This window comes from Hydrogenophaga aquatica (genome assembly GCF_054780915.1).
In genome coordinates, this window is the sequence record NZ_BAAGVK010000017.1 from 1 (window position 1) to 42,206 (window position 42,206).

The 42,206-nt window shown below is 63.5% G+C and carries 47 protein-coding genes; 38 read left to right on the forward strand and 9 right to left on the reverse strand.

Annotated features, from left to right (window positions below):
• The 6 genes from ACYVHH_RS13720 to ACYVHH_RS13745 all read right to left on the reverse strand — a co-directional run.
• A partial coding sequence (locus ACYVHH_RS13720) for a DUF7666 domain-containing protein (RefSeq protein ID WP_460565744.1) occupies positions 1–547 on the reverse strand: 547 nt, incomplete at its 3' end.
• A 4-nt stretch (positions 548–551) separates the two neighbouring features.
• The gene (locus ACYVHH_RS13725; protein ID WP_460565746.1) at positions 552–1,058 is read right to left on the reverse strand and encodes a hypothetical protein; all 507 of its coding nucleotides are present in this window, start codon (positions 1,056–1,058) and stop codon (positions 552–554) included.
• Between the two features lie 4 nt (positions 1,059–1,062).
• Positions 1,063–1,428: a hypothetical protein gene (locus ACYVHH_RS13730; RefSeq protein WP_460565747.1), complete on the reverse strand. Its 366-nt coding sequence runs from the start codon at positions 1,426–1,428 to the stop codon at positions 1,063–1,065.
• Positions 1,422–1,556 (reverse strand): hypothetical protein, encoded by a 135-nt coding sequence (locus ACYVHH_RS13735; protein WP_460565748.1) that lies wholly within the window; start codon positions 1,554–1,556, stop codon positions 1,422–1,424. The genes ACYVHH_RS13730 and ACYVHH_RS13735 overlap by 7 nt, the downstream gene beginning before the upstream one ends.
• Positions 1,557–1,718: 162 nt before the next feature.
• Positions 1,719–1,958, reverse strand: coding sequence for a hypothetical protein (locus ACYVHH_RS13740; RefSeq protein ID WP_460565749.1), 240 nt, complete (start codon positions 1,956–1,958; stop codon positions 1,719–1,721).
• Positions 1,958–2,332, reverse strand: coding sequence for a helix-turn-helix domain-containing protein (locus ACYVHH_RS13745; protein WP_460565750.1), 375 nt, complete (start codon positions 2,330–2,332; stop codon positions 1,958–1,960). Before ACYVHH_RS13745 ends, ACYVHH_RS13740 begins: the two co-directional genes overlap by 1 nt.
• 109 nt (positions 2,333–2,441) lie before the next feature.
• Between ACYVHH_RS13745 and ACYVHH_RS13750 the strand changes: the two genes are divergently transcribed.
• The 7 genes from ACYVHH_RS13750 (at position 2,442) to ACYVHH_RS13780 (ending at position 9,078) form a co-directional block, all read left to right on the forward strand.
• Positions 2,442–2,678, forward strand: a complete 237-nt coding sequence (locus ACYVHH_RS13750; protein ID WP_460565751.1) for a YdaS family helix-turn-helix protein — start codon at positions 2,442–2,444, stop codon at positions 2,676–2,678.
• Positions 2,679–3,063: 385 nt separating this feature from the next.
• Complete coding sequence (locus ACYVHH_RS13755) at positions 3,064–3,816, forward strand: DNA-methyltransferase (protein ID WP_460565752.1); 753 nt, start codon at positions 3,064–3,066, stop codon at positions 3,814–3,816.
• 16 nt (positions 3,817–3,832) lie between these two features.
• Positions 3,833–6,400, forward strand: a complete 2,568-nt coding sequence (locus ACYVHH_RS13760; RefSeq protein WP_460565753.1) for a phage/plasmid primase, P4 family — start codon at positions 3,833–3,835, stop codon at positions 6,398–6,400.
• Complete coding sequence (locus tag ACYVHH_RS13765; RefSeq protein ID WP_460565755.1) at positions 6,397–6,756, forward strand: hypothetical protein; 360 nt, start codon at positions 6,397–6,399, stop codon at positions 6,754–6,756. The genes ACYVHH_RS13760 and ACYVHH_RS13765 overlap by 4 nt, the downstream gene beginning before the upstream one ends.
• Positions 6,757–6,867: 111 nt before the next feature.
• A complete protein-coding gene (locus tag ACYVHH_RS13770; protein ID WP_460565757.1) occupies positions 6,868–7,110 on the forward strand; it encodes a hypothetical protein in 243 nt (80 codons plus the stop codon).
• A 14-nt stretch (positions 7,111–7,124) separates the two neighbouring features.
• Positions 7,125–7,583 (forward strand): terminase small subunit-like protein, encoded by a 459-nt coding sequence (locus ACYVHH_RS13775; protein ID WP_460565758.1) that lies wholly within the window; start codon positions 7,125–7,127, stop codon positions 7,581–7,583.
• Positions 7,564–9,078 carry a terminase gene (locus ACYVHH_RS13780; RefSeq protein WP_460565759.1) on the forward strand — a complete coding sequence of 505 codons (1,515 nt, stop codon included), beginning with the start codon at positions 7,564–7,566 and terminating at the stop codon, positions 9,076–9,078. The genes ACYVHH_RS13775 and ACYVHH_RS13780 overlap by 20 nt, the downstream gene beginning before the upstream one ends.
• On the opposite strand, the gene ACYVHH_RS13785 is transcribed toward ACYVHH_RS13780, so the two are convergent.
• Positions 9,071–9,298: a hypothetical protein gene (locus ACYVHH_RS13785; RefSeq protein WP_460565760.1), complete on the reverse strand. Its 228-nt coding sequence runs from the start codon at positions 9,296–9,298 to the stop codon at positions 9,071–9,073. The two genes, ACYVHH_RS13780 and ACYVHH_RS13785, sit on opposite strands and share 8 nt — an antisense overlap.
• 96 nt (positions 9,299–9,394) lie before the next feature.
• On the opposite strand from ACYVHH_RS13785, the gene ACYVHH_RS13790 reads away from it, so the two are divergent.
• From ACYVHH_RS13790 to ACYVHH_RS13900, 23 genes are all read left to right on the forward strand, one after another.
• On the forward strand, positions 9,395–9,856 hold the full coding sequence (locus tag ACYVHH_RS13790) for a GNAT family N-acetyltransferase (protein ID WP_460565761.1): 462 nt from the start codon (positions 9,395–9,397) through the stop codon (positions 9,854–9,856).
• Entirely contained in the window at positions 9,853–10,314 is a 462-nt protein-coding gene (locus tag ACYVHH_RS13795; protein ID WP_460565762.1) for a hypothetical protein, read from the forward strand. Before ACYVHH_RS13790 ends, ACYVHH_RS13795 begins: the two co-directional genes overlap by 4 nt.
• A 2-nt stretch (positions 10,315–10,316) precedes the next feature.
• Entirely contained in the window at positions 10,317–10,631 is a 315-nt protein-coding gene (locus tag ACYVHH_RS13800) for a hypothetical protein (protein ID WP_460565763.1), read from the forward strand.
• Positions 10,632–10,643: 12 nt separating this feature from the next.
• Positions 10,644–12,302 (forward strand): portal protein, encoded by a 1,659-nt coding sequence (locus tag ACYVHH_RS13805; protein ID WP_460565764.1) that lies wholly within the window; start codon positions 10,644–10,646, stop codon positions 12,300–12,302.
• Between the two features lie 14 nt (positions 12,303–12,316).
• Positions 12,317–12,652, forward strand: a complete 336-nt coding sequence (gp10, locus tag ACYVHH_RS13810) for a capsid staple protein (protein ID WP_460565765.1) — start codon at positions 12,317–12,319, stop codon at positions 12,650–12,652.
• A 44-nt stretch (positions 12,653–12,696) separates the two neighbouring features.
• Positions 12,697–13,044, forward strand: a complete 348-nt coding sequence (locus tag ACYVHH_RS13815) for a Bbp19 family protein (protein ID WP_460565766.1) — start codon at positions 12,697–12,699, stop codon at positions 13,042–13,044.
• Positions 13,001–13,666 carry a protease gene (locus tag ACYVHH_RS13820; RefSeq protein ID WP_460565767.1) on the forward strand — a complete coding sequence of 222 codons (666 nt, stop codon included), beginning with the start codon at positions 13,001–13,003 and terminating at the stop codon, positions 13,664–13,666. Before ACYVHH_RS13815 ends, ACYVHH_RS13820 begins: the two co-directional genes overlap by 44 nt.
• 12 nt (positions 13,667–13,678) lie before the next feature.
• Positions 13,679–14,674, forward strand: a complete 996-nt coding sequence (locus ACYVHH_RS13825; protein WP_460565769.1) for a major capsid protein — start codon at positions 13,679–13,681, stop codon at positions 14,672–14,674.
• A 61-nt stretch (positions 14,675–14,735) separates the two neighbouring features.
• The gene (locus tag ACYVHH_RS13830) at positions 14,736–15,158 is read left to right on the forward strand and encodes a Bbp16 family capsid cement protein (RefSeq protein ID WP_460565770.1); all 423 of its coding nucleotides are present in this window, start codon (positions 14,736–14,738) and stop codon (positions 15,156–15,158) included.
• Between the two features lie 12 nt (positions 15,159–15,170).
• Positions 15,171–15,362, forward strand: a complete 192-nt coding sequence (locus tag ACYVHH_RS13835; RefSeq protein ID WP_460565771.1) for a hypothetical protein — start codon at positions 15,171–15,173, stop codon at positions 15,360–15,362.
• Between the two features lie 65 nt (positions 15,363–15,427).
• On the forward strand, positions 15,428–16,033 hold the full coding sequence (locus ACYVHH_RS13840) for a hypothetical protein (RefSeq protein WP_460565772.1): 606 nt from the start codon (positions 15,428–15,430) through the stop codon (positions 16,031–16,033).
• A 3-nt stretch (positions 16,034–16,036) separates the two neighbouring features.
• Positions 16,037–18,088 carry a phage tail protein gene (locus ACYVHH_RS13845; protein WP_460565773.1) on the forward strand — a complete coding sequence of 684 codons (2,052 nt, stop codon included), beginning with the start codon at positions 16,037–16,039 and terminating at the stop codon, positions 18,086–18,088.
• A gap of 61 nt (positions 18,089–18,149) precedes the next feature.
• Entirely contained in the window at positions 18,150–18,704 is a 555-nt protein-coding gene (locus tag ACYVHH_RS13850) for a virion core protein, T7 gp14 family (RefSeq protein ID WP_460565774.1), read from the forward strand.
• Between the two features lie 3 nt (positions 18,705–18,707).
• Entirely contained in the window at positions 18,708–20,879 is a 2,172-nt protein-coding gene (locus ACYVHH_RS13855) for a transglycosylase SLT domain-containing protein (RefSeq protein ID WP_460565775.1), read from the forward strand.
• On the forward strand, positions 20,876–27,802 hold the full coding sequence (locus ACYVHH_RS13860; protein WP_460565776.1) for a JAB domain-containing protein: 6,927 nt from the start codon (positions 20,876–20,878) through the stop codon (positions 27,800–27,802). Before ACYVHH_RS13855 ends, ACYVHH_RS13860 begins: the two co-directional genes overlap by 4 nt.
• Positions 27,803–27,860: 58 nt before the next feature.
• On the forward strand, positions 27,861–29,768 hold the full coding sequence (locus ACYVHH_RS13865) for a phage major tropism determinant (protein WP_460565777.1): 1,908 nt from the start codon (positions 27,861–27,863) through the stop codon (positions 29,766–29,768).
• A gap of 30 nt (positions 29,769–29,798) precedes the next feature.
• Complete coding sequence (gene avd, locus ACYVHH_RS13870; protein ID WP_460565778.1) at positions 29,799–30,170, forward strand: diversity-generating retroelement protein Avd; 372 nt, start codon at positions 29,799–29,801, stop codon at positions 30,168–30,170.
• Between the two features lie 277 nt (positions 30,171–30,447).
• Positions 30,448–31,419, forward strand: coding sequence for a reverse transcriptase domain-containing protein (locus ACYVHH_RS13875; protein ID WP_460565779.1), 972 nt, complete (start codon positions 30,448–30,450; stop codon positions 31,417–31,419).
• Positions 31,416–31,829, forward strand: a complete 414-nt coding sequence (locus ACYVHH_RS13880) for a hypothetical protein (RefSeq protein ID WP_460565780.1) — start codon at positions 31,416–31,418, stop codon at positions 31,827–31,829. Before ACYVHH_RS13875 ends, ACYVHH_RS13880 begins: the two co-directional genes overlap by 4 nt.
• Positions 31,829–32,062, forward strand: coding sequence for a hypothetical protein (locus ACYVHH_RS13885; RefSeq protein WP_460565781.1), 234 nt, complete (start codon positions 31,829–31,831; stop codon positions 32,060–32,062). Before ACYVHH_RS13880 ends, ACYVHH_RS13885 begins: the two co-directional genes overlap by 1 nt.
• A complete protein-coding gene (locus ACYVHH_RS13890; RefSeq protein ID WP_460565782.1) occupies positions 32,055–32,318 on the forward strand; it encodes a hypothetical protein in 264 nt (87 codons plus the stop codon). The genes ACYVHH_RS13885 and ACYVHH_RS13890 overlap by 8 nt, the downstream gene beginning before the upstream one ends.
• A gap of 1 nt (position 32,319) precedes the next feature.
• Entirely contained in the window at positions 32,320–32,829 is a 510-nt protein-coding gene (locus ACYVHH_RS13895; RefSeq protein ID WP_460565783.1) for a glycoside hydrolase family 108 protein, read from the forward strand.
• The gene (locus ACYVHH_RS13900) at positions 32,826–33,260 is read left to right on the forward strand and encodes a holin family protein (protein WP_460565784.1); all 435 of its coding nucleotides are present in this window, start codon (positions 32,826–32,828) and stop codon (positions 33,258–33,260) included. Before ACYVHH_RS13895 ends, ACYVHH_RS13900 begins: the two co-directional genes overlap by 4 nt.
• 428 nt (positions 33,261–33,688) lie before the next feature.
• Here ACYVHH_RS13900 and ACYVHH_RS13905 read toward each other — a convergent pair whose 3' ends face one another.
• Positions 33,689–34,420, reverse strand: coding sequence for a hypothetical protein (locus tag ACYVHH_RS13905; RefSeq protein WP_460565785.1), 732 nt, complete (start codon positions 34,418–34,420; stop codon positions 33,689–33,691).
• A gap of 342 nt (positions 34,421–34,762) precedes the next feature.
• Here ACYVHH_RS13905 and ACYVHH_RS13910 point away from each other — a divergent pair, with 342 nt between their 5' ends.
• The 3 genes from ACYVHH_RS13910 to ACYVHH_RS13920 all read left to right on the forward strand — a co-directional run bounded on the left by ACYVHH_RS13910 (position 34,763) and on the right by ACYVHH_RS13920 (position 37,101).
• Positions 34,763–35,392: a LysE family transporter gene (locus ACYVHH_RS13910; RefSeq protein ID WP_460565786.1), complete on the forward strand. Its 630-nt coding sequence runs from the start codon at positions 34,763–34,765 to the stop codon at positions 35,390–35,392.
• A gap of 62 nt (positions 35,393–35,454) precedes the next feature.
• The gene (locus ACYVHH_RS13915) at positions 35,455–36,180 is read left to right on the forward strand and encodes a hypothetical protein (RefSeq protein WP_460565787.1); all 726 of its coding nucleotides are present in this window, start codon (positions 35,455–35,457) and stop codon (positions 36,178–36,180) included.
• A gap of 69 nt (positions 36,181–36,249) precedes the next feature.
• Positions 36,250–37,101: a DUF6671 family protein gene (locus ACYVHH_RS13920; protein ID WP_460565788.1), complete on the forward strand. Its 852-nt coding sequence runs from the start codon at positions 36,250–36,252 to the stop codon at positions 37,099–37,101.
• Positions 37,102–37,108: 7 nt separating this feature from the next.
• Here ACYVHH_RS13920 and ACYVHH_RS13925 read toward each other — a convergent pair whose 3' ends face one another.
• Positions 37,109–38,014 (reverse strand): LysR family transcriptional regulator, encoded by a 906-nt coding sequence (locus ACYVHH_RS13925; protein ID WP_460565790.1) that lies wholly within the window; start codon positions 38,012–38,014, stop codon positions 37,109–37,111.
• Between the two features lie 109 nt (positions 38,015–38,123).
• Here ACYVHH_RS13925 and ACYVHH_RS13930 point away from each other — a divergent pair, with 109 nt between their 5' ends.
• From ACYVHH_RS13930 to aroE, 5 genes are read left to right on the forward strand one after another with little or no spacing between them, the layout of a single operon-like run.
• Positions 38,124–39,059: a ketopantoate reductase family protein gene (locus tag ACYVHH_RS13930; RefSeq protein WP_460565791.1), complete on the forward strand. Its 936-nt coding sequence runs from the start codon at positions 38,124–38,126 to the stop codon at positions 39,057–39,059.
• A 9-nt stretch (positions 39,060–39,068) separates the two neighbouring features.
• Entirely contained in the window at positions 39,069–39,491 is a 423-nt protein-coding gene (locus ACYVHH_RS13935; protein WP_460565792.1) for a VOC family protein, read from the forward strand.
• Between the two features lie 39 nt (positions 39,492–39,530).
• Positions 39,531–39,995 (forward strand): MaoC family dehydratase, encoded by a 465-nt coding sequence (locus ACYVHH_RS13940; RefSeq protein WP_460565793.1) that lies wholly within the window; start codon positions 39,531–39,533, stop codon positions 39,993–39,995.
• Positions 39,996–40,006: 11 nt separating this feature from the next.
• Positions 40,007–41,233 (forward strand): CaiB/BaiF CoA transferase family protein, encoded by a 1,227-nt coding sequence (locus ACYVHH_RS13945; RefSeq protein WP_460565794.1) that lies wholly within the window; start codon positions 40,007–40,009, stop codon positions 41,231–41,233.
• Between the two features lie 15 nt (positions 41,234–41,248).
• The gene (gene aroE / locus ACYVHH_RS13950; protein ID WP_460565795.1) at positions 41,249–42,070 is read left to right on the forward strand and encodes a shikimate dehydrogenase; all 822 of its coding nucleotides are present in this window, start codon (positions 41,249–41,251) and stop codon (positions 42,068–42,070) included.
• Positions 42,071–42,206 lie beyond the last annotated feature (136 nt).

The following is a 42,206-nucleotide window of genomic DNA, read 5'->3' on the forward strand; positions in this document are numbered from 1 at the left end:
TGTTCGTGGCCGCCGACTGGTAGCCCGTGTTCGTGGCCGCCGACTGGTAGCCCGTGTTCGTGGCCGCCGAGCGGTAGCCCGTGTTCGTGGCCGCCGACTGGTAGCCCGTGTTCGTGGCCGCCGAGCGGTAGCCCGTGTTCGTGGCCGCCGACTGGTAGCCCGTGACGAGGGTCTGCTCGATGGACTTGTCCAGCTTGCCCATTACCCAATCCACGGCGCGGGCGACCAACACCGGCAGGCCGATTTCGGCTTCCACGGTGAGGGTGGCACTGGCGACCTTGCTGTCACCGTCGTGCCGGCTGATCTGGCCGGACGCCTTGACCACGGCAAACCGACTGCCGGCCGGGTGGTAGTAGTTGAAAACGTCGAGCGGGTACTCGCAGGAATGGAACCCGGACGCGCAGGCTTTCACTTCGCCGTCGTGCTCGTAGGTCTTGCCGACCTCGAACTGGAAGCCGCGACATTGCAGGGACTGGTTGAAGCCCTTGTAGGCCGTGACCACTTCGGCAGGGGCTTGCGTCTTGGTGCGCTTTTTGGTGGTAGCCATGGTTTTAGGCCCCGGCCTTTTCGCAGGCGGCGATGATCGCGGCGAACTGCTCGGGCTTCACGTCGGGCAGCTTGGCGGCGCCGAACTCATTGAGCACGGCCACGGCAGCGTCGCGGCCCTTGGTGCGCGCCAGCTTGGTAACGGCGTCGGCGGTGGCCTGATAGGTGGGTGCGTCGGCCGGGTTGTTGGCATGGCCGTGCAGGGCCTTCTCGGCTTCGGCGGCCGTCATCTGCGTGAGGGCTTCCGGCTTTTGTTCGGCGGTTTCAGTAGCCTGGGCGGTTTCGGTGGCGGCTGCAGCTTGGGCTTCGGCCTTCGGCTCTTCCTTGACCTCGGTCTTGGCGGCTTCCTTCTTGGTGCTGGTGGCCTTGCCCTTGGCTTCTTCCTTCGCGGTTTCGACGGCGTGGCCGGCGCAGGGCGAGGTCTTGGGCGACTCGATGCCGGCCACGTTGAGGGCCGCCATCACGGCGTTGAGTTGCGCGGGGTTGCTGATAGTTACGGTCATCGGGAACATGGGCTTACTCCTGGTTGGTGGTTACGAGGTCGTTCAAACGGGTGAAGAAATCCCCGGCGTCGTTCGCCAGGGCGCGGAACTTGGCAGCGAGTTCAAGCTCGGCCTTCAACTGGTCGGGCTCGTGGATGTCCTGGTCTTTCAGGCTGGCCGGGTGCGACTCGATGACGGCGCGCATGTCGTCGGCCGTGAGTTCGTATTCCTCGGAGAGGGCACGCACGCCTTCGTTGTCGTGCTGCTCATCGAGCAAGCGCTCGAAGCGGTCGAGCAGTTCAAGTTCCAGCGCGGTGCTGGTCAGCGGGTCAATCTCGGCGCGTGCCGAGGCGAGCAGGTGCTCGTCGTCCATGGACTTGGCGAGTTGGGCGGTCAGCATTTCGCGCGCTCCAGCAGGTCCAGGCCAATGCAGAGGGCGTCGCAGGGGTGCGACGCGATGACTTTCAGGTCGAGGCCGGCGCCGCGCACGCGGTACAGGCGGCCGGGAATCAGGGGGGTTGCGCTCATCGTTTCCGTCCTTTCGTTGTGACTGACGGAGCGCAGCATAAAACAATTGTTTTCCTTGTGTCAATAACAATTGTTGTATTCGAGAACAAAATTTTTTGCCGGCAAGAAAAAGCCCGCTCGGTGGCGGGCTTCAAAAGTCGGCGGTGGCAAGACGGCGCGGGGCTACTGGCGATGCTTTGCGGCCTGTCGGCGGTCGGAGTAGTCCCACCATGCTTTTCGGTATGCCTTGACACCCTCCCAAGCGGCGAAAATCAGCAGGAACGGCCAGAAGCAGGCCCAAAGCAACAACCACGCGGTCGGCCCTTCTTTACTGATAGAGGGTTTATTGCTCCACGGGAGCGTCACGAAGCCAATCAACGCCCCGACTGCCACTGTGCCGACGTACCAAAAGGCGTCAGCCATCAAGCCGTTTTCCTCTTGAGCAGTTCGGTCAGCAGTTCTTCGTTCTGCTGTTTCTTCTCTTGAAGTTCTCGGATCAAGTCCTCTTGCTGGCGTTGGGTCAAGCCATCGAACAGGCCGAGTAGCGCCTGCTGCTTGGGGTTGAGCGCTGGCGCTGCTGGCTTTTCCGTTGGTGGGCCTTCGCCGGTTAGCAGCGCATCGACGGACACCCCCAAGGCCGCAGCAATGCGTGCCGCGTGCTTTGAGGTTTCGCTATCGCGCTTCTCAAGCGCGGCAAGGATGCCTTGGGTAATCCCTCCGCCTGCTTTGGCGGCGAGTTGATCCTGGCTCAAGCCTTGCGCTTTCCGAAGCCGCTTGATGTTTTGTCCGAGTGCCATGCTTGACACATTACAACATTTGTTGTAGTTGAGCAAACTACAAATGTTTTGACTTGATAACAACAATTGTTTTATGCTCTCGGTCGTTTTGTTGAACGAGGAAAGACCGATGACAACCCCACTCCACCGTGCCGTCGCGCTCGCTGGCTCGCAAACCGAACTGGCCCGGCGCATCGGCGTGAAGCAAATGCACGTCTGGAACTGGCTTAACCGCTCGAAGGGCAAAGTCCCCGGCGAGTATGTGATCCCCATAGAAAAGGCCACGGGCGTATCTCGCCACGAGCTGCGACCCGACCTGTACCCAATCGAGGAATTCGACGATGTGAGCGAAGGGGGCGCGGCATGACAAAGCGCCTTTGCCGCTGCACTTGCACTGTGTGCGGTGCGGTTGAATTTGTAGGCGGCAGCGGTGGGCGTTTCCGCTGCCAAGCATGCCGAACCGCTGGGCGCTTTCCAGTAGGGGCATTCCCCTATGACGGGATAGGGATGAACGAGGCGCATAGCGCCGTTCGTCGTGCAGTGAAGCGCGGTGAACTCCAACCCGCTACTGCATTTGCTTGCGTAGATTGTGGCAAGCCGGCGCAGTGTTATGACCACCGCGACTACTCGAAACCGCTCGATGTTGTGCCGGTGTGCCACTCTTGCAACCACAAGCGCGGCCCCGCGAAGCCCCACCCCGGTATTCAAGAAGCACAGCGCAAAGCGCGTGCCTACTACGAGGAGGTGCTGGCATGAAGCCTTGGACCCTCATCGAAGGTGAAGCACTCCCCGCCCTTCACGGTATGGCCGACAACTCGGTGGATGCTTGCATAACAGACCCGCCCTATTCCTCGGGCGGGTTTTCACGTGACGACAAGGGCAAAGACCCGGACGCGAAGTACACGCAAAGCTCGGCCCAGGGGCGCTATCCCAGCTTCTCGGGCGACTCGCGGGACCAGCGCAGCTATCTGGCCTGGTGCTCGTTGTGGATCGCCGAGTGCGTGCGGGTGCTCAAGCCGGGCGGCTACTTCCTGGCCTTCACCGACTGGCGCCAGTTGCCGGTCATGACCGACGCGGTGCAAGCCGGCGGCGTGTTCTGGCGTGGCATCGTGGCATGGGACAAGGGCCGGGGCGCACGGGCGCCGCACAAAGGCTATTTCCGGCACCAGTGTGAATACGTGATTTGGGGAACCAAGGGCGCCGCCATCCAGTTGGAGCACGACGGCCCCTTCGACGGCTGCATCCAATCAACGGTGCGCCGCGATGACAAACACCACATGACCGGCAAGCCTACCGCGCTCATGCGCGAACTGGTGCGCCCCGTGCTGCCAGGGGGGGGGGTAGTGCTCGACCCGTTCGCCGGCAGCGGAACAACAGGGGTCGCTGCAGTCCTTTCCGGTCGTCGCTTCATCGGCATCGAGCGCGAGGCGGCCTATGCGGACATTTCGCGGGCGCGCCTGGCTGCTGCCGAATTGGAAGCGCTGGGCATCAACGACTTGATCTGACCGGGGAGACGACAACTTGAGTTCCGATTTTCAAACACACGGCCGCGCCCTGCTGGGCAACGGCTACCTCATCATCCCCATCAAGCCGGGCCACAAGCGGCCCGCGCTGGACAACTGGCAAACCGCGCGCCTCGGCGCCGCTGACCTGACCCGCTACCCAAACCATGGCGTCGGCGTGCTGTGCGGGCAAGGCGCGCAGCCGGTGGCCGCCATCGACGTGGATACCACGGACGAGGCACTGGCCGCGCGGTTCGTGGCCTGGTGCCAGGAACACCTCGGCGCGACGTGCGAGCGCGTGGGCTTCGCCCCCAAGATTCTGCTCGCCTACCGGGCAGCGTCCGAAGGCTGGGGCAAGGCCACCGGCGCTTGGTTCGAGGACTTGGGCGGCGCGCGGCACCGCTTGGAAGTGCTGGGCAAGGGTCAGCAGTTCGTGGCCTACCATATCCACCCGGATACGGGCGAGCCCTACGAGTGGGTGGATTTCTTCGGCGGCCTCGACGCCATGCGGGCCGGCGACCTGCCCATCATCACCGAGGCCCAGGTCGAGGAAGCGCTGCAGGTGTTCGAGGCCATGGCCGAGGAAGCCGGGCTTGTGCGCGTGTCGGGCAGCAAGAACAAAGCCGGCGGCATGACCTCGGCGCCGGTCGACGACCCGCTCATGGCCTACGAGCCACCGGTGGGCATCGACTTGAGCGAAGCCCGGCGCCTGGTGGCCTATGTCGATAACGAGGACTACGACACCTGGCTGAAAGTCGGCATGTCGCTGCACCACGAGTTCGACGGCAGCGTGGCCGCGCTGGATTTGTGGGACGAGTGGTCGAGCACGGCCAGCAACTACGCCAGCCGCGAGGACTTGGAGAAGCGGTGGGAATCCTTTGGCCGGTCAGGGCGCAACCCGACGACGGCGCGCTGGCTGCTCAAGGTGGGCAACCAGGGCAAGCGCGACGCGGTGAAGGCCGAGAAGCGCACCGCGCTGGATGATGCCAAGGGCCTGATTCTGTCCTGCAAGGACTCCATCGACCTGGTGAATGATGTCGCGCGCAAGGCGGGCGAAGCGGCCGGCACGGATCTGGCCCTGCGCGCCGAACTGGCCGGCCTCATCCGGGCGCGCTTCAAGGAACTGACCGACACCGCGCTGCCGGTGGCCGACGTTCGCGCGGCCATGGCAGGCGGGCGCAAGGTGGTGGCATTCAGCAAGCAGCGCCGGCAAATGACCGAGTTCGGCAACGCCGAGCGCATGCTCGACCACTACGGCGACGGCCTCATGTACGTGCCGGAAATCGACGGCTGGTTCATGTGGACGGGCATCTACTGGCGCCGCGCGGCCGGCGTCGAACTTGAGCACCTGGCGAAGGAAACCATCCGCGCGCTGCCCGACGAGGCCAAGACCATCGAGAGCGACGGCGAGCGGGCCGAGTTCTTCAAGTTCTGCGCCATCAGCCAGCGGGCCGTCATGGTCCGCAACATGGTGAGCCTGGCGCAGTCCGACCCGCGCGTGGTCGTCGGCATGACCGACCTCGACAAGCTGACGCACCTCTTGGGCGTGGGCAATGGCGTGGTCGACCTGACCACGGGCAAGCTGCTGCCACCGGACCAGGCGTACCGCGTGACCACTATCACGGCGGTGGATTACGACCCGGAAGCGCGGGCGCCGCTGTTCGAGCGCACGGTGGCCGACGTGTTCTTCGGCGACGCCGACATGATCGGCTTTTTCCAGCGCCTCGTCGGCTACTCGCTGCTGGGCAAGCCGGACGAGGACGTGCTCGCCATTCCCTACGGCTCGGGCTCAAACGGCAAGAGCACCGTGCTGGGGGCCATCCGCGACGCCCTGGGCGAGCACGCCAAGATGGCAAGCGCCGACACCTTCTTGAGTAGCGGCGCAGCCGGCGGCAACGCCGGGGCGGCGCGCGAGGACGTGCTGCGCTTGCGCGGCGCCCGGTTCGTCTATGTCAGCGAGCCCGACGAGGGCAGCGAACTGCGCGAGGGGCTTATCAAATCCATGACCGGGGGCGAGCCGCTGCCGGCGCGCGGCCTGTACTCCAAGACCACGGTCGAGGTGGCGCCCACGTGGGTGGCTTTCATGCCGACCAACCACCGCCCCATCGTGAAGGGCGACGACCACGCCATCTGGCGCCGGCTGCTGCCCGTGCCATTCACCCGCAACTTCGACCAGGATCTGACCCTCACCAAAGACCCGGACCGGGCCGAGAAGCTGGCGGCCGAGGCGGCGGGGATTTTGGCTTGGTGCGTGCGTGGCGCCCTGGCCTATCAGAAGGAGGGCCTGCAGCCGCCGGCCGCCGTGCGCAAAGCGCGCGACGACTACAAAAGCGACATGGACCTGCTTGGCGAATGGATGGACGAGTGCTGCGAAATCGGCCCCAACTTCGTGGAGAGCAACGCCCGGCTGTGGGCCAGTTGGGAAGCCTTCGCCAAGGCACGGGGCGAGTTGCGGTTCATCGCCTCGGCAAAGAGCCTGGGGCGCCGGCTGCAAGCAAAGGGAATGGAGCCCGTGATGAATACCTACGGGTTGAGGGGGCGCGGGCTGCTTGGCATTCGCGTGCGTGTCGTGGGGGACTTTACATGACCTGCGGAATCTACGGTTTGAAGTGCCCGGACACCGGGGCGATTCGCTACGTTGGCGCAAGTCGGCATATCGAGGCCGCCTACAAAAACCAATGCGCGAAGCCCTGGAAGTGGCTTTATCACGGAAAGCTGCTCGATTGGTTTGCAGATTTGCGGCGGAAAGCAGGCACCCCGGTCCTCGTCATTCTGCAAGAAACAACAGAATCAGAATTCAACGCGGCGAAAGCCGAGTGGGTGGCGACGCTGCAACTTGTTGGTGGGGCGGACTTGAACACGCAATTTACAGCGAACACGCAGAAAAACGCACGAAGCACTAGTGGACGGCGCGGTGGTTTGGAACGTTTGGAACGTTTCTAGCCCTTTTTTATGGAAATCCTTGTGTGTACACACAAAAAAGTTACCTAAAAAACCATGAAAAACGTTCCAAACGTTCCACGCAAAAAATTACACGTTCAAGGGGGGCGGCGCATGCAGAAAACCGTGGTGGTGAATGAGGCCGGTTTGCGAATCGGTGAGGACCATCCGAATGCCAAGCTGACGGATGGCGAGGTCGAGATGATCCGGCAACTGCACGAAGAAGGCGTGAGCTACGAACACCTGGCCGAGAAGTTCGAGGTTAGCAAGTGGGCCATTGGTCGAATCTGCCGATATGAGAGGCGCGCCCAGGTGCCGGCAGACTTCAAGAAGGTGCACGTGCTGGATTGCGGATAGGCTGGAATGCACGCATGAAATTGACACCTGAAAAGCTCACCGCGTTTTGCGCAGCCCTGGCCGAGACATGCAATGTCGGCCGGGCGTGCCGTGCCGTGGGCATTTCGCGCCAAACCGCCTACAACTGGCGAGAGGCCGACCCCGACTTTGCCCTCGCCTGGGACCGTGCCATGAAGGCCGGCCTGCTGGCCCTTGAGGATGAAGCGCACCGCCGTGCGTTCGAGGGCACCGACGAGCCCGTTTTCTACAAGGGCGACGAGTGCGGCAGCGTGCGCAAGTACAGCGACACCCTCGCCATCTTCTTGCTCAAGGCTCACGCCCCCGAGAAGTACCGGGAGAACACCCGCATGGAACTGACCGGCGCCAACGGCGGCCCGGTGCAAATCAGCGACACCGAGCGCGCCGCCAAGATCGCCGCAATCCTTGCCGCTGCCAAAGCACGCAAGGACGGCGATGTTTCCGACCTCGTTTGACCCAGACCTGCTGGCCTACCTCACGCCCGAGGAACTGGCCGAACTCGACCTGCTCATCGTCAGCGACCCGACCGTGTGGCGCCCGCTGCCCGGCCCGCAATCGCTGGCGTTCCACTCCGAGGCCGACATCATCGGCTATGGAGGCGCGGCCGGTGGCGGCAAGACCGACCTCGCCTGCGGCAAATCGCTGACCCAACACCAGAAGGTGCTCGTGCTGCGCCGTGAAGCCACCCAGCTAACCGGCATCATCGACCGCTTTACCGAACTCATCGGAAGCCGCGACGGCTACAACGGCGCCGAGCGCATTTGGCGCCTGCCCGGCAAGCAAATCGAATTCGGTTCCACGCCGAACCTCGACGACTGGAACAAGTACCAGGGCCGCCCCCACGACCTGCTGGTTTTCGACGAGGCGGCCAACTTCCTGGAAGCTCAGGTCCGCGCGCTGCTGGGCTGGCTGCGCTCGGTTGATCCGGCCCAGCGATGCCAGGCGCTGCTCACCTTCAACCCGCCGACCACGGCCGAGGGCCGGTGGATCACGGCCTTCTTCGCTCCTTGGCTCGACAAGAAGCACCCGAAGCCAGCCCAGCCGGGCGAGTTGCGGTGGTTCGCCATGATCGACGGCGAAGAGGTCGAGGTACCGAACGGCGAGCCCTTCCAGCACGGTGCCGACCTCATAAAACCGATGAGCCGGACGTTCATCCCTTCGCGCGTCAGCGACAACCCCTACCTCATGGGAACCGGCTACATGGCAACCCTGCAATCACTCCCCGAGCCGCTGCGCTCGCAAATGCTCTATGGCGACTTCAACGCGGGCATCGAGGACGACCCGTGGCAAGTCATCCCGACCGCATGGGTGGAAGCGGCCCAGGCGCGGTGGAAGCGGCCCGACAAGCTGGCGCCTATGGACTCGCTGGGCGTGGATGTGGCGCGCGGTGGCCGGGACAACACGATCATCGCCCGCCGGCATGGAATGTGGTTCGACGAGGCCCTGGTCTATCCGGGCAGCGCGACGCCCAACGGGCCGACCGTGGCCGGGCTCACCATCGCCGCCAAGCGCGACGACGCGGTGGTGCATATCGACGTCATCGGCGTGGGCTCGGCACCCTACGACTTCCTCAACGAGGCCGGGCAGCAGGTCGTCGGCGTCAATGTCGCCGAGGCCGCCGTGGGCACCGACAAGTCGGGCCGGCTGCGCTTCAAGAACCTGCGCAGCGAGCTATGGTGGCGCATGCGCGAGGCGCTGGACCCGACCAACAACACGGGCATTGCCCTGCCGCCAGATCCTGCCCTTCTCGCGGACCTGTGCGCACCGACGTGGGAACTGTCGGGCTCGACCATCTACGTGGCAAGCCGCGAGCAGATCATGGAAAAAATCGGGCGCTCGCCCGACTACGGCAGCGCCTACGTGCTGGCGCTGCTGGACACCCCGAAGCGCGCGGTGGTGGAAGCCATGGGCCAGAAGCGCCGCCGCGAGTACGACCCTTACGCTACCTGACGCAGTTGTAGGCCAGTTCCAAGTCGGTCACTTTGCCGACAAACTGCGCGTGCCGGTTGTACTTCTGGCAATGCGCCTCGGCGGCTTCAAGCGCGCCCGTGGTGCCGCGCGGCGAATGCGCCCAATTCACGGACACCGCGTTCTCGGTGCCTTCGACGATGAACGGCGGGCGCGGCCCCGAGGCGGCACAACCGGCCACCAGCAGGGCAAGCGCAGCCATCAAAGCGGTTTTCTGCATCATGTTCTCCCGGTTGTGCGTGCATCTTTCATCTTACCGGATGCACGTACCGCGAAAAAGCGCCCATACGCTGCGCGCATGGAACCCACCATCCGCAGCATTACCGTGGCCGAAGCCTTCGACTCGCCCGTGTTCGCCGCCTTGTGCGACGAGTACCGGGCGGAATCGTTGCGCAACCCGGACATGATGGGCGCGCTCCCCGACCGCGAAGGCTATGCACGCATGGTCGACGCCGGCCTGCTGCACCCGCTGGGCGTGTTCGTGGGCGAGGAACTGGTCGGCCTGTGCGCCGTGCTCATCACGCCCGTGCTGCACTTTGGTGGCAGGGTCATCGCCTCAACTGAAACCCTGTTCGTGGCCGAAGCCCACCGGGCAGGCGGCGCCGGCTTGAAGCTGCTGCGCGCAGCCGAAGAAGTGGCCGTGAATGCCGGGGCCGGCGGCCTGTACGTGACAGCCCCGACCGGCGGGCGCCTTGAGCGACTGCTGCCGCACGTGGGCTACCACGAAACCAACCGCGTGTTCTTTCGGGGGCTGCTGTGAGCAACCTGTTGGCGGCCGAGAGCCGCATCCCGGCCATGACGCCCGAGGCCATCGGCAAGGTGCGCGAGTTGGAAGCCATCACGCGCGACATGCCCCAGGTCGAGATTGCGACCGATCACGTGCTGCACGGCGGCATGTACGCCCGCACGATCACCATTCCGGCCGGGGTGCTGCTGACGGGCGCGCTCATTCGCGTGCCTACCGTGCTGATTTTTGACGGGCACGCGACGGTCAACGCGGGCGACGAGCCGGTCACGCTGGTGGGGTACCACGTGCTCGCTGCCAGCGCGCAGCGCCGCCAGGCGTTTTATGCCCACGAGGAAACGCGCCTGACCATGGTGTTCGCCACCCAGGCCAAGACCGTGGCCCAGGCCGAGGACGAATTTACCGACGAGGCGCACCTGCTGTTCTCACGCAGGCCGGACGCCGTGAACCGCATCAACATCACAGGAGAGTAACCATGTCGGGTGCAACTACCGCCGTTCTTGCCACCGCTGCCGTAGTCGGCACGGCCGTCGCCTACCAGAACGGCCAAGACCAGAAGAAGGCCGCTGAACGTGCTGCGCAGCAGGCCGAAGCCAACGCCAAGAAGCAGGAGAAGGCCGCCGACGAGGCGTCCAACCGCGCCAACAGCAAGCGCGCCGATACCGGCGCCGCCCTTGATGCGGCCGCCCAGGCAGGCAAGGCCGGCGGCTCGGGCACGATGCTGACCGGCCCGCAAGGCATCGACCCGGCCGCTTTGAGCCTGGGCAAGAACACGCTGCTGGGGTCGTAAGCCATGGCGCAAATGTCCAAGCGCAAATTGCTGCTGTCGCGCTGGGGGCAGTTGAAAAACGAGCGCACCAGTTGGATGACCCACTGGAAGGAAATCAGCGACTACCTGCTGCCGCGCTCGGGCCGCTTCTTCGTCGATGACCGCAACCGGGGCGACAAGCGGCACAACAACATCTATGACAGCACGGGCACGCGCGCGCTGCGCGTGCTGGCGGCCGGGATGATGGCCGGCATGACCAGCCCGGCGCGGCCCTGGTTCCGCCTCACAACCTCGGTTCCTGAACTCGACGAGTCGGCCGCCGTCAAGGCATGGCTGGCCGACGTGACCCGCCTCATGCAAATGGTGTTTGCCAAGTCCAACACCTACCGCGCGCTGCATTCCATGTACGAGGAATTGGGCGCGTTCGGCACGGCCAGCAGCATCGTGCTGCCCGATTTCAGCACCATCATCCACCACCACACCCTGACGGCCGGCGAGTACGCCATGGCTGCCGATAGCCGGGGCCGGGTCAATACCCTGTACCGTGAATTTCAAATGACCGTCGCCCAGGTGGTGCGCGAGTTTGGCCGCGACAATTGCAGTCCGACCGTGCAAAACCTGTACGACAACGGCGGCCTCGAAAAGTGGATCACGGTACTGCATGCCATCGAGCCGCGCTCCGACCGCGACCTCACACGGCGCGACGACCGCAACATGGCGTGGAAGTCGGTCTATTTCGAGCACGGCCGCGATGAGGAACACGTCCTGCGCGAGTCCGGCTTCAAGCAGTTTCCCGCCCTGTGCCCCCGCTGGGCCGTGGTCGGCGGCGACATCTACGGCAACAGCCCGGCCATGGAAGCCCTGGGGGATATCAAGCAGTTGCAGCACGAGCAACTGCGCAAGGCCCAGGGCATCGACTACAAGACCAAGCCCCCGCTGCAGGCGCCCACGTCCATGAAGTCCCGCGACGTGGACACGCTGCCCGGCGGTGTCTCGTTCGTCGATTCGGCCGCGCCCAATGGCGGCATCCGCTCGGCCTTCGAGGTCAACATCGACCTGTCGCACCTGCTGGCCGACATTCAGGACGTGCGCGAGCGCATCAAGGGCAGCTTCTATGCCGACCTGTTCCTAATGCTCGCCAACGGCACCAACCCGCAAATGACTGCCACTGAAGTGGCCGAGCGTCACGAGGAAAAGTTGCTCATGCTGGGGCCGGTGCTTGAACGGATGCACAACGAAATCCTCGACCCGCTCATCGAAATGACTTTTGCGCGCATGGTCGAGGCCGGCATCGTGCCGCCCCCGCCCGAAGAATTGCAGGGCATGGACCTGAACGTCGAGTTCGTCAGCATGCTGGCCCAGGCGCAGCGCGCAATTGCCACCAATTCGGTGGATCGCTTCGTCGGCAACCTGGGCGCGGTGGCCGGCATCAAGCCCGAAGTACTCGACAAGTTCGACGCCGACCGCTGGGCCGATGCCTACGCGGACATGCTGGGCATCGACCCCGAGTTGATCGTGCCGGGCGACCAAGTGGCGCTGATCCGCCATCAGCGTGCGCAGCAGCAGGCAGCGCAGCAGCAGGCGGCTTTGCTCAGTCAGGGCGCCGATGCGGCGCAAAAGCTGGGCAGCGTGGACACGAGCAAGCAAAGCGCGCTCACCGACGTGACGCGCGCATTCAGCGGCTACACCTGAGAGGAAACCCGAACATGATCGACATGAAACTCAAGCCCGAGGCCAAGACCATGCTCGGCGAAGCCGTGCAATCGGACGCGCCCGAGTATCCCTACGGTCTGCGCATCATGCTGGACAACGAAAGCCTGACCAAGTTGGGTATCACCGACCTGCCGGCCATCGACACCGAACTCAAGGTCACAGCCGTGGCCCGCGTGGTCAGTGTCAGCCAGCACGAAAGCCAGGGCAGTGACAAGCCGCACCGCTCGGTCGACCTGCAAATCGAAACGATGGAACTGGCCTCGCCCGGCGGCGAATCCGGCCAGTCCCAGGCGCAGCGCATGTACGCCGCCAGCGGCATGAATGCCTGACCCCTGGTGCACGTACCTCCCAGCCGTGCCCATAGATTGCGGCCATGAGCAATTACGACCCGACCGATATTCGCAATCAGGAGCGCACCAAGGCCGAAGCCGACACGCGCGCCAAGGTTGCGAAGGAAACGGAAGAGGCCGACTTCAAATGGCTCATGGGCAGCAAGCGGGGGCGCCGCATCGTGTGGCGCCTTCTGGACCGAGCCGGGGTATTCCGGCTTTCGTTCAACACCAACTCGATGGCTATGGCCTTCAACGAGGGGAACAGGAACGAGGGCCTGCGCATCCTGGCGCAAATTCACGCGCTCTGCCCGGAGCTTTACCACGTAATGGTGAAGGAACAGATCCATGACAACCGAAACGCTGATGACGGAAGCCGCAACGACCACTGAAGGCGCCACCGCATCTGAACAGGCCACCCAGCAATCCGCTACAGGTGCGGATACGGGCGGCCAACAGCAGCAAACGACCGAAGGGCAAGGCACCCAAGGCCAACAGGCCGAGGGCACCAAGACCGAAGGCGGCCAGCAGCAACAAGAGAAGAAGCCCGAAAGCGCGCCCGAGAACTACGAGTTCAAGGCCCCCGAAGGCTTGACGTTCGATGACCACGTCATCGGCGCATTCTCCGAGGTCGCCAAGGAATTGAACCTGCCCCAGGACCAAGCGCAAAAGGTACTCGACAAGATGGCGCCGGTAATGGCGGCCCGTCAAGCCGAACAGTTCCAAGCCGCCCGCATCGAGTGGGCGGAAACCGCCAAGACCGACAAGGAATTCGGCGGTGAGAACCTGGCCGAGAACCTGGGCACTGCGAAGAAGGCGCTCGACGCTTTCGCCACGCCCGAACTGCGCGCGCTGCTGGAACAGTCCGGCCTGGGCAACCACCCCGAGGTCATCCGGGTGTTTTACCGGGCCGGGAAGGCAATCAGTGAGGACCGTTTTGTGACCGGCCAGGCTGGCAAGACCAACCAGGCCGATGCGCGACGGCTTTATTCCGCATCCAACATGAACCCGTAAAGGAGCACAACCATGCCGACCCTTTCCACGACCAACCCGACCCTGGCCGATGTCGCCAGCCGCATGACGGCTGACGGCAAGATCGACCCGCAAATCGTCGAACTGCTCAACGAAACCAACGAAGTCCTCGACGACATGACCGTCATCGAGGCCAACGGCTTCACCGAGCACAAGACCACCATCCGTTCCGGCCTGCCCACCGGCACCTGGCGCAAGCTGAACTACGGCGTGCAACCCGAGAAGTCCCGCACCGTGCAGGTCAAGGACAGCCTGGGCATGCTCGAAACCTACGCCGAAGTCGACAAGGCCCTGGCCGACCTCAACGACAATTCCGCCGCCTGGCGCCTGTCCGAGGATCGCGCTTTCATTGAGGGCATGAACCAGACGATGGCGACCACGCTGTTCTACGGTGATTCCAGCGCCGACCCCGAGAAGTTCATGGGCCTGGCCCCGCGTTACAACAGCCTGTCGGCTGAAAACGCCATGAACATCATCGACGCGGGCGGCACCGGCAACGACAACACTTCGATCTGGCTTTGCGTGTGGGGTCCGAACACCCTGCACTCGATCTACCCGAAGGGTTCGAGCGCCGGCCTGCAATCGCGCGACCTGGGCGAGCACACCCTGACCGACGCGGCCGGCGGCCGTTACCAGGGCTACCGCACCCACTACAAGTGGGATATTGGCATGACCCTGCGCGACTGGCGCTATGTGGTGCGCATCGCCAACATCAAGCACAGCGACCTGACCAAGACCGGCAGCACGGGCGCCGACCTCATCGACCTGATGACCCAGGCCGTTGAACTGATCCCGAACATTGGCATGGGCCGCCCGGTGTTCTACATGCCGCGCAAGATCCGCAGCTTCCTGCGTCGCCAGATCACCAACAAGGTGGCCGCCTCGACGCTGACCATGGAAGAAGTGGCCGGCAAGAAAGTGGTCGCGTTCGACGGCGTGCCTTGCCGCCGTACCGACGCGCTGCTGCTCACCGAGGCCCGCGTGGTGTAACCGGCTGGGGGCGGAATTCAATTCCGCCCCTGCTCACCGACATACGAAAGGAACCCAAGCCATGTTTATCGACAAACTGCTTCAAGTCTCGACCAACCAAGCCGTCACCGCCAGCGCGGCCTCGTCCGATGTCATCGACTTCGGCCAGGCCAACCCGAACGTGGGCCTGGATGATCGCAGCAATATGGTCATCACCGTGAGCGAATCGGCCGCCGCCGCTGGCGCTGCGACCGTCACGTTCTCGGTGCAGGACTCTGCCGACAATTCCAGCTTCGCCGATGTTGCGGTGACGGCTGCCATCGGCAAGGCGGCCCTGACCGCCGGCCGGCAGATCGTCATCCCGATGCCGGTCACGCTGCGCCGCTACTGCCGCGTGTTCTACACCGTGGGAACCGGCCCGCTGACCGCCGGCAAGTTCTCCGCGCAAGTCGTCACGGGTATCCAGCAGAACACGCACTACCCCGATAGCCCGCGCATCGCTTAATGAGGTGACAGCATGAAAGTGATCGCACTCAAGCAGGGCTATTTCGGCAAGTTGCGCGAGCCGGGCCACGAGTTCGAGGTGCCGGACGGTACCACGGCCTCGTGGTTCGAGCCGGTCAAGCAGCAGCAAAAGGCGGAAGCCAAGGGCGGCAGCAAGCCCACGGCCCCCGCCGCTGAAAAACCCGCTGCCGCCGACCTGGTTTGATCTCCTCCAAGCAGTGCCAGCAGCTTACGGGGGCCTTGCGCCCCCGTTTTTTCTAGGGGGTGCCTATGGCCTCGGAAGTTGATATCTGCAACCTCGCGCTCGCACGCCTGGGCGACAACGCCACGGTGGCAAGCATCGACCCGCCCGAGGGCTCGGCCCAGGCGGAACACTGCGCGCGTTTCTACGCTGTGGCGCGCGATTCGCTGCTCGAAATGTACCCGTGGAAGTTCGCCACCCGGCGCGTGCTGCTCGCCAAGTTGACCGTGCCGTCCTGGGACTGGTCCTACGCCTACGCCGAACCGACTGGCGCGCTGCGCCTGCTGGCCGTGCTTCCGCTCAACGCGCAAAGTGATGACGACACCCAGCCCTTTGAGGCCGAAAGCGATGCCAGCGGGGCGGCCATCATCCTGACCAATCAGGAGGATGCGTGCCTGCGCTACATCGGCCGCGTCACGGACACAACCAAGTTTCCGCCCCTGTTCGTCGATGCCCTTGCGTGGCTGCTCGCGTCCTACCTGGCCGGGCCGGTGCTCAAGGGCGACGCGGGCGCCAAGATGGCCCAGGCGTGCTATCAGAGCTTCGCCTTTGTGTTCAGCCAGGCCAAGGTGTCCGACGCCAACCAGCGCAAGGAACGGCCGGAACATACCCCCGGCTGGATCGCAGGGAGGTAAGCCGTGGCGAACATTCGCAACCTGCAACGCTCGTTCTCGGGGGGTGAGCTTTCCCCGGAAATGTTCGGCCGCATCGACGATTCCAAGTACCAGTCCGGCCTTGCGCGCTGTCGCAACTTCATCACCAAGCCGCACGGCCCGGCAGAAAATCGCCCCGGTTTTGCCTTCGTGCGCGCGGTCAAGGACTCCACCAAGAAGGTGCGCCTGATCCCCTTCACCTACTCGACCACGCAAACTATGGTCATCGAAGTGGGGGCGGGCTATTTCCGGTTTCACACCCAGGGCGGCACGCTGCTGTCGGGCGGTTCCCCCTACGAAATCGCCAACCCCTACGCCGAGGCCGACCTGTTCGACCTGCACTACGTGCAATCGGCCGACGTGCTGACGCTGACCCACCCGAACTACGCGCCGCGCGAACTGCGCCGCCTGGGAGCGACGAACTGGCAACTGACGACCATCGCTTTCACGCCGCCCATTTCGCCGCCGGCCGCGCCTTCGCTGTCGGCGACAGGCCACACCGCCGTGAAGTACACCTATTTCTACGTGGTCACGGCCATCAATGCCGAGGGTGTCAGCGAATCAGCCGCCTCGGCATCGTCGAGCGTGGGCGGTAACCTGTTTGAAACCGGCGCCATCGTGACCATTTCGTGGGGCGCGGTGGCCGGGGCCTCGCGCTACAACGTCTATAAGTTGCAGGGCGGCCTCTACGGCTACATCGGCCAAACCGCCGGCCTGTCCATCGTGGACGACAACATCACGCCCGACCTCTCCAAGACCCCGCCTATCTACGAAACCGTGTTCAACGCGGCAGGCGATTACCCCGGCGCGGTGTCCTACTTCGAGCAGCGCCGGTGCTTTGCCGGCACGATCAACAAGCCGCAAAACATCTGGATGACCAAGAGCGGCACCGAGTCGAGCATGAGCTATTCGCTGCCCATCCGCGACGACGACCGCATCGCCTTCCGAGTGGCCGCGCGCGAGGCGAACACCATTCGCCACATCGTGCCGCTCACCCAACTGCTGCTGCTCACCTCGTCGGCGGAGTGGCGCGTCACATCGGTGAACAGCGACGCCATCACGCCCAGCACCATCAGCGTGCGGCCGCAGTCCTACGTCGGCTCGTCCAACGTGCAGCCGGTCATCATCAACAACACCCTGATCTATGCGGCTGCGCGCGGCGGTCACGTGCGCGAACTGGCCTACAACTGGCAGGCCAACGGCTTCATCACGGGCGACCTGTCCTTGCGCGCACCGCATTTGTTCGACAGCTTCGACATCGTGGACATGACCTACGCCAAGGCGCCGCAGCCGGTGGTCTGGTTCGTTTCCACCTCGGGCAAACTGGTGGGCCTCACCTACGTGCCCGAACAGCAGGTCGGCGCCTGGCACTGGCACGACACGGACGGCGTGTTCGAGTCCTGCACCGTGGTGGCCGAGGGCGGCGAGGATGCGCTGTATTGCGTCATCCGGCGCACGATCAACGGCAACACCGTGCGCTATGTCGAGCGCATGGCCTCGCGTCAATTCATCAACCAGGCCGACGCCTTTTTCGTCGATTGCGGCGCCACCTACTCGGGCGCGCCTGCGACGACCATTTCCGGCCTGGGCCACCTCGAAGGAAAAACCGTCAACATCCTGGCCGATGGTGCTGTCCACCCCAAGCGCGTGGTTACGGCCGGCCAAGTTGTGCTCGACCAGCCTGCCAGCAAAGTGCACATCGGCCTGCCCATCGAGGCCGACCTGCAAACCCTGCCCCTGGCCGTGCAGTTGCAGGACGGCAGCTTCGGGCAAGGCCGGGTCAAGAACGTCAACAAGGTGTGGCTGCGTGTCTATCGGTCCTCGGGCATCTTCGTCGGGCCGACCTCCGACGACCTCACCGAGGCCAAGCAGCGCACCACGGAAAACTACGGCACGCCGCCGGCCCTGAAAAGCGAGGAAATCCCCATCGTCCTCAATCCATCGTGGGCCGACAGCGGGCAAATCTTCGTGCGTCAGTCCGACCCCCTGCCGCTTACGGTGGTCAGCATGACCGCCGAAGTGGCGCTGGGCGCGTGACGGCTGCACGTACCGCCCGGCAGCCGCAGTACCGTGCTGCCATCCATTCGGAGTAACGAGCATGGGATTTACTACAGGCCAATTGGCAACGGCTTCGCTGATCGGGCAAATCGGCGGCGGGGTCACATCCGCTGTCGGTAGCTATTTCAGCGCAGCCACCCAACGGGCCACGCTCCGAGGGCAAGCAGCAGTAGCCGACACCAACGCGCACATTGCCGAACTCGGCGCACAGTCGGCCTTGTTGCAAGGTCAGCAGCAAGCCGGTGCGCTCACCCTGCGAGCCGGTCAACTCAAGAGCAGTCAGCGGGCCGCCATGGCAGCCAACGGCATCGACCTGGGCGAGGGTAGCGCCGTCGAACTGCAAGCCTCGACGGACATCATGAAGGAAATCGACAAGAACACCATCGAGGCCAACGCGGTGCGCAGCGCCTGGGGCTACCGCACCCAAGCGATGAATTTCCAGAACGAGGCCCTGACCAAGCGCGCAACGGCCGGCGCCATCAGCCCCTTCGGTGCGGCGACCAGTTCCCTGCTGGGCAGCGCCGGCACCGTGGCGAGTTCGTGGTACTCCCTCAACAAGGCCGGTGCCTTGAAGGGCACCATCTTTGAAGGGTAAAACATGCCGCGCGTTCCAACCTACGACGGCTTTCAAGCCACTCCCAACACCCTCCCGCAAACTCGCCTGACGCTGCCCGAAATGCCCGACGTGGCCGGGCAACAGGCGCAGCAAACCGCCCGCGCCATGGCGGCCAGTGGGCAGGCCCTGGGCCAAGTGGCCCTCGACATGCAGCAGCAGGCCAACCAGTTGCGGGTCGACGACGCCCTCAACCGCGCCAAGGAAAGCGCGCTGCGTCTGACCTACGACAAGGAGGTCGGCTTCACCAATCTGCGCGGCATCAACGCGCTGGAACGACCGGGCGGCAAACCGCTGGCCGATGAGTACAGCGACACCCTCAAGCGCAACATCGAGGAAATCGCCGGCACCCTGGGCAACGAGGCCCAGCGCCAGGCGTTCAGCCTGCGGGCAAACGACATCCTCACGGCCATGCGGGGCAACGCCACCCAGCATGAGGCCCAAGAGTTCAAGACTTACAGCCTGTCGGTGTCCGAGGGCATCCAAAGCACCGCGCTGCGCGAAATCGGCCTGAACTGGAAAAACCCCGACGCGGTGAATTCAGCCGTCGAGCGCATCCGGGCGGAAACCTACCGACAGGCCCAGCTTCTCGGCAAGTCCGCCGAATGGCAAGAGGCCCAAGCCCGAAAGATGACCAGCAACGCGCACAAGGTTGCGCTGTTGTCGGCCCTTGAACAGAACGACCCGGCCTATGCCGAGGCGTACCTCAAAAAGTACGCCGAGCAAATGGACGCCGACGACATTCTCACCGTGCGCGGCCACGTGACCAAAGCCATGGACGCACAGGTCGGCTTTACAGTAGCGAGCGAGGTCATGGGCAAGATGCAGCCGCGCATCCAGACCAGCGAGGCCGAGCGCGCTTTCAACATTGCGGTGGGTACGGAATCCAACCACCGGCAATTCGGCCCGGATGGCAAGCCCCTGACCTCGCCCAAGGGCGCCATTGGCATCGCGCAGGTCATGCCGGGCACTGCTCCCGAAGCTGCCAAACTGGCCGGCCTGCCATGGGATGAGAACCGCTACAAGAACGACGCGGCCTACAACCGCGCGCTGGGCATGGCCTATTTCCAGAAGATGCTGCAGGACAACGGCGGCGACCTTGCCAAGGCTTACGCGGCCTACAACGCCGGCCCCGGCCGCTTGCAGGAGGCCATCAAGAAGGCCCAGGATGCACGCAAGCGCGCACCCAACGCCACGCCCAACGACCCGAACTATTGGCTCACGTTCATGCCGCAGGAAACTCGCAACTACGTTGCGAAGAACCTGCGCGAGTTCGAGGCCGGGCAAGGGCAGGCCCAACGCCCGACCTTTCTGGAAATCGACGAGCAACTGCGCGCAGATCCGCGTCTTGCCGGCAACCCGGCCCGTTACCGCATCGCGCGCGAGGAAGCACAGCGCCAGTTCGAGGAACAAAACAAGGCCATCCGGCAACGCGAGGAAGAAGCCGTGGCCACGGCCATGCGCGGCATCATTGAGAACGGGGGGCGATACACCGACCTCCCGGTGAGCGTGCGCGCGGCTGTGCCGCCCAAGGAAGTGGATAACCTGTTGTCCTTTGCGCAGAAGATCAGCAAAGGCGACGACACCACGAGCCTGTGGCTTTACAACAAGCTGACCAGCGACCCCGACGCACTGGCCCGGATGAGCGACAACGCATTCTTCGCGTTGCGCCGCGAACTGTCCGAGGCTGACTTCAAATATTTTGCGCAAGAGCGTGCCAAGCGCACCGGATCGGCCCCCAGCAGCAACGGGCCGGGCGACCTGAACAGCCAGGCCATCAAGCAGACCCTCGACGAGCGGCTGCGCATGCTGGGCATCGACCCATCCCCAAAAGACGACGGCGGAAAGGATGCCCAGCGGGTCGGCGGCATTCGCAAGTTCGTCAACGACTACTTCTTCACCGCCCAGCGTGAAGCCGGCAAGAAGTTCACCGATGCCGAGGTGGCGCAGCACCTCGACCAACTGTTTGCCAAGAACACGACCTTCCGGGGCTGGTTCTCCGATTCGTCCGGCCCGATGCTGACCATGAAAGTGGGCGACATCCCCAGCAGCGAACGGACCGCCATCGAGGCCGCGTTCAAGCGCCAGGGCATCGACAAGCCGACCGACGCGCAAATCCTCGACATCTACTGGAAACGTCAAGTGGCCCGCAAATGAACGACTACGACGCCCTGATCGCCCAAACCCAGCAAGCCGATACCGCCCAATCGGCGCGCTTCGGTTTCACGGCCGCTGCCGATACCAACCCCGACGCCTACGCCGAAGCGCAGCGCGTGGCCCGGCGTACAGGCGTGCCTGTTGATACGGTGCTGAACCAGCCCAAGGAAATGAAGCGGCAAGACGCCGTGGGCACCATTGACTTCAACACGCTGGCGAAAACGGCCCCTGCCACAGCCGCGCTCCTGGCCGACGTGGAGCGCGCCAAGGTGGCCCACGACAACGTGGACAACATGGGTGAAATCGAGCGCAAGTTCCGCCAGTTCGGCGGCGGCGCAATCGAAGCCGTGGGCATGTCCATCAGTGGCACCGGCCAACTGCTCAACATCGCGCAGCGCAATATCCTGGGCGGATTTGCGAGCATCTTTCTACCCAAGCCACGCGCCGGGGGCCAGCCGACTATGGAGTCCATCGTCGGGCCGCTGATCGGCGAGGACTGGCGCAAGGTCGGCGGCGCGGTAAAGCAAACCGCGCGCAAGGACGTGATGATCCCGGCCTCGCAGCGCACCTTTGGCGACGATGTGGCGTCCGGCCTGGGGCAGGTGGTTGCACAAATCATCATGCTGCCCCTGACGCGCGGCGCCGGGCTCTACACCCAAGGGGCCGACGTAATGGCCGAGAAAGTGGCCCCGGACATCGCCAGCCAAGGGATGAAAGACCTGGCAGTGCTGGGCGGTGCCGCCGTCACGGGCGTGACTGAAAAATGGGCACTCGACCGACTGCTGGGGCCGATGGCTGTACCCATCAAAAACCAGATCGCAGCCGCCCTGGCGCGTATCGGGATTGCCGGTGCAGCCGAAGGCGGGCAGGAATTCGCCGAGAACGTGCTGCACGACACCTTGCGCAAAATCCTGACCAATCCCGACGCCAAGATCGAGTGGGGGCAATCCACCTATGAGGGTGGTGTCGGCGCTACCGTGGGCGCCATCGTGCGCTCCATCGTCGAAGCCGGCCTCCACATCCGGGTGCGCGGCGCGCGCAACGCTCAACAGGCCGAACAGGGCGCCGAGTTCCTGAACGACCTCGGCAAGCTGGCGGCCGCCGACAAGGTGCTGGCGCGAGATTCCGAAACCTTCGAGCAGTTCATCGCCCAGGTTGCCGATACCGGCCCGGTGCAAACCGTATTCATCGACGCCCAAACCCTGATGCAGTCGGGCGTGGCCGAACAGGTGGCTGCCGTGTCGCCCAGCGTCGCGGCCCAGCTCCAAACGGCCATTGCGACGGGCGGGCAAATTGCCATTCCGGTGGAGGAATACACCGCGCGCATTGCCCCGACCGAAGCTGCCGCGCGCTTGCTCGATCACCTCAAGACCGAACCGGAAGGGTTCAGCCGCGCCGAAGCGCAGGAGTACATGCAGGGCGCAGCCGCCGAACTGCAAGCCGAAGTCGAGCGCACCTTGGCCGAAAAGCAGGGCGACGACACGTTCAAGGCATCGGCTGAGGTGGTACGCCGTGAGATTCGCACCCAACTGGATGCGGCCGCGCGCTTCACCCCGCAGGTCAATGACGCCTACTCTGCGCTGGTGAGCAACTTCTACGCGGTCACGGCGGCCAAGCTCAACACCACGCCCGAGGAACTGTTCAAGCGTTACCCGCTCAAGATCGGGGCCGAGCGTATCGACGGCCAGCAGTTTGACCAGGGGCAGCAGCCTGCTGACGTTGCACCGGGCGAGGTCTATAATCAAAGCCGAAAGGGGAAACGTGATGACTACACGCTCGACCTCTTTGGCGTACCCAGCGACGCCCGAGCAGATTCACCTGCCGGACAACCTGCCGCAGGACGACAGGAGCGGTCACTATCACGTGACGACGCTCCCGGCACCTACGCAGCCCGAACCGAACTCGTCGAAGAAAACACCCGAGAACTCGGCACCGACCGAGTAACCACGCCGCAAGAAGCCGCGCAAGCACTGGCCTACCTGGCGAAGGGCGCCGTCGAGCGTTTCGACGCCCTCGTGACCGATGCGGACGGCAAGCCGCTGGCAATTGTCGGTGCGTTCAAAGGTGCGCTGACGCAGGCATCGGTATTCCCTTCGACCTTGGCCGCCGAGGCTTTCCGCGTTGATGGTGCAGCCAATATCTGGTTTGCCCACAATCACCCCAGCGGCAGTAACGAACTGAGCAACGCCGACCGCATGTTGCACAGCAACCTGGCCGAAGTATTCCGAGGCAGTGAAATCAAGTCGCGTGGCATCTTCGCCATCGCCGGCAAAGAAGGCGACGGCCGGAATTGGGTGTTCGAGCCGACCCCGGAAAACCGCTACTCTCCCGAGCCTGACATTCGCGGCACAACCACGGCCCCGGCTGCCACGGCGTCCGTGCCCGTGGTCGAGCGTGTCTATACCCAAGAGGGGCGGCTGGGGCCTGCCATTTCCTCGCCGGCCGTTGCCAGGAGCGTGGCGAAGAACCTGTCCGGTGGTGAAGCCGGCGTAGTGCTCATGACGGCCCAACACGAGCCGGTGGCCTTTGTCCCGGTCGATCCGGCCGAGGCCGGCATGCTGCGCCGTGGCGGGCGCATGGATGCGCTCTATCGGGCCTTGTCAGTTTCCAACGCTGGCGCGGCCATCATCGTGAACAACGGCACGCTGGGCGACCAGGTGGTGCAGAACCTGGCCGGCCTGTTCAACAGCCTGGACGCTCGCGTGCTGGACGTGATGGACACCAGCAGCGATACGGTGCAGTCCTGGGCCGAGCAGGGCAAGCAGTTCAACGACCGCACCTTCAACCAAGGCGCGCGCGGCGCCTTCAATCCGGCAAGCCTTGCCATTACCTTGCTCAAGGGTGCCGACCTCTCCACTTTCTTGCACGAGTCGGGCCACTTCTTCTTGGAAGTGCAGGCCGACATCGCCAGCAAGTTGCAGCAGGAAGCCGAAATTTTCGGCATGGATACCCTCAAGCCGGGTGAGCGTCAGATCCTCGCCGACACCGACGCGCTGCTGCGCTGGTTCGGCGTGCGCGATTTGGCCGAGTGGTACAACCTCGACTTTGAGCAAAAGCGCGCCTACCACGAGCAGTTCGCGCGCGGCTTTGAAGCGTATCTGTTTGAAGGCAAAGCCCCCAGCATTGAACTGCAAGGGCTATTCCAGCGGTTCCGCGCGTGGCTGCTGTCGGTCTATCGGGAATTGAAGGCGCTCAACGTCGAACTCTCCGACGAGGTGCGCGGCGTGTTCGACCGCATGCTCGCTACCAACGAGCAGATCAACCTTGCCGAGCAAGGGCGCAGCATGATGCCGCTGTTCACCTCACCCGAACAGGCCGGCATGACCCCCGAGGAATTCGCGGCCTATCAGGCGCTGGGCGTGGATGCCACCGCCCAGGCCATCGAGGATTTACAGGCGCGCGGGCTGCGCGACATGCGCTGGCTGCACAACGCGCGCGGGCGCATCATCAAGCAGCTACAGAAGGATGCCGAAGCGCAGCGCGCCGAGGTGCGCATGGACGTGCGCCGCGAGGTCATGAGCCAGCCGATTTATCGCGCCTGGCAGTTCCTCACCGGCAAGCTGACCGCCGAGGACAAGATCGCCCCGCTGCCCAAGCGCACGTCCAGCCCCAACAGCATTGACGAAACCCAGGACTCCCTGTTCGCGGCAATTGCCAAGCTGGGCGGGTTGGATCGGGCGGCGGTGCAATCCGAGTGGGGCATCGACCCGAAAGAGCGCATTCCCATGCCGGCCTTCGGCAAGCATGTGTTGCGCCGGGAAGGTGGGCTGTCCATCGACGCCATGGGCGAGGCCCTGGGGCAGTATGGCTACCTGACCCTGGACGAGCACGGAAAACACGACCTGCGCGAGCTTGAAGAAAAGTTCTTCGAGGAACTGCGCGGCAACACGCAATATTCCATTGCCTACGACTACTCGGCCGATGTGGAAATGCGGGCCGGCGACCAGGTGGTCAACCCCGAGGCGCTGGGCGCCGGGCGCTTCGACCTGGGCGAACTCAAGATCATGGGTTTGCCGGCCGAGGTCATCAACGCGGTGCAGGCGCGCCGCATGACGGCCGCCAACGGTTTGCACCCCGACATCGTGGCCGAAATGTTCGGCTTCACCTCGGGCGACGAACTTGTGCGCAAGCTGGCAGCCACTGACCCGCCCAGCGTGGAAATTGAAGCCCTCACCGACGTGCGCATGCTCGAACAGTTCGGCGACCTGTCGAGCCCCCAGGCCATCGAGAAAGCCGCCGACAAGGCCATCCACAACGACGCGCGCGCCCGCTTTGTGGCGACAGAAGCTAACGCCTTGGCGAAGGCCACCGGCCAACGCAAGGTGTTGGCAAGTGCGGCCAAGGAATTTGCGCGGGCAATGATTGCTCGCCTCAAGGTGCGCGACCTCAAGCCCGGTCAGTACGCCAGCGCAGAAGTGCGCGCAGCCAAGGCTGCCGAGAAAGCCAGCAAGGCGGGCGACCTGACCACGGCGGCGGCTGAAAAGCGCAACCAGTTGATCCAGAACTACGCCACGCGCGCCGCCTACGACGCCCAAGAGGAAGTCGACAAGGGCCTGCGCTACCTCAAGAAGTTCGAGGGTGACATCAAGGGCCTGGATGCCGACTACGCCGAACAGATTGGCAATCTGCTGGAACGGTTCGACTTGCGCAAGGGGCAAAGCAACAAGGCGGTGGACAAGCGCACCGCCCTGGCCGAATGGATCAAGGCCCAGCGCGAAGCCGGCCTCGAGCCCGACATTCTGCCCGAACTCGAAAACGAGGCGTTCCGCACGTCTTACAAGAACCTGACGGTCGAGGAATTCCGGGGCTTGGTCGATACCGTGCGCCAGGTCGAGCACCTGGGCCGCTTGAAGCACAAGCTGCTGACGGCTGCCGACCAGCGCGCCTATGAGGCGGTGCGCGACGAAATTGCCGCCAGCATCCGGGAAAACGCGCAGGGACGCGAGGCCGACACCCGCACCCCGACCACAAACATGGGCCGAGCCGTGCAGGGCCTCAAACGCTTCTGGTCGGCCCATATCAAGGCGGCCACCTGGGCGCGCATCATGGACGGCAACAAGGACGGCGGCCCGATGTGGGACTACTTTGTGCGCAGCGCCAACGAGCGCGGCGACCAGGAAACCACGATGCGTGCCGAGGCCACGGCCAAGCTGGCGGAAATCCTCGCCCCGGTGTTCAAGCTGGGCAAGATGGGCGGCAAGGGGCAATTTTTCCCGACCATCAACCGCAGCCTGAACCGCGAGGCGCGCATTGCCCTGGCTCTGAATACCGGCAACGCGGGCAACCTGCAGCGCTTGCTAGGCGGCGAAGGGTGGACCGAGGCGCAAATCATGCCGGTGCTGCAATCCTTGACGGCCCAGGAGTGGGCAGCGGTGCAGGCCGTGTGGGATCATTTCGAGAGCTACCGCCCGCTGATTGCAGCCAAGGAGCGCCGGGTCTACGGCAAAGAGCCCGAGTGGATCGAGCCTCAGCCCTTCGCTGTGACCACGGCGGACGGTGCCACGGTCATGCTGCGCGGCGGCTATTACCCCATCAAGTACGACCCGGCCGCCAGTCAGCGCGCCGAGGAACACGCTGACGCGGAAAGCGCCAAGCGGCAACTGCAAGGGGCTTACACCACGGCCACCACGCGCCGCAGCTTCACCAAGTCGCGCGCCGAGGAAGTGTCCGGGCGCCCGCTGCTCTACACCCTGGCCGGCATGTACTCGGGCGTCAATGACGTGATTCACGACCTCGCCTGGCACGAGTGGCTGATTGACGCCAACCGGCTGCTGCGCTCGCATACCATCGACGGAGCCATCCGCGAGCACTACGGCCCCGAGGCCAAGCAACAGTTCAAAAGCTGGGTGCAGGACGTGGCCGAGGGCGACAAGGGCGCGGCCAATGCGGGCGAAATGGCCCTCGGACGGTTGCGTCAGGGGGTGAGTGCGGCCGGCCTCGGATTCAACGTCATGAGCGCGTCGATTCAATTCTTGGGCCTCACGCAGTCCATCGTCCGGGTAGGTGCGCCGTGGATCGGGCGCGGGATCACCAAGTACCTGGGCAACCCTATTGCCGCCACGCGCGAAGCCAATGCCATGTCCTCATTCATGGAAAACCGAGCGCGCACGCGGTTCCGCGAACTCAACGAATTGCGCAACCGCGTGCAGGATCAAGGCGCTTTCAATGAGTTCGTCGGGCGCTATGCCTATTTCATGATGATGCGCTGCCAGCAAATGGTCGACGTGCCGACGTGGTGGGGTGCTTACGAGAAGGCCATCGCCGCCGGCAACGACGAAACCCGCGCCGTGGCCCTGGCCGATCAGGCAGTCATCGACGCTCAAGGCGGCGGTCAAACCAAAGACCTATCGGCCATCGAGCGCGGGGGGCCGGCCTTGCGCCTGTTCACCGTGTTCTATTCGTTCATGAATACCGCGCTGAACCTGGGCGTGGCCCAAACCATGGGGGCCGACACGCCGAAGAAGCGGGCCAAGTTGGCGGTCGACTACCTCATGCTCTACACGGTGCCGGCGGTGCTGGGCTACTTCCTGAAAAACGCCCTGACACCCGGCGATGAGGACGACGATTGGGAGCAGATCGCGCGCAAGCTGGCGGCCGAACAGTTGAGCTACCTGATGGGCCTCATGTTCGTGGTGCGCGAGTTCAGCGAGGCGTCCAAGATCATCACCGGAGCAGAAGGCCCGCGCGACTATTCCGGTCCTGCCGGCGTGCGCGGCATCGCCGACACGTTGAAGTTCATCAAGCAGGCCGAACAGGGCGAGTTCGACGACGCCTTCCGCAAATCGGCCATCAACCTGCTGGGCGACTTCACCGGCCTGCCTTCGGCGCAGATCAACCGCACCATCACAGGTGCCAAAGCCCTGGCCGAGGGCAAGACCGAAAACCCGGCCGCCATCGCCTTCGGCTTCCAAGAAGCGCGATAGTGCACGTGTCTGGACTCCCGGCAGATAGCCTTGCGGCAATTCTCCGGGAGTTCCAGCCATGACGATTTCATCCGAGGTGCGCAAAGCCGGGCCTTTTGCCGGAAACAACGTCACAACCTCGTTTCCTTTCTCCTTCAAGGTCTTTGCGTCGGCCGACGTGGTGGTGGTGCAAACCAACCCGGCCGGCGTCGAAACGGCACTGACGGTCGGCACCGACTACACCGTCACGCTCAACGCCGATCAGGACACCGCGCCCGGCGGAACGGTCAACAAGACCACGCCCCTGGCGTCGGGCTTCCTGCTGACCATCACCAGCCGCGTGCCCAACCTGCAACCGCTGGACCTGACCAATCAGGGCGGGTTTTACCCGAAGGTCATCAATGCGGCCCTCGACCGCCTCACGATCCTGGCCCAGCAGAACGACGAGAAAATCGGCCGCTCGGTCAAGGTGCCTATTTCCAGCAGCGTGTCGCCTGATGCGCTGATTGCTCAGCTTACGGCGGACGCGGCGACCGCAGCGAGCGCAGCATCGAGCGCAGCCGCCTCGCAAAGCGCAGCCGCTGGCAGCGCCTCGTCGGCGGCCAGTAGCGCGTCGGCGGCCAGCACGTCGGCCTCAGCCGCCAGTTCCTCACAAACCGCTGCAGCCACTTCTCAAAGTGCGGCCGCCACTTCGGCCACCAATGCCGCGAACTCCGCGACCGCTGCCGCTGGATCAGCGACCACGGCCAGCACGCAAGCGAGCAACGCGGCGACCTCAGCCACCGATGCCGCGAATTCCGCAACGGCGGCGGCCAACTCCGCGACCGCTGCCGCTGGATCAGCGACCACGGCCAGCACGCAAGCGAGCAACGCGGCGACCTCGGCCACCAATGCCGCGAATTCCGCGACCTCGGCTTCAAACAGCGCCGCCCTGGCTCAGAGCTTTGCGTCCAGTATCGTGCCTGCATCGGCCCTGTCCAAGGCCGACAAAACCACGCCTGCCCTGGTCAAGACCGGCGCCAACACCTTGGCAATCAAGGCCGGCACGACCGTGTACCTGTCGGGTGGGGTGGTGTCCTTCGCCTCGCAAACTGCCGTGTCAATGCCTGCGCTTTCGGCAGGCGAGGACTATTGCGTGTGGGTGCTGCCCAACGGCACGGCCCAAGCGACGGCCGACCCCTTCACCGCGCCGGCTTCGGCTCCCGTGTCGGGGGCGCTCAAGATCGGCGGCTTCCACTACGGCCTGGTGGCTTCGGGCACGACCGTGGCCGGGGGCAGCTTTGCCACGACCGGCGCCGGGATGATCTGGACGCAAAGCGACGTGGATGCCATCGCAGGCATCAACTCTTGGACGCTTTGGGATTTGACCTATCGCCCGATTTGCGACCCGCGCGGTATGGCCTGCGTGAAGGACAACCTCGGCCGTGCGCAATTCTGGTTCGACCTGTACTTCTGCTCACAAACCCACATCACCAACGGCACCAGTCGGTTCAACACGAACGTCGCCAGCGGCACGGTACTGCCGCGCATCCCCGTGATGTTTGGCGGCAGTGGCTCGAACAACTACAGCACGATGACGTGGTACGAGTCGGCCGAGATTGCATTCAGCCACCAGAAGCGGCTGATGAACTACCAAGAGTTTGCAGCGGCTGCCTTCGGCGTGACCGAGAACCAGTCGCTTGGCGGCGCGTCCTCGACGATCCCGGCCACGGCGCGACAGGCCGGCTACACCTCGAAGTGGGGTGGCGAACAAATGACCGGCCACCACTGGACGTGGGGCGACACCGCGCACGGCGTCAGCGGTGCGGCCTGGGTCAGCGGTGCGAACCGTGGTCAAACCTACGGCACGCCTTTCGCGGCTTTGTTCGGCGGCGACCGCAACAACGCGGCCTCATCTGGTTCTCGTTGTTCTGGCTGGAGCGACTCTGCGTGGGTCTCGCTCTGGAGCATTGGGCTGCGCGCCGCCTGTGACCACCTGAACCTGTAGCGGGAGCGAAAGCGACCGCAAGGAACTGGTATGAACACGCCCGTAATCACCGACCAAACCCCGAAGCCTGCCCTCGCCATCGTCGAGCGATACGAGGGCGCGGTGAATTACCTGTACCCCTTGCTGCTCAACATGAGCCACAAGCACCGGGTGCTACGGGACTCGTTGCTTACGGCTCTGTTTGAGCAGTACCGGCTTTTCTACGAAGCCGCCAAGAGCAGCCAGGTGTCGCGCGTCTATGTCGCCGACGCGGGGCTTGCTCACATCAAAGAACTTTTGCGCTTTATGGCGGACCCGACCCGCAAGTTGGTGTCCCGTCGCCAGTACGAGGTGGCCAGCGTGCACCTCGCCGAGACTGGCGCCATGCTTGGGGGATGGATTCGCCATGTGCAAAAGCGGTAGGAGTGTGATTAAACCTTTCGGCGGCAACCGCAACAACGCGGCCTCATCTGGTTCTCGTTGTTCTAACTGGAACAACTCTGCGTGGAACTCGAACTGGAACATTGGGCTGCGCGCCGCCTGTGACGATCAGCGAAAACCACGCCACGGCTGCTACGGCGCCCGTGGCGGACCTTCAAAAATTGGTGGTCAGCACACTGCTGCCGGCTTCGGCAAACACACTACGAGGTTCGGGGAACGGCGAGTAGGGCACTGCCCGAAAGCCGCGCCGACTATTTCCATGGGAAAGCGACACAAGAACATTTTTGCCGACGTGGTGAACCGCGACAACCTGTGGCGGGCCTATCAGAAGGCCGCGCGCGGCAAGCGCGACACCATCGGTTATCTGCAATTCCGGCAGAACGAGGCGGCCAACATCGCCCGCCTTGAGGAAGCGCTGCAGTCCGGCGAATACCGGCCAGGTGAGCCGCGCCGCTTCCTCGTCTATGAGCCCAAGCCACGCCAGATCAGCGCACTGCCGTTTGTCGATCGCATCGCCCAGCATGCGCTGTGCAACGTCATCGAGCCTATCTTCGACCGCGTGTTCCTGCCGCAAAGCTACGCCTGCCGCGTTGACAAGGGCACGCACCGGGCGGCCATCGCGGTGCAGTCCATGCTGCGCAAGACCCCGGACGCCTGGGTGCTCAAGACCGACTTTTCCAAGTATTTCGCCAGCATCGACCGCGCCGTGCTGCATCGAGAGATTCGCCGCAAGATCAGTTGCCGGCGCACGCTCGACCTGGTGGAAACCTTCATCCCAACCGAAGGACAAGGACTGCCCATCGGCAATCTCACCAGCCAACTGAGCGCCAACATCTACGGCCACATCCTTGACCGCTGGCTGGCGCACGAGGTCGGGATCTCCACCTTCGCCCGGTATATGGACGACGTGGTGGTTGTCGGCCATAGCGCCGAAGCCATGCGCCTGCTGCACTTCCTCATGGAGAACTTCGCGCGGCACACCATGGGGCTGCGCTTTTCGCATTGGTCGGTGCAGCCGGCCAGCATGGGCGCGAACTTCTGCGGGTATCGCATCTGGCCCACCCACAAGCTGCTGCGCCGCCGGTCGGTGGCAGCAGCAAAACGCAAGATCGCCCGTTACCGCAGGACAGGCGACGACCAGGCGCTCGACCGCTTCGTCGCTTCGTGGCGCGGCCACGCGCAGTGCGCCAACACCTACAACCTGCTCAACCGTCTAGGAGTCGCAGCATGACCATTTACGCCTACAACCCCACCACGGGTGAGTTGATCCGCACTGACACCGTGGCCGACTGGATGGGCAGCACCGACGTGCCCCCGCCCGATTTCGACCCGGTGGCCGCCGGCTGCTTCTGGCGCGACGACCGCTGGGAAGTTGTCGCAGCACAACCCCCGGCCGTGCCCGTGCCTGTTGCCGTGACTATGCGGCAGGCACGCCTTGCGCTGCTCGGCGCCGGCCTGCTGGCCCAAGTCAACGCGGCCATCGCCGCCATGGCAGGCGCCGAGGGCGAGGCCGCACGCATCGAGTGGGAATACGCGCAGGAGGTGCGCCGGGACTCGCCCCTGGTGGCCGGACTGTCGGCCGCCTTGGGCCTGACCGACGAAACCCTGGACAACCTCTACCGGGCGGCAGCGGGGCTGTGATGCGCGAATACCTGACCCGCGCAGCCGCCTGGATCAGCCAAGGCATCAACTGCCTGCTGCTGGGCGGGCATCACGACCAGACCGTGAGCGCCCGCGCCTATGTCAACCGGCACCTGTGCGGGTGGGGTATCGCCTATCGAATCATCAATGTCCTGTTCTTCTGGCAGGAAAACCACTGCCGCGAGTCCTATCTGGCTGACGTGGAATTTGCAAAGGAAGTGCTCAATGTCTGAAAAAAACGACCAACACTGCGCCAGCCCAACCTGCCAAGAAGCAGCCGACCGGGCGGTGAAAAAGGTATTTGCCATTCTCGGGGTCGATATCGACCGGCCGGAATCCGTTGAGGAATTCCGCGAGGACTTGCGATTTAGCAAGCACATGCGCAAGGCGGCCGACCACGGCTTCCTGGCCTTGATGGGTGTGCTCGCGGCGGCGGCCATGGCGGCGGTTTGGGCGGGCATCGTTTCCAAGATCGGCGAGGGGCACTGACATGGCCGACTTTCTGCAAGCCTACGAATCCATGATCCGCAACGAGGGCGGCTACAAGCTGCACACCGTGGCTGGCGACCGTGGCGGGATGACCTACGCGGGCATCGCGCGCAACTTCCACCCGAACTGGCCGGGCTGGGCCGCCATCGACCGGGGCGACATCCCCGACAGCGAACTGGTGCGCCAGTTCTACCGGATGAACTTCTGGACCCCTGTTCGGGGCGACAACATCAACAGCCAGGAAGTGGCTCGCAACGTGTTCGACTTCGCGGTCAATGCCGGCGTCGCCACGTCGGTGCGCCTGGCGCAGATCGTGGTCGGCGCCACGCCGGACGGCAAGATCGGCCCCAAGACCCTGACCGCGCTCAACGCGATGGATGCGGAAAAATTCGTGCTGGCTTTCGCCCTGGCGAAGCTGGCACGATACCGCGACATCGTGACCAAGGATCGCACCCAACAAAAATTCTTGCTGGGCTGGCTCAATCGCACGCTCTTGGAGGCCACGACATGAACCCCTTGCTCATTGGCGGCATCATCGAAACGGTCGGCAAAGTGGCCGACAGCCTTTTCACGTCGGACGAGGAACGGGCCAAACTGAAAATTGAAGCCATGAGGGCCGAGACGGAAGCCTACCGGGCGGAAACCGACCGGATGCACGGCCAGCTTGACATCAACAAGGAAGAAGCCAAACACGCCAGCGTGTTCGTGGCCGGCTGGCGGCCGGCAGTGGGTTGGGTCAGTGTCTCGGCCCTGGCCTATCAGTTCGTCCTGTACCCGCTGCTGGTGTGGGCGTGGAATGGCATGCAGGCCCTGGGCTGGATCGCTGGCACCTTGACCCCGCCCCCGCTGCTCGATGTTGAAGCCCTGATGGTTCTTGTGACCGGCATGCTGGGCATCGCTGGCGCGCGCACCTGGGAGAAATTCAAGGGCGTCGCACGCTGACGCTGCACCCCCTGAAATCGTTTCCGCATCTACTGCCTAGCACATAGCAGAATCAACATGTTAGGATAGCGAATCTGGCGGCAGTTGCGGAAACGAATCACGCCTAACCCGTTGATTTTCCTCGTTTTCTCCAAGGACTTGAAAACCAGCAACCCGCAAGGGTTCGTGAGTTCGAATCTCACCGCCTCCGCCGCAACACAACCCAAGTGAATGTCATTCACTTGGGTTTTTTTACGTCTGACAGTACCCAGCGCCAGCACGGCGATCAACGGCAGCCAGGTCAAATCTGAACGCCTCAGCACAAGCGCGTCGTGCAGCCAACACACATTGGCTTGCAGAAAAACAGCTGGATTCACACACTCTTAACGATGCAAGAACATCGTTATATGAATTTATTGGATGCAATACATCTCTTTAATTATTAATTCTCATATAGCCTTCTGCACAAACAAAAACAGACTCCTACCACACAAAGACAGACACCAACCATAGTAGACTTTTCTCGTAGTTTGACGCACGTCGCGAACAGCTCGATTTCGGCCTCTGTCGATCCAGTCAGGGAATGCATCCGCGATTTGCTGCACCTCTTGGGCTGTGAAGTAGTCGCGGCGGCCACCAGCTGCACCACCCGTTGTTGTGAGTGACGGTATCTGACCAACGGTCATCCAGCGTCGAATGATCGCTTCATCAAACACCCTTTGCAGCGCCACGTTATGGTTTTTCAATGTGGACTGGCTTGGTGTTCTTCCAAGCTTTTTCTCTCGCCACATGTCAAACTCACGCAACTTTGCGTAGTCAATGTTGGTAATGTGCATGCGGTCAAAAAACGGCATGTGATAACGCCTCAGGATCCACTCGTAGCCCTTGAAGGACGCTCGACCCTTGGCGCGCTCTGGTGCTTCGTTCATCCGCGTGATGGCCAGTTCGGCAACATGCTTGAAGGCCTTGGTCTGAATAGCGATGCCGTGTTCGTGTTTGATCTCGCACTCGGCTTTGACCTTGATGGCAGCGGTGACTGCTTTGGTCTTGTCACGCTGCTTGGTGGTTCGCGATAGCCACTTGCCGCCGATCTTGAAGCGGGCCAGCCAGACTTTGCTGTTACGCTGCAGGTAGATGTAAAAGCTGTCGTCGATTACGTGCTTGTCGATCAATTCGTTCACTTTGCTGCCTTGCTGGTGAGCTGAAGGCTAATTTTTGCAAAGAATTTGCAAAGTGTCGATCTATAAATTTAAGTTGTTGTTTTTAAAGTGTTTTCTCAACTGCAATGTTCTTGAAAACCGGCAGCCCGCAAGGGCTCCAGGGTTCGAATCCCTGGCTCTCCGCCAAACCCAACCTAAGGCCCACAACGGTGGGCCTTTTTTGTGGCTTGCTCCCGCCCATTGCGTGTTGCACAAAGGTATGCCAAAATTAAGGCTTGATGCAAACCTAAGTCATTGATTTTTATGAGGCTTTAGGGTTGTGAGTTTTTCTCTCACCGCTTCCGCCAAATTCTCCTCGGCCCCATGGAACTCTCGACCTGGCTCGCCTTCTTCGCTGCTTCCTGGGCGATCAGCATCTCCCCGGGCGCGGGCGCAGTCGCCGCCATGAGTTCCGGGCTCAACCACGGTTTCAAGCGCGGCTACATCACCACCCTGGGCCTGGTGCTGGGCATCTGGACGCAGCTCATCGTGGTGGGTCTGGGCCTGGGTGCCATCGTCGCCACCTCCAGCACGGCTTTCCAGATCATCAAGTGGCTGGGCGTGGCCTATCTGGTGTGGTTGGGCATTCAGCAATGGCGCGCCCCTGCGCGGCCGTTGGCTGCAGCGTCTGGCTCGGCCAGCACCGTGTCTGCCCGGCAGATGATCTTGCGCGGCTGGATGATCAATGCCGTCAACCCCAAGGGCACGGTGTTTCTGCTGGCGGTGGTGCCACAGTTCCTGAACCTGGCCGCCCCCCTGTGGGCACAGTACCTGGTGATTGGCTGCACGCTGATGTTCACAGACTTGGTGGTGATGGCGGGCTACACCGCGCTGGCCGCGCGGGTGCTCAGCGCACTGAAGTCCACCGCCCACATGCGCGCCATGAACCGCTTGTTCGGCGGCCTGTTCGTGCTCGCCGGCACGTTGCTGGCCACGTTCAAGCGTGCCATCTGAGTTTCTGCGCACGGCAGCTGATCGTTCCATCGCAACGCACGCATGCAGTGCTTGGCGCCCACATGAGCAGACTCACCAGCGAATTCGATCGCCTCTTCACGCTAGGGGGGGCAACGGCCCAAACACCCACGGGCCGGCCGCTACTGTCGCCTGAAGGCCTTACCCGGGCGCTGGTGCTTGGATTGGCAAGCCCAGCCGAATGGCCGCCGCTGGCAGGCTTGTGGCAAGCGGCACAGGAAGAACTCGGGCTGCCCGCACCCGCCATCGCCATCGACGGCACCACATCGTTCCAGTTGTGGTTTTCTCTGGAGCAACCGGTCCCGGCAGACCAGGCACAGGCCTTCCTGAAGGCCCTGTCACGCCGCTACCTGCCAGGCGTGCCTGCAGGAAGACTGCGTCTGTGGCCCCAATCCGCTGGCGCGCAGGCCGTGCACGCCGAGCCCATTCCCACACAACACGGTGATGAGGGCCGCTGGTCTTCATTCGTCGCCCCTGACCTCGCGCCCGTATTCGGCGATGCACCCTACCTGGACATCCCGCCCAGCCCGGAAGGTCAGGCGGACCTCCTGATGCCTCTTCGAAGCATCCGGCCCGCCGAGCTGGCACGTGCATTGGAAGCGTTGCAAACGCCCTCGGCCAAAGCCCAAGAGGCAAAGGCAGGCAACGCCTTGGCCAAACCGGCGGCTGGCACACCGGCCGAGTTCCTGCTGCGGGTCATGAACGACGAAAGCGTGGACCTGCGCATTCGCGTGGAGGCAGCCAAGGCCCTGCTGCCCTACTACGCCTGAGCGCCGGGCACTGGCATTCGAACGCAATCAGCCAGGAAAATGGCGCGCAACGCTTGCAAAGGATGAGTGATGACGAAACCCGCTATCTATGCCAACCGGCAGGTCGCGTTTTTGACTCAGCATGGAAAAGAGCGCGTGGTGGCTCCCGTGCTGGAAACGGGTCTGGGGTGTGTCGTCACCCACGTGCAGGGGTTCGATACGGACACCCTGGGCACGTTCACAGGCGAAATCCCTAGGCCAGGAACACAGCTTGCGGCAGCGCGGCTCAAGGCTCGCAAGGGAATGGAGCTCTCGGGACTTCCGCTGGGCCTGGCCAGCGAAGGCAGCTTCGGCCCTGACCCTTTCGCGGGTATGTTTCCATGGAATATCGAGCTGCTGGTGTGGATAGACGACGCACTCGGCATCGAAGTCGTCGGCATGGCCCAGGGTCCGGCAAACAGCGAGCACCTGCTCAGCGGCGATTGGGCAGAAGTCCAGGCGTTTGCCGCGCGCCAGGGGTTTCCAGATCATCTGCTCGTCTTGCGCCCCGATGGGCAGGCAGACCCGCGTATCCACAAAGGTATATCGGATTGGGAACGGCTGAAAGAAAGTTTCGAAGAATGCCTGGCTCAGTCGAGCCGTCGACAGGTCTTTGTCGAAATGGACCTGCGGGCATTTGCCAACCCCAGCCGGATGAAACACATTGAGCAGGCCGCCGCCGATCTGCTGCAGCGGCTCCGCTCACATTGCCCTGCTTGTGATGCGCCGGGCTTCTGGGTCACCGAGCGACGACCCGGACTCCCTTGTTCCGTTTGCGGTAAACCCACCTCCGTTCACCTCAGCGAGTTGTGGGCTTGCCCGCGATGCCCTGAAAAATCCTTGAGGGAACGCACAGACATGGTCGCCGCTGATCCACGACACTGCTCCGTCTGCAACCCTTGAACCCTCGCTAGGGCTTCAAACGCAGGAACAACTCCGCGCACATGCTGCGCAGCCACCGGTTGGCGGGGTCATGGTGGTAACGGGCATGCCAGTGCTGCTTGACGGTGAAAGACGGTATGGGGATGGGGCATGGCCACACCTTCAATCCTGCAGACCTGGCCAAGGTCTCGCCAATGTGCTGCGGCAACGTGGCCACCATGTCGGTGCTCTGCAAGATGGCCGACAGGCCCAGAAAGCCCGGCAGTTTGAGTGCGACGTTGCGATCGATGCCGTGCTGCTTCAGCGCCGCTTCCAGCAGCAGCTGGCCCGTACCCGCAATGATGCCCACATGGTCCGCTTGGACATAGGCGTCCAACGTCAAACCTCGCTTCAAGCGCGAATGCCGGGGATTGCTCAGGCAAACCCAGTTCTGTTCAAACAGCACCTGCTGGTAGAAGCCCGCCTCCAGGCCTGGAATCAGTCCCAGTGCGAGATCGCCCTCACCTGACTGCAGTTCGTTCACCATCTGCGGGCCAATGGAGGCCGCCTCCAGCTTCACTTTGGGTGCGATCGCCCGCACATGGGTGAACAACTGCGGCAACAGCGTGATGTGGCTCGCGTCGGTCATGAAGATGCGAAAGGTCCGGTCAGCCTCTGCGGGCTCGAACCGTTGCTCAGCCTCGGACAAGCGCCGCAGACCATCGAGCACCTCACGAACCGTGGTCACCAACGCGTCGGCCTTGGGGGTGGGCTGCATGGTCAGCGCCGTGCGCACAAACAAGGGGTCGTTGAACTGCTTGCGCAGCCGCGCCAGACCAATGCTCACCGTGGGCTGGCTGCAGCCCAACATGTCTGCCGTGCGCGTCACGCTGCCCGTGGTGTAGAGCAACTCGAACAGGCGCAACGTTTTGACATCGAGGTTGTACAGGTCCATGGATTCACCACCAATATTGGCTTTTGCAATGTATTGTATTTTTTAGATTGAATAGACGAAATACCCCCGCCTGCCGACAATCCGCATACACAGAACCAGGAGACTGATCTTGAAGATTGCAGTGGTAGGCGCGGGCGCCTTGGGTTGTGCCATCGGGGGCACGCTGGCGGAAGCTGGCAACGAGGTGCTGTTGATCAACCGCAACCAGGCCCATGTGGATGCGATCAACCAGCACGGGCTTGCCATGCGCACACCGGAAGGCGAGCGTTGGGTGCGCACCCGTGCGGTCACCAGTGCCCAGGGTCTGGGCCCGGTGGATCTGGTGATCGTGCTCGTCAAGTCGTTTCACACCCGGCAAGCCATGGAAACCTCGCTGTCGCTGGTGGGGCCGCAGACCGTGGTGCTGTCCCTTCAGAACGGCCTGGGGCACGAAGACATCCTGGCGGACATGGTTGGCCGGGAACATGTGCTGGCGGGCAAGACCTATGTGGGTGGCGTCATGCTCGGCCCGGGCCGCATCATCAGCGGGGTCGTTGGCAAAGAGACCTTGATCGGTGAACTGGATGGTTCACTGAGCGAACGGGCCAAGGCCATCGCCGCCACCTTCAATGCGGCGGGCCTCACCACCACAGTGAGCGACAACATCCTGGGCACCATGTGGGACAAGCTGCTCATCAACGTGTCCACGGGCGCTGTCAGCGGCATCACCCGCCTGCCTTATGGCCCGCTCTATCAGATTCCCGAGATCGAAGCCACGGCCGTCGCCGCCGTCCAGGAAGCGATGGACGTTGCCGCAGCCAGCGGCGTGAAGTTGAGCTTCACCGAGCCCCGCGCTGCCTGGCTGAAAGCCAGCGCCGGGCTGCCTGAAGACTTCAAGACTTCGATGCTGCAAAGCCTGGAAAAAGGCTCGGTGACCGAAATCGACTTCATCAACGGCGCGGTGGTGCGCTGGGGCCAACGCTGCGGCGTGCCCACCCCCGTCAACGCGACCCTGGTGGCCTGCATCAAGGGCATCGAACGCTCGCTGAACACCGCCCTCCACTGAAAGGCCCCCATGAACACCTCTGCACCCAAACCCTTCACACCACCCACAAAGGCGTATGTCGAACATGTGGCTGTGCGCGTCAAAGACATCCACTGGCACATCCGGTTTTTTTACGAAGTGCTGGGCATGGACGTGCGCGAAATCGATGGACCCACGGACGACCCGCGCCAGTACTGGACGCTGGGTGGCATGCAGTTGATGGCCTGTCCGGACTTTGAGGCGCCCCCGTCCAACGACGCAGGCTGGCTGGCGCACCTGGGCGTGATGGTCGATGACCTGGAAGCCGCCCTGAAGGCAGCCGAGCCATGGGGCGTCACCACCCTGCCCCAAGGCCGCAACTGGCTGCAACTGCCGGATGGTTTGGCCGTGGAACTCATCCAGGCGGCACCCGGCAGCGTTGCTCAAGCCCTGGCCGTCAAACCCCGCGCCTGATCCGCCGCGAGTGCAAACCAAACGCTGATTCCTTCTGCCATGTCTCACAACACCCCCGAAAAATACTGGGATGACGCCAGCGAAGGCGACACCTGCACCAGCCCCAGCTACACGGTCACCAAAGAACGCATCCTGGCCTACGCCGACCTCACGGGCGACCACACCCCCGTGCACGTGGACGAGGCCTACGCCAACGCCAGCCACTTTGGCTGCATCGTGGCCCATGGCCTGTTCGGTTTGTCGATTGCCGACGGCCTCAAGACCCAGAGCGAATACCGCTTCCTGCCGGGCATGTCGCTCGGCTGGACCTGGGACTTCCTGCTGCCCATCAAGGTCAACGATGTCCTGCACGTCAAGTTCAGCATCACCGGCCTGCGCGTCAGCAAAAGCCGCCCGGGCTGGGGCATCGTGATCCTGCCGTCCGAGCTGATCAACCAGCACGGCGAGGTGGTGCAGCGCGGCGAACACCGTTTGATGGTTCCCCGCCGCCCAGGCACTTACTGAACGAGGACACCATGACCCAAGCCCTGCCCCTGACCGGCATCCGCGTCATCGACTACAGCCACTTCCTCGCCGGCCCTTACGTGGGCCGCTGCCTGGCCGCCCTGGGCGCCGAAGTCATCAAGGTGGAGCGCCCTGGCGGCGGCGATGCCGGGCGCCAGCACGCCCACATCATCGACGACCAGCAAAGCGGTTACTTCCTGCAGCTCAACATGGGCAAGCAGGGCGTGAGCGTGAACATGAAGGACCCGCGCGGCAAAGCCTTCATGCAGCAGCTGTGCGACAGCGCCGACGTGTTCATTGAAAACTACCGCCCTGGCGCTCTGGACAAGCTGGGCCTGGGCTATGCCGAACTGTCGGCACGCAACCCCAAGCTGGTCTATTGCTCCATCTCGGCCTACGGCCACACCGGGCCGGACTCGCACCGCGCAGGCTTCGGCCTCATCGCTGAAGCCAAAAGCGGGATCATGCAGATGGTGGGCACACCGGGCGAAGCGCCCCCGTTGCTGCGTATTTCGCTGGGCGACATGTACACCGGCATCCACGCAGTGGCGGCCATCAACGCCGCCTTGCTGGGCCGCGTCAACTCCGGCAAGGGCCAGCACATCGACATGGCGCTGTACGACACGCTGGTGTCCATGCACGAGTACGCGGTGCAGTGCTACACCCTTTCGGGCGGCACCGTGCTTCCCCAGCAAACCGGGCACGACATGCCCACCTCCACCCTGTACGGCGTGTTCCGCGCGCAGGACGGTGACTTGGTGATTGCGGCGCAGGTGGACGATGCCTGGAAACGCTTTGCAACCTTGCTGGAGCAGCACGGCGGCCCTGCGGGTTTCGGTACCGATGCGCGCTTTCATTCATCGAATGGCCGCAACGCTCACAGGGTGGAAATTCTGGCGGCTGTCAAGGCCTGGGTCGCAGCGCGCCCGGTGGCCGACATTCTGGCCCTGCTCGACAGCGTGGACGTGCCGTGCGCCAAGGTGCAACGCATTGACGAGGTGATCAACGACCCGCAAATCCAGGCCCGGGGGATGATTCTGGAGCAGCAGCACCCGCGCTACGGGACGCTGCGCCTGCCCAACCTGCCGTTTCGCTTTTCAGACTGCGACACCACCGCACCCATGCACCAGGTTGCCCCCGATCTGGGCCAGCACAACGCCCAGGTAGCACACAGCCTGGGGTACAGCGACCAGGACATTGCCACCTTGCAGGCCGAAGGCGTGCTGTTTTCAAAGTAACCCGGAGACACCTTCATGACCGACCGTTACGCCGTCATCGGCAACCCGATTGGGCACAGCAAATCCCCGCTGATCCACACCACCTTCGCCCAGGAAACCGGGCAGGACATCGAGTACACCGCCATCGAAGGGCCTCTGGGCAGGTTTGTGGAGGCAGCACAGGCCTTTCAGTCAATAGGCGGCAAAGGCATGAACGTCACAGCGCCGTTCAAGATCGACGCCTACGCCTACGCCAGCGAACGCTCCGAACGGGCACAGCTGGCTGGCGCCGCGAACGCCCTCAAATTCGAGAACGGCCGCGTCTGGGCCGAAAACTTCGATGGTGTGGGCCTGGTTCGTGATGTGGTTCTCAACCTTCACGAGCCCATGCGTGGCAAGCGCATTCTGATGCTGGGTGCTGGCGGCGCGGCAAGAGGGGCGCTTCTGCCCTTCCTGGCGGAACAACCAGCCAAACTGGTGATTGCCAACCGCACCGTCGACAAGGCCCATGAACTGGCGCGCATCGGCGCCAAACACGGCAACGTCAGTGGCTGTGGATATGAGGACCTGCTTGGGCAAGACTTTGACATGGTGTTCAACGCGACCTCGGCCAGCCTGCGGGGTGAACTTCCGCCCGTGCCAGCCACGGTGTTCGAGCAGACCACCATGGTGTACGAACTGGCATATGGCAAAGGGCTGACGCCATTTCTTCGCCTGGCGCGCAGTGCCGGTGTGCAAGGCATCGCCGACGGCGTGGGCATGCTGGCGGAGCAGGCTGCCGAGGCATTCGCGTGGTGGCGGGGCGTGCGCCCGGCGACTGCCTCAGTGATCGACAAGCTGGTGATCCCATTGACCTGAGCGGCTGGCACCACTTTTCTCAGCCGCAGCGGTGATCTGGGCACGCCGTCGCTGCGGTTCCTGATACAGGCGTCCCACCCCTGCTCGGAGACAAACCCATGAAACGCATCTTCATCAAGACCCTGCTGGCCACCGT

What these genes read in the sequence shown, in the direction of transcription:
- ACYVHH_RS13775 (WP_460565758.1), top strand. Translation starts at nt 7,125, where the DNA reads ATGAAATTGACACCTGAAAAGCTCACCGCGTTTTGCGCAGCCCTGGCC.
- ACYVHH_RS13900 (WP_460565784.1), top strand. Translation starts at nt 32,826, where the DNA reads ATGAACCCCTTGCTCATTGGCGGCATCATCGAAACGGTCGGCAAAGTG.
- ACYVHH_RS13910 (WP_460565786.1), top strand. Translation starts at nt 34,763, where the DNA reads ATGGAACTCTCGACCTGGCTCGCCTTCTTCGCTGCTTCCTGGGCGATC.
- ACYVHH_RS13750 (WP_460565751.1), top strand. Translation starts at nt 2,442, where the DNA reads ATGACAACCCCACTCCACCGTGCCGTCGCGCTCGCTGGCTCGCAAACC.
- ACYVHH_RS13920 (WP_460565788.1), top strand. Translation starts at nt 36,250, where the DNA reads ATGACGAAACCCGCTATCTATGCCAACCGGCAGGTCGCGTTTTTGACT.
- aroE (WP_460565795.1), top strand. Translation starts at nt 41,249, where the DNA reads ATGACCGACCGTTACGCCGTCATCGGCAACCCGATTGGGCACAGCAAA.
- ACYVHH_RS13765 (WP_460565755.1), top strand. Translation starts at nt 6,397, where the DNA reads ATGACCTGCGGAATCTACGGTTTGAAGTGCCCGGACACCGGGGCGATT.
- ACYVHH_RS13725 (WP_460565746.1), bottom strand. Translation starts at nt 1,058, where the DNA reads ATGTTCCCGATGACCGTAACTATCAGCAACCCCGCGCAACTCAACGCC.
- gp10 (WP_460565765.1), top strand. Translation starts at nt 12,317, where the DNA reads ATGATCGACATGAAACTCAAGCCCGAGGCCAAGACCATGCTCGGCGAA.
- ACYVHH_RS13755 (WP_460565752.1), top strand. Translation starts at nt 3,064, where the DNA reads ATGAAGCCTTGGACCCTCATCGAAGGTGAAGCACTCCCCGCCCTTCAC.
- ACYVHH_RS13860 (WP_460565776.1), top strand. Translation starts at nt 20,876, where the DNA reads ATGAACGACTACGACGCCCTGATCGCCCAAACCCAGCAAGCCGATACC.
- ACYVHH_RS13770 (WP_460565757.1), top strand. Translation starts at nt 6,868, where the DNA reads ATGCAGAAAACCGTGGTGGTGAATGAGGCCGGTTTGCGAATCGGTGAG.
- ACYVHH_RS13925 (WP_460565790.1), bottom strand. Translation starts at nt 38,014, where the DNA reads ATGGACCTGTACAACCTCGATGTCAAAACGTTGCGCCTGTTCGAGTTG.
- ACYVHH_RS13880 (WP_460565780.1), top strand. Translation starts at nt 31,416, where the DNA reads ATGACCATTTACGCCTACAACCCCACCACGGGTGAGTTGATCCGCACT.
- ACYVHH_RS13825 (WP_460565769.1), top strand. Translation starts at nt 13,679, where the DNA reads ATGCCGACCCTTTCCACGACCAACCCGACCCTGGCCGATGTCGCCAGC.
- ACYVHH_RS13885 (WP_460565781.1), top strand. Translation starts at nt 31,829, where the DNA reads ATGCGCGAATACCTGACCCGCGCAGCCGCCTGGATCAGCCAAGGCATC.
- ACYVHH_RS13820 (WP_460565767.1), top strand. Translation starts at nt 13,001, where the DNA reads ATGACAACCGAAACGCTGATGACGGAAGCCGCAACGACCACTGAAGGC.
- ACYVHH_RS13745 (WP_460565750.1), bottom strand. Translation starts at nt 2,332, where the DNA reads ATGGCACTCGGACAAAACATCAAGCGGCTTCGGAAAGCGCAAGGCTTG.
- ACYVHH_RS13865 (WP_460565777.1), top strand. Translation starts at nt 27,861, where the DNA reads ATGACGATTTCATCCGAGGTGCGCAAAGCCGGGCCTTTTGCCGGAAAC.
- ACYVHH_RS13935 (WP_460565792.1), top strand. Translation starts at nt 39,069, where the DNA reads ATGAACACCTCTGCACCCAAACCCTTCACACCACCCACAAAGGCGTAT.
- ACYVHH_RS13835 (WP_460565771.1), top strand. Translation starts at nt 15,171, where the DNA reads ATGAAAGTGATCGCACTCAAGCAGGGCTATTTCGGCAAGTTGCGCGAG.
- ACYVHH_RS13805 (WP_460565764.1), top strand. Translation starts at nt 10,644, where the DNA reads ATGTCCAAGCGCAAATTGCTGCTGTCGCGCTGGGGGCAGTTGAAAAAC.
- ACYVHH_RS13830 (WP_460565770.1), top strand. Translation starts at nt 14,736, where the DNA reads ATGTTTATCGACAAACTGCTTCAAGTCTCGACCAACCAAGCCGTCACC.
- ACYVHH_RS13890 (WP_460565782.1), top strand. Translation starts at nt 32,055, where the DNA reads ATGTCTGAAAAAAACGACCAACACTGCGCCAGCCCAACCTGCCAAGAA.
- ACYVHH_RS13815 (WP_460565766.1), top strand. Translation starts at nt 12,697, where the DNA reads ATGAGCAATTACGACCCGACCGATATTCGCAATCAGGAGCGCACCAAG.
- ACYVHH_RS13800 (WP_460565763.1), top strand. Translation starts at nt 10,317, where the DNA reads ATGTCGGGTGCAACTACCGCCGTTCTTGCCACCGCTGCCGTAGTCGGC.
- ACYVHH_RS13915 (WP_460565787.1), top strand. Translation starts at nt 35,455, where the DNA reads ATGAGCAGACTCACCAGCGAATTCGATCGCCTCTTCACGCTAGGGGGG.
- ACYVHH_RS13855 (WP_460565775.1), top strand. Translation starts at nt 18,708, where the DNA reads ATGCCGCGCGTTCCAACCTACGACGGCTTTCAAGCCACTCCCAACACC.
- ACYVHH_RS13780 (WP_460565759.1), top strand. Translation starts at nt 7,564, where the DNA reads ATGTTTCCGACCTCGTTTGACCCAGACCTGCTGGCCTACCTCACGCCC.
- ACYVHH_RS13730 (WP_460565747.1), bottom strand. Translation starts at nt 1,428, where the DNA reads ATGCTGACCGCCCAACTCGCCAAGTCCATGGACGACGAGCACCTGCTC.
- ACYVHH_RS13735 (WP_460565748.1), bottom strand. Translation starts at nt 1,556, where the DNA reads ATGAGCGCAACCCCCCTGATTCCCGGCCGCCTGTACCGCGTGCGCGGC.
- ACYVHH_RS13840 (WP_460565772.1), top strand. Translation starts at nt 15,428, where the DNA reads ATGGCCTCGGAAGTTGATATCTGCAACCTCGCGCTCGCACGCCTGGGC.
- ACYVHH_RS13940 (WP_460565793.1), top strand. Translation starts at nt 39,531, where the DNA reads ATGTCTCACAACACCCCCGAAAAATACTGGGATGACGCCAGCGAAGGC.
- ACYVHH_RS13850 (WP_460565774.1), top strand. Translation starts at nt 18,150, where the DNA reads ATGGGATTTACTACAGGCCAATTGGCAACGGCTTCGCTGATCGGGCAA.
- ACYVHH_RS13895 (WP_460565783.1), top strand. Translation starts at nt 32,320, where the DNA reads ATGGCCGACTTTCTGCAAGCCTACGAATCCATGATCCGCAACGAGGGC.
- ACYVHH_RS13740 (WP_460565749.1), bottom strand. Translation starts at nt 1,958, where the DNA reads ATGGCTGACGCCTTTTGGTACGTCGGCACAGTGGCAGTCGGGGCGTTG.
- avd (WP_460565778.1), top strand. Translation starts at nt 29,799, where the DNA reads ATGAACACGCCCGTAATCACCGACCAAACCCCGAAGCCTGCCCTCGCC.
- ACYVHH_RS13785 (WP_460565760.1), bottom strand. Translation starts at nt 9,298, where the DNA reads ATGGCTGCGCTTGCCCTGCTGGTGGCCGGTTGTGCCGCCTCGGGGCCG.
- ACYVHH_RS13875 (WP_460565779.1), top strand. Translation starts at nt 30,448, where the DNA reads ATGGGAAAGCGACACAAGAACATTTTTGCCGACGTGGTGAACCGCGAC.
- ACYVHH_RS13945 (WP_460565794.1), top strand. Translation starts at nt 40,007, where the DNA reads ATGACCCAAGCCCTGCCCCTGACCGGCATCCGCGTCATCGACTACAGC.
- ACYVHH_RS13790 (WP_460565761.1), top strand. Translation starts at nt 9,395, where the DNA reads ATGGAACCCACCATCCGCAGCATTACCGTGGCCGAAGCCTTCGACTCG.